Source organism: Herbiconiux oxytropis (genome assembly GCF_024979315.1).
GTDB classification, from domain to species: domain Bacteria; phylum Actinomycetota; class Actinomycetes; order Actinomycetales; family Microbacteriaceae; genus Herbiconiux; species Herbiconiux oxytropis.
Genome location: NZ_JANLCK010000011.1, coordinates 55,261 through 111,872 on the forward strand (window position 1 = coordinate 55,261; position 56,612 = coordinate 111,872).

The 56,612-nt window shown below is 71.3% G+C and carries 51 protein-coding genes and 1 tRNA gene; 18 read left to right on the forward strand and 34 right to left on the reverse strand.

The window, feature by feature from the left end; all coding sequences use genetic code 11:
* Positions 1–56 precede the first annotated feature (56 nt).
* Together N1028_RS16530 and N1028_RS16535 are read left to right on the forward strand one after the other, a co-directional pair.
* Positions 57–287, forward strand: coding sequence for a hypothetical protein (locus N1028_RS16530; RefSeq protein ID WP_259530493.1), 231 nt, complete (start codon positions 57–59; stop codon positions 285–287).
* Positions 287–712 (forward strand): DUF3618 domain-containing protein, encoded by a 426-nt coding sequence (locus N1028_RS16535; protein ID WP_259530494.1) that lies wholly within the window; start codon positions 287–289, stop codon positions 710–712. The genes N1028_RS16530 and N1028_RS16535 overlap by 1 nt, the downstream gene beginning before the upstream one ends.
* A gap of 146 nt (positions 713–858) precedes the next feature.
* Here the strand turns inward: N1028_RS16535 and N1028_RS16540 are convergent, their stop codons facing one another.
* On the reverse strand, positions 859–2,010 hold the full coding sequence (locus tag N1028_RS16540) for an AI-2E family transporter (RefSeq protein WP_259530495.1): 1,152 nt from the start codon (positions 2,008–2,010) through the stop codon (positions 859–861).
* Between the two features lie 84 nt (positions 2,011–2,094).
* Between N1028_RS16540 and N1028_RS16545 the strand changes: the two genes are divergently transcribed.
* Together N1028_RS16545 and N1028_RS16550 are read left to right on the forward strand one after the other, a co-directional pair.
* Entirely contained in the window at positions 2,095–2,763 is a 669-nt protein-coding gene (locus tag N1028_RS16545; RefSeq protein WP_259530496.1) for a GntR family transcriptional regulator, read from the forward strand.
* 32 nt (positions 2,764–2,795) lie between these two features.
* Positions 2,796–3,869: an ATP-dependent DNA ligase gene (locus tag N1028_RS16550; protein WP_259530497.1), complete on the forward strand. Its 1,074-nt coding sequence runs from the start codon at positions 2,796–2,798 to the stop codon at positions 3,867–3,869.
* 36 nt (positions 3,870–3,905) lie between these two features.
* Here the strand turns inward: N1028_RS16550 and ligD are convergent, their stop codons facing one another.
* Both ligD and N1028_RS16560 read right to left on the reverse strand, forming a co-directional pair.
* The gene (gene ligD / locus N1028_RS16555; protein ID WP_259530498.1) at positions 3,906–4,931 is read right to left on the reverse strand and encodes a non-homologous end-joining DNA ligase; all 1,026 of its coding nucleotides are present in this window, start codon (positions 4,929–4,931) and stop codon (positions 3,906–3,908) included.
* 116 nt (positions 4,932–5,047) lie between these two features.
* Positions 5,048–6,616 (reverse strand): SPFH domain-containing protein, encoded by a 1,569-nt coding sequence (locus N1028_RS16560; protein WP_259530499.1) that lies wholly within the window; start codon positions 6,614–6,616, stop codon positions 5,048–5,050.
* A 172-nt stretch (positions 6,617–6,788) separates the two neighbouring features.
* Between N1028_RS16560 and N1028_RS16565 the strand changes: the two genes are divergently transcribed.
* The gene (locus N1028_RS16565) at positions 6,789–7,739 is read left to right on the forward strand and encodes a class I SAM-dependent methyltransferase (RefSeq protein WP_259530500.1); all 951 of its coding nucleotides are present in this window, start codon (positions 6,789–6,791) and stop codon (positions 7,737–7,739) included.
* Between the two features lie 3 nt (positions 7,740–7,742).
* Here N1028_RS16565 and N1028_RS16570 read toward each other — a convergent pair whose 3' ends face one another.
* Both N1028_RS16570 and N1028_RS16575 read right to left on the reverse strand, forming a co-directional pair.
* Complete coding sequence (locus tag N1028_RS16570) at positions 7,743–8,807, reverse strand: Gfo/Idh/MocA family protein (RefSeq protein WP_259530501.1); 1,065 nt, start codon at positions 8,805–8,807, stop codon at positions 7,743–7,745.
* Between the two features lie 38 nt (positions 8,808–8,845).
* Positions 8,846–9,568, reverse strand: a complete 723-nt coding sequence (locus tag N1028_RS16575; RefSeq protein ID WP_259530502.1) for a hypothetical protein — start codon at positions 9,566–9,568, stop codon at positions 8,846–8,848.
* A 64-nt stretch (positions 9,569–9,632) separates the two neighbouring features.
* Here N1028_RS16575 and N1028_RS16580 point away from each other — a divergent pair, with 64 nt between their 5' ends.
* Complete coding sequence (locus tag N1028_RS16580; protein ID WP_259530503.1) at positions 9,633–10,493, forward strand: HpcH/HpaI aldolase/citrate lyase family protein; 861 nt, start codon at positions 9,633–9,635, stop codon at positions 10,491–10,493.
* Between the two features lie 41 nt (positions 10,494–10,534).
* Here the strand turns inward: N1028_RS16580 and N1028_RS16585 are convergent, their stop codons facing one another.
* A complete protein-coding gene (locus N1028_RS16585) occupies positions 10,535–13,189 on the reverse strand; it encodes a phosphoenolpyruvate carboxylase (RefSeq protein ID WP_259530542.1) in 2,655 nt (884 codons plus the stop codon).
* 93 nt (positions 13,190–13,282) lie between these two features.
* Here N1028_RS16585 and N1028_RS16590 point away from each other — a divergent pair, with 93 nt between their 5' ends.
* Positions 13,283–15,085, forward strand: coding sequence for a DEAD/DEAH box helicase (locus N1028_RS16590; protein WP_259530504.1), 1,803 nt, complete (start codon positions 13,283–13,285; stop codon positions 15,083–15,085).
* A 60-nt stretch (positions 15,086–15,145) separates the two neighbouring features.
* Complete coding sequence (locus N1028_RS16595; protein ID WP_259530505.1) at positions 15,146–16,141, forward strand: isopenicillin N synthase family dioxygenase; 996 nt, start codon at positions 15,146–15,148, stop codon at positions 16,139–16,141.
* On the opposite strand, the gene N1028_RS16600 is transcribed toward N1028_RS16595, so the two are convergent.
* Both N1028_RS16600 and N1028_RS16605 read right to left on the reverse strand, forming a co-directional pair.
* Positions 16,110–18,407: a heavy metal translocating P-type ATPase gene (locus N1028_RS16600; protein WP_259530506.1), complete on the reverse strand. Its 2,298-nt coding sequence runs from the start codon at positions 18,405–18,407 to the stop codon at positions 16,110–16,112. The genes N1028_RS16595 and N1028_RS16600 overlap by 32 nt on opposite strands.
* Positions 18,407–18,628 (reverse strand): heavy-metal-associated domain-containing protein, encoded by a 222-nt coding sequence (locus N1028_RS16605; protein WP_310795613.1) that lies wholly within the window; start codon positions 18,626–18,628, stop codon positions 18,407–18,409. Before N1028_RS16605 ends, N1028_RS16600 begins: the two co-directional genes overlap by 1 nt.
* Positions 18,629–18,815: 187 nt before the next feature.
* On the opposite strand from N1028_RS16605, the gene N1028_RS16610 reads away from it, so the two are divergent.
* The 3 genes from N1028_RS16610 to N1028_RS16620 are packed head-to-tail and all read left to right on the forward strand — an operon-like array spanning position 18,816 to position 22,332.
* Positions 18,816–20,258: an aldehyde dehydrogenase family protein gene (locus N1028_RS16610; RefSeq protein WP_259530507.1), complete on the forward strand. Its 1,443-nt coding sequence runs from the start codon at positions 18,816–18,818 to the stop codon at positions 20,256–20,258.
* Entirely contained in the window at positions 20,255–21,814 is a 1,560-nt protein-coding gene (locus N1028_RS16615; RefSeq protein WP_259530508.1) for a GMC family oxidoreductase, read from the forward strand. The genes N1028_RS16610 and N1028_RS16615 overlap by 4 nt, the downstream gene beginning before the upstream one ends.
* Entirely contained in the window at positions 21,811–22,332 is a 522-nt protein-coding gene (locus N1028_RS16620) for a nuclear transport factor 2 family protein (protein WP_259530509.1), read from the forward strand. Before N1028_RS16615 ends, N1028_RS16620 begins: the two co-directional genes overlap by 4 nt.
* On the opposite strand, the gene N1028_RS16625 is transcribed toward N1028_RS16620, so the two are convergent.
* Genes N1028_RS16625 through N1028_RS16650 form a run of 6 tightly spaced genes read right to left on the reverse strand, consistent with a single transcriptional unit; the run spans position 22,295 to position 29,402 of the window.
* A complete protein-coding gene (locus N1028_RS16625; RefSeq protein WP_259530510.1) occupies positions 22,295–23,959 on the reverse strand; it encodes a GMC family oxidoreductase in 1,665 nt (554 codons plus the stop codon). The genes N1028_RS16620 and N1028_RS16625 overlap by 38 nt on opposite strands.
* Positions 23,956–24,420 carry a gluconate 2-dehydrogenase subunit 3 family protein gene (locus tag N1028_RS16630; RefSeq protein WP_259530511.1) on the reverse strand — a complete coding sequence of 155 codons (465 nt, stop codon included), beginning with the start codon at positions 24,418–24,420 and terminating at the stop codon, positions 23,956–23,958. Before N1028_RS16630 ends, N1028_RS16625 begins: the two co-directional genes overlap by 4 nt.
* 2 nt (positions 24,421–24,422) lie before the next feature.
* Positions 24,423–25,508 (reverse strand): ABC transporter permease, encoded by a 1,086-nt coding sequence (locus N1028_RS16635; protein ID WP_259530512.1) that lies wholly within the window; start codon positions 25,506–25,508, stop codon positions 24,423–24,425.
* On the reverse strand, positions 25,505–26,494 hold the full coding sequence (locus tag N1028_RS16640; RefSeq protein ID WP_259530513.1) for an ABC transporter permease: 990 nt from the start codon (positions 26,492–26,494) through the stop codon (positions 25,505–25,507). Before N1028_RS16640 ends, N1028_RS16635 begins: the two co-directional genes overlap by 4 nt.
* Positions 26,491–28,104 (reverse strand): sugar ABC transporter ATP-binding protein, encoded by a 1,614-nt coding sequence (locus N1028_RS16645; protein ID WP_259530514.1) that lies wholly within the window; start codon positions 28,102–28,104, stop codon positions 26,491–26,493. The genes N1028_RS16640 and N1028_RS16645 overlap by 4 nt, the downstream gene beginning before the upstream one ends.
* 5 nt (positions 28,105–28,109) lie before the next feature.
* On the reverse strand, positions 28,110–29,402 hold the full coding sequence (locus N1028_RS16650; protein ID WP_259530515.1) for a substrate-binding domain-containing protein: 1,293 nt from the start codon (positions 29,400–29,402) through the stop codon (positions 28,110–28,112).
* A 177-nt stretch (positions 29,403–29,579) separates the two neighbouring features.
* On the opposite strand from N1028_RS16650, the gene N1028_RS16655 reads away from it, so the two are divergent.
* Complete coding sequence (locus N1028_RS16655; protein ID WP_259530516.1) at positions 29,580–30,509, forward strand: LysR family transcriptional regulator; 930 nt, start codon at positions 29,580–29,582, stop codon at positions 30,507–30,509.
* Here N1028_RS16655 and N1028_RS16660 read toward each other — a convergent pair.
* Positions 30,506–31,372 carry a LysR family transcriptional regulator gene (locus tag N1028_RS16660; RefSeq protein ID WP_259530517.1) on the reverse strand — a complete coding sequence of 289 codons (867 nt, stop codon included), beginning with the start codon at positions 31,370–31,372 and terminating at the stop codon, positions 30,506–30,508. The genes N1028_RS16655 and N1028_RS16660 overlap by 4 nt on opposite strands.
* A gap of 115 nt (positions 31,373–31,487) precedes the next feature.
* Here N1028_RS16660 and N1028_RS16665 point away from each other — a divergent pair, with 115 nt between their 5' ends.
* On the forward strand, positions 31,488–32,777 hold the full coding sequence (locus N1028_RS16665; protein ID WP_259530518.1) for an MFS transporter: 1,290 nt from the start codon (positions 31,488–31,490) through the stop codon (positions 32,775–32,777).
* A 21-nt stretch (positions 32,778–32,798) separates the two neighbouring features.
* Here the strand turns inward: N1028_RS16665 and N1028_RS16670 are convergent, their stop codons facing one another.
* Positions 32,799–33,737, reverse strand: a complete 939-nt coding sequence (locus tag N1028_RS16670; protein WP_259530519.1) for a 5'-3' exonuclease — start codon at positions 33,735–33,737, stop codon at positions 32,799–32,801.
* 120 nt (positions 33,738–33,857) lie between these two features.
* Here N1028_RS16670 and N1028_RS16675 point away from each other — a divergent pair, with 120 nt between their 5' ends.
* From N1028_RS16675 to N1028_RS16685, 3 genes are all read left to right on the forward strand, one after another.
* Positions 33,858–34,484, forward strand: a complete 627-nt coding sequence (locus N1028_RS16675) for a hypothetical protein (protein ID WP_259530520.1) — start codon at positions 33,858–33,860, stop codon at positions 34,482–34,484.
* A complete protein-coding gene (locus N1028_RS16680; protein WP_259530521.1) occupies positions 34,481–35,689 on the forward strand; it encodes a HipA domain-containing protein in 1,209 nt (402 codons plus the stop codon). Before N1028_RS16675 ends, N1028_RS16680 begins: the two co-directional genes overlap by 4 nt.
* A gap of 219 nt (positions 35,690–35,908) precedes the next feature.
* Positions 35,909–36,787, forward strand: coding sequence for a hypothetical protein (locus N1028_RS16685; protein WP_259530522.1), 879 nt, complete (start codon positions 35,909–35,911; stop codon positions 36,785–36,787).
* 67 nt (positions 36,788–36,854) lie between these two features.
* On the opposite strand, the gene N1028_RS16690 is transcribed toward N1028_RS16685, so the two are convergent.
* Positions 36,855–36,928 (reverse strand) — tRNA-Pro (locus N1028_RS16690).
* A gap of 313 nt (positions 36,929–37,241) precedes the next feature.
* Here N1028_RS16690 and N1028_RS16695 point away from each other — a divergent pair.
* The gene (locus N1028_RS16695; protein ID WP_259530523.1) at positions 37,242–37,943 is read left to right on the forward strand and encodes a TetR/AcrR family transcriptional regulator; all 702 of its coding nucleotides are present in this window, start codon (positions 37,242–37,244) and stop codon (positions 37,941–37,943) included.
* Positions 37,940–38,905, forward strand: a complete 966-nt coding sequence (locus tag N1028_RS16700) for an ROK family protein (RefSeq protein ID WP_259530524.1) — start codon at positions 37,940–37,942, stop codon at positions 38,903–38,905. The genes N1028_RS16695 and N1028_RS16700 overlap by 4 nt, the downstream gene beginning before the upstream one ends.
* 39 nt (positions 38,906–38,944) lie before the next feature.
* On the opposite strand, the gene der is transcribed toward N1028_RS16700, so the two are convergent.
* From der to N1028_RS16785, 17 genes are all read right to left on the reverse strand, one after another.
* On the reverse strand, positions 38,945–40,477 hold the full coding sequence (der, locus tag N1028_RS16705; protein ID WP_259530525.1) for a ribosome biogenesis GTPase Der: 1,533 nt from the start codon (positions 40,475–40,477) through the stop codon (positions 38,945–38,947).
* Entirely contained in the window at positions 40,467–41,183 is a 717-nt protein-coding gene (gene cmk, locus N1028_RS16710; RefSeq protein WP_259530526.1) for a (d)CMP kinase, read from the reverse strand. The genes der and cmk overlap by 11 nt, the downstream gene beginning before the upstream one ends.
* Positions 41,180–42,274, reverse strand: coding sequence for a prephenate dehydrogenase (locus N1028_RS16715; protein WP_259530527.1), 1,095 nt, complete (start codon positions 42,272–42,274; stop codon positions 41,180–41,182). Before N1028_RS16715 ends, cmk begins: the two co-directional genes overlap by 4 nt.
* Positions 42,271–43,059: a pseudouridine synthase gene (locus N1028_RS16720; RefSeq protein ID WP_375163453.1), complete on the reverse strand. Its 789-nt coding sequence runs from the start codon at positions 43,057–43,059 to the stop codon at positions 42,271–42,273. Before N1028_RS16720 ends, N1028_RS16715 begins: the two co-directional genes overlap by 4 nt.
* Before the next feature lie 107 nt (positions 43,060–43,166).
* A complete protein-coding gene (gene scpB, locus N1028_RS16725) occupies positions 43,167–43,808 on the reverse strand; it encodes an SMC-Scp complex subunit ScpB (RefSeq protein ID WP_259530529.1) in 642 nt (213 codons plus the stop codon).
* Positions 43,809–43,903: 95 nt separating this feature from the next.
* Positions 43,904–44,734, reverse strand: coding sequence for a segregation and condensation protein A (locus tag N1028_RS16730; RefSeq protein WP_259530530.1), 831 nt, complete (start codon positions 44,732–44,734; stop codon positions 43,904–43,906).
* Entirely contained in the window at positions 44,718–45,566 is an 849-nt protein-coding gene (locus N1028_RS16735) for a ParA family protein (protein ID WP_259530545.1), read from the reverse strand. Before N1028_RS16735 ends, N1028_RS16730 begins: the two co-directional genes overlap by 17 nt.
* A gap of 352 nt (positions 45,567–45,918) precedes the next feature.
* On the reverse strand, positions 45,919–46,869 hold the full coding sequence (gene xerD / locus N1028_RS16740; RefSeq protein ID WP_259530546.1) for a site-specific tyrosine recombinase XerD: 951 nt from the start codon (positions 46,867–46,869) through the stop codon (positions 45,919–45,921).
* Positions 46,870–46,900: 31 nt separating this feature from the next.
* Entirely contained in the window at positions 46,901–47,530 is a 630-nt protein-coding gene (locus N1028_RS16745; RefSeq protein WP_259530531.1) for an NUDIX domain-containing protein, read from the reverse strand.
* Entirely contained in the window at positions 47,523–49,274 is a 1,752-nt protein-coding gene (pyrG, locus tag N1028_RS16750; protein WP_375163454.1) for a CTP synthase, read from the reverse strand. The genes N1028_RS16745 and pyrG overlap by 8 nt, the downstream gene beginning before the upstream one ends.
* Complete coding sequence (locus tag N1028_RS16755; RefSeq protein WP_259530532.1) at positions 49,249–50,691, reverse strand: hypothetical protein; 1,443 nt, start codon at positions 50,689–50,691, stop codon at positions 49,249–49,251. The genes pyrG and N1028_RS16755 overlap by 26 nt, the downstream gene beginning before the upstream one ends.
* A gap of 44 nt (positions 50,692–50,735) precedes the next feature.
* Entirely contained in the window at positions 50,736–52,454 is a 1,719-nt protein-coding gene (recN, locus tag N1028_RS16760) for a DNA repair protein RecN (RefSeq protein ID WP_259530533.1), read from the reverse strand.
* Between the two features lie 6 nt (positions 52,455–52,460).
* Entirely contained in the window at positions 52,461–53,375 is a 915-nt protein-coding gene (locus N1028_RS16765; protein WP_259530535.1) for an NAD kinase, read from the reverse strand.
* A gap of 3 nt (positions 53,376–53,378) precedes the next feature.
* Positions 53,379–54,182, reverse strand: coding sequence for a TlyA family RNA methyltransferase (locus tag N1028_RS16770; protein WP_259530537.1), 804 nt, complete (start codon positions 54,180–54,182; stop codon positions 53,379–53,381).
* Complete coding sequence (locus tag N1028_RS16775) at positions 54,175–54,360, reverse strand: hypothetical protein (protein ID WP_259530548.1); 186 nt, start codon at positions 54,358–54,360, stop codon at positions 54,175–54,177. The genes N1028_RS16770 and N1028_RS16775 overlap by 8 nt, the downstream gene beginning before the upstream one ends.
* 20 nt (positions 54,361–54,380) lie before the next feature.
* Positions 54,381–55,406, reverse strand: coding sequence for an HAD-IIA family hydrolase (locus tag N1028_RS16780; RefSeq protein WP_259530538.1), 1,026 nt, complete (start codon positions 55,404–55,406; stop codon positions 54,381–54,383).
* Positions 55,406–56,485: a tetratricopeptide repeat protein gene (locus N1028_RS16785; RefSeq protein WP_259530539.1), complete on the reverse strand. Its 1,080-nt coding sequence runs from the start codon at positions 56,483–56,485 to the stop codon at positions 55,406–55,408. Before N1028_RS16785 ends, N1028_RS16780 begins: the two co-directional genes overlap by 1 nt.
* Between the last annotated feature and the right edge of the window lie 127 nt (positions 56,486–56,612).

A 56,612-nucleotide genomic window follows, 5' to 3' on the forward strand; every position in this document is an offset into this window, starting at 1 on the left:
GGGTCACGATGGTGTGAACAGGACCGCCACCGGGCGGACCGGTCAGGAGCATCCTCATGAAGAAGATCGCATTGGTCGCCGCTTTCGCACTCGGCTACGTGCTCGGCGCGCGCGCGGGGCGCCGTCGCTACGAGCAGATCCGCTCGAAGGCCAAGGAGCTGTGGAACGACGAGCACGTACAGTCGGCCGTGCACTCCGCCGGCGACGCGATCGGCACCGCGGCCGGCAAGGTCGGCGACGTCGTGGGCGACAAGGCCGACGAGCTGCTCCACAAGGCCCGTCGTTGATGGAGAAGGCCGCCGACACGAAGAAGCGGGCCGGTGTCCCCGGCCCGACGGGGAATCCTGCCGATGACCAGCTGAGCATTCCCGGGGCCGTGGCCGAGGTCGCACGAGCGGCGATCAAAGCGCGGTCGGTGCAGCCCGACCAGCCGGTGGGCCCCGACGGTCAGCCGGCGGAAGCACCGCCGAAGCGGAGCCGTCCAGAGCTGAAGGCCGACATCGCGGCCGAGCGCGCCCGGCTCTCCGAGCTCGTGAAGGAGCTCGAGTACCGCCTCGACGTGGGCGCCCGCACGCGCGAGGTGGTCGAGGACATCAAGGCCGACCCGGTGGAGGGCGTCAAGCGCCACCCCGCCGCGGCCGTGGGCGCTGTTGTCGTGGTCGCCGCCGTGGGGACGGGCGTCGCCCTCCTCGTGCGGGCCCTGCTGAAGTAGCGCCGTTCCCGGGTGGCACCGACCTGACCCAAGCTGAATCGACGGAGATCGGGCGGTGAGGTCGGAGTCGACGGACCGGCGAGGCCCGTCGACTCCAGCCCTCCGTCGACTCCGCCACGGCGGAGTCGACGGAGGGCTTCGGATCCCTAGGGCCTGGGGCTCAGAGGTCGGGTGGGCCCCGGTGCAGCCCCGGCCGCCCGCTTGCGCTTCCTCGGCGGCTCGGGCGGTGGCTCCGGTTCGCCGTTCCACGTCTTGACGATGGCCCAGGCCACGGCGGCGATCGGCACCGAGAGCACCGCGCCGACGATGCCGCCGAGGATGGTTCCCGCCGTCAGCGCGATCAGGATGACGAGTGGGTGCAGCTTCAGCGACTGCGCCATCACGACGGGCTGCAGGAAGTTGCCCTCGAGCTGGTTGACCGCCACCACGATCGCGATCACGATCAGCGCGATCAGCGGCCCGTTGGCCACGAGCGCCACGAGGGCTGCGAGCACTCCGGCGAGGGTGGCGCCGATGAGCGGGATGAAGGCGCCGACGAACACGATGATCGCGAGCGGCAGCGCAAGCGGCACGCCGAGCACGGCGAGGCCGATCCCGATGCCTGCGGCGTCGACGAACGCGATGGTGGCCGTGCCCCGCACGTAGCCGCCGAGCACGCGCACGGCGGTGGCGCCGATCCGCTCGCCCCGCTCGTGCCGGTACCCCGAGAACGGCTTCAGCAGGAACTCCCAGATGCGCGCCCCGTCTTTCATGAAGAAGAACAGGATGACGATCATGAGCACGGCGCCCGTGATGACCTCGCCGGCGGCCGAGACCCCGGCGAGCGCGCCGGTGCCGAACTGGCTGCTGGTGAGGAAGTCGACGACGGTGTCGCGGAGGCTGTCGAGCTGCTGTTGATCGATGTCGAACGGCAGTCCGAGCACGAAACCGTGCAGGTCGTCGATGCCCTGGGCGGCGGAGTCGCGGAGCTCGCCCCACTGCCCGCGCACGGCGAAGACGATGAGCGTGACGAGGCCACCGAACACCACGACGCCGGCGAGCAGCGTCACCCAGGTGGCGGCCATGGCGCCGAGCCCCCGCCGCTTCAGCCAGCGCAGCACGGGGCTGAGGGCCGCCGCGATGATGAGGGCGAGCAGCACCGGGATGACGACGAGCTTGAGCTGGATGAGCGCGAACACCACGATGGTGGCGAGGGCCAGCACGATGATGATCTGCAGGCTGCGCACGCTGAGCTGGCCGAACTTGTCGGTGAAGAGTGAGCGCAGGCTCGGCCGCGCATTCGGGTCGTCGGTGGACATGGATCAACACTGACACGGATACGACGACCCCGCCCGCCCCGCACGCGCCGCCGGCCTCCGGTGGTCGTCGGCTAGCCTCGTGCCATGCCCGCGAACCCTCCTGCGCCGACCGCGGTGGCGACCGTCGCCGGTCGCCTGCGCGAGCAGATCCTCGACGCGGAGCTCGCGCCGGGTGCACCGCTCCGCGAGGAGGCGCTCACCGCGGAGCACGGCGTCAACCGCCACACGGTGCGCGCGGCTGTCCGCGCGCTCGAGGCCGAGCGGCTCGTGACGATCGAGCCCTACCGTGGAGCCCGGGTGCGCGCCTTCGCCGCCGCCGACGTGCGGGCGCTGCTGGAGTACCGCACGGCACTCGAGGCCGAGGCCGTGCGGCTGCTCGGCGAGCGGATGCGCGGGGTCACCGATGCGGGTGACGCCCTCCCCCTGCCCCGCCCGGTCATCGAGGCCAACGAGCGCCTCCGCGAGGTGTGCCGCTCCCACCCGCACGACCACCGGGGCATCGAGACCGCTCATGCCGACCTCCACCACGCTCTCGTGGCGGCAGCGGGGAGCCCGCGCATCACCGAGGCGCACGCCCGGCTCGAGAGCGAGCTGCTGCTCTTCCTCAACCAGCTGCGCCCCCTCCTCCCGGCCGACGAGATGGCCGACCAGCACGACCGCTTCCTCGAGGCCGTCGCCCGGCGCGGCGCGGAGGCCGTGCGCGAGCATCTCGCCCACTCCGCTCAGCAGTTGATCGGCCTGCTCGAGCCCTAGGCATCCGCGCCACGGGCGAGCAGGATCGACACATGACCACGAGCTCCCCCGCCCCCGTCTCCCCCATGCTCGCCAAGGCCGTCGCGGCGGTGCCCGATCAGGGCGCCGTGGCGGGCGGCTTCCTCTACGAGCCGAAGTGGGACGGCTTTCGGGGCATCGTCGTCTTCGACGGCGAGTCGATCGAGATCGGGAGCCGCGGCTCGAAGCCCCTCACCCGCTACTTCCCCGAGCTCACGAGCGCCCTGGCGCGTCTGCTGCCCGGCCCCTGCGTGCTCGACGGCGAGATCGTGGTGCCCACGGGAGATCCGGGTCGCCAGCGGCTCGACTGGGAGGCGCTCTCGCAGCGCATCCACCCCGCCGAGAGCCGCATCCGCACGCTCTCCGAGGCCACCCCGGCCGTGTTCGTGGCGTTCGACCTGCTCGGCGAGGAGGGCGACGACCTGCAGGAGCGGCCGTTCGGCGAACGGCGCGAGGCGCTCGAGGCCTTCATCGCACGGGTTCCGGCCGCAGAGGCCCGGGGGGTGCTCGCACTCTCGCGCACGACGCACGACGTCGAGCTGGCCCGGCGCTGGCTCGTGGAGTTCGAGGGCGCGGGGCTGGACGGCGTCGTCGCGAAGCCGCTCGCCGCGCCCTACGCCCCGGGCAAGCGCGTGCTGCAGAAGATCAAGCACCGGCGCACGGCCGACGTCGTGGTCACGGGCTACCGCGTGCACACGAGCGGCACCGGGGTGGGCTCGCTGCTGCTCGGCCTCTACGGAGACGACGGCGAGCTGCACCAGGTGGGCGGGGCCTCCGCGTTCACCGACAAGCGCCGCCGCGAACTCATCGACGAGCTCGAGCCGCTCGTCGAGCGGGGCGACGACGGCGAGGTGGTGCGCGCCGAGGGCGAGCGCAACCGCTTCTCGTCGAAGAAGGACGTGTCGTTCGTGCCGCTCGAGCCCCGGCTCGTCGTGGAGGTGCGCTACGACCAGATGGAGGGATCCCGCTTCCGGCACACCGTGCAGATCGAGCGCTGGCGCATCGACCGCGAACCGGAGTCGTGCCGCTTCGACCAGCTGGAGCAGCCCGAGGGCTACGACCTCGCCGAGGTGCTCGGCGGCCCCTGACCGCTGGCGCCGGCGTCATGCGGGCCTGCGAAGCCGTCAGTCGGCGGTCTTCTTGGCGCGGCTCGGCTGCACGCGGGGCGGTTCCCCGGGCATCTTCGGGAAGTCGGGCGGGAAGGGCAGCTCCCCGAGCCCGTCGCCGAGATCCCGCTCCCACCAGCCCAGCAGCGTGTCGATGCGCCCGGGCGCCTCGTGCATCCGCGACCACGGGTCTCCGGTCGCGGCGAGTCGCTCGGGCACGCTCCGCAGGGTGAAGGTGCGGGGATCGACCTCGGGCAGCTCCTCCCAGGTCACGGGGCACGACACGGGGGCGTGGGCGAGCGCCCGCGGGCTGTAGGCGCCGGCCATGGTGCGGTCGCGGTTGGCCTGGTTGAAGTCCACGAAGATGCGCTCGCCCCGCTCCTCCTTCCACCAGTGCGTGGTGACCTGCTCGGGCATCCGCCGTTCGAGCTCGCGGGCCGCGGCGATCACCGCGTGCCTGACGTCGAGGAACTCGTGGGTCGGCTCGATCGGCGCGAAGACATGCAGGCCCCGGTTGCCCGAGGTCTTCACGAACGCGTCGAGCTGCGCCTCGGCGAGCACCTCGCGCAGGGCGAACGCGGCGGTCACGGCCTCGGCGAATCCCGTTCCCGGTTGCGGATCGAGGTCGATCCTCAGCTGGTCGGGGAGGTCGGGCTCCCCCGCCCGGGAGGCCCAGGGGTGGAACACGACGGTGTTCATCTGGGCCGCCCAGACCGCCACGGCCGGTTCGTCGACCACGAGCTGCGGATGCACGCGGCCGCTCGGGTAGGTCACCGGCACCGCGCGCACGTAGTCCGGTGCGCCCTTCGGCGGGTTCTTCGAGAAGAACCGTTCGCCGTCGATGCCACCGGGGAAGCGCTCGAGCGAGAGAGGCCGGTCGCCGTTGGCCGCCACGAACGCGTCTCCCACCGCGATGAGGTACTCCGCTAGCTCGCGCTTCGTGATGCCGACCTCGGGCCACAGCACCCTCGACGGGCTCGACACCCGCACCTCGCGCACCCCGTGGGGGCCCTCGACCGTCAGCACCACAGCTTCGCTCGCCATGGCCTCACGCTACTCCCGCACCCACCCCCTGCCCATCTGTCGAGACGTCACTTTCCACACATCCTGCGACGCGGTGGCGTGGAAAGTGACGGCTCGACAGAGGGCGAGTAGGAGGTTCAGGGGGTGGGGTCGGTGGCCGGGGGCGTGACGATCGACGCACGACCCGACGAGGCTGCGGCGAAGCCGCGCCCGGCGGCCTCGCCCGTGATGCGGCCCGTGACGATCTCGGCGATGTCGATGCCCACGAGATCCTTGACGATCTGCATCGAGGTGGCGAGCTGGCTCGAGACGTTGCCGCCGACCTGCTCGGCTCCGCTGCCGTCGCTCGAGATGACCGTCATGTTCGCGATCGCCGCGAGCGGCTCCGAGGCCGCGCGCACGATCGCGGGCAGCTCGGCGATGATCTGCTGGCGCAGCAGGTCGTCGGCGCGCTCCTCGAGCGCCTCGGCCTTGGCCAGCGTGGCCTCGGCCTCGGCGGCACCCTTCACCCGGATGGAGTTGGCCTCGGCCTCGCCCTCGGCCCGCAGCGCCTCCGCGGCCGCGATGCGGCGGTTCTTCTCCGCGATGCCCTCGGCCTCGGTCGCCTCGGCGGCCGAGCGGCGACGGTTGCGCTCGGCGAGACCCTCGGCCTCGACGGCCTCGGCCACGGCCTTGCGGCGATCCCTCTCGGCGTTGGCCGCCGCCACGGCCGCGGCCGCATCGGCCTGGGCCTTCTTCTCGAGGGAGTAGGCGTCGGCATCGGCCACGGCGCGGATCTCGGCGTCGAGCTCCTGCTTGCGGAGTCCGACGCGCTTGCCTGCGGTGATCTCCTGCTGCGCGATGACCTCCTGCTGCGAGATGGCCTCGGCGAGCGGGCGCGACGCGGAGGCCTCGGCGCGGGCCTTGTCGGTCTCCTTCTGGATCTCGGCGTTCCGCAGGTCGAGCTTGCGCTGCTGCTCGGCCACGGCCTGGTCGGCCTCGATCCTGGCCTCCTCGGAGGTGCGGCGCGCCACCGACTCGGCGACCTCGGCGACCTGCTTCACGCGAGCGGCCTCGGCACGACCGAGGTCGCGGATGTAGCCGTTGTCGTCGTCGATCTCCTTGATCTGCAGGGTGTCGATCTGCAGCCCCTGCACGTCGAGCGACTCGCGCACGGCATCGAGCACCTGACCCTGGAGGGCCTGACGGTTCGTGATGATCTCGGTCACCGTGAGCTGTCCCACGATCGATCGGACGGATCCGGAGAGCACCTCCTCGGTCGAGGTCTCGATCTGGTCCTGCTGGTTGAGGAAGCGCTGGGCTGCGGCTCGCACCATCGACTCCGAGCCGCCCACCTTGACGACCGCGACGGCGTTGACCTTGATGGTGATGGCATCCTTCGTCTGCGCCGTGGCCTGCACATTGAGCTGACGGCTGCGCAGCGAGAGCTTGAAGTGGGCCTCGACGATGGGCTTCACGAACACGCGCGAGCCGAAGACCACGCGCTGACCGGCGTTCTCGGTCTCGTGCAGAGACGGCTCTCCCGTCTGCGCGTGCGCCTCGCCCGGTTTGAGCGGGCGCTGACGAGAAGTGACGATGATCGCCTCATCGGGCTTGGCGACCTTGATGCCGCGCAGCAGCACGATCAGGGCGATGAGCACGACGACGACGACCACCACCACCACGATGACGGTCACAAGCGATTCGAACGAGAGCAGAGGGGGCATGACGGCCTTTCCGTGGCTGGAGCGGTCACCCTCAGTATGCCCGACGCGAGCGACTGACCGACATGAGTAGATCACGCCGGGCGCGCGCCGCCTGGTTGCACGAAGCCGCCCATCCGGTGTGCCAGGATGGGGCCGTCCCATCGCGCTGGGCACCTCGACGGAAGGATCGCGCATGACCGAGGAGCACTCCGAGTTCGTGCAGCGACTCGCGGCGGCGCCGAGCATCGAGACGCTCCCGCCGATAGCCGACCCCGTGGCACGCGCCCCGCAGAACCCGCCGCGGCAGATCCAGGAGAAGTTCGTCGGCGCGAGCTATGCCACGGCCTACGCCGAGGCCGAGCGCTTCGTCGATGCCGCTTTCGACGCGTGGCCCGGTGGCCCCGATGCGCCTGACACCGACGAGCAGCTCGTGCTCGACTTCGGCTCCGGCTGGGGGCGCATCACCCGCATGCTGCTGCGCCGCTTCCGCGCCGATCAGGTGTGGTCGAGCGATGTCGACTCGGAGATGACGACGCTCCTGCACAGCACCCTCCCCGGCGTCAACGCGGTCACCAACGCCCCCTGGCCGCCCACCGTCTTCGCTCCGGCCCGATTCGACGCGGTCACCGCCTTCAGCGTCTTCTCCCACCTCTCCGAGGAGGCCCACCTGCAGTGGGCGGGCGAGTTCGCGCGCCTGGTGAAGCCCGGCGGCCGGGTCTACATCACCGTGCTCGAGGAGCAGTTCCTGACCCTCGTGGCCGGATCCCAGGCGGCGGTGGCGGCCGACGAGGCCGACGCGTTCGCCGTCAATCTCGCCCAGGTGGTGCCGGATGCGCTGGCCGCGCTCGAGACGGTGCGCCAGGGCGACTTCGTCTACGCGGGCGGCGGCGGAGACGACGACGGCCCCCGGGCCCGCTCGTTCTACGCCTGGGCCGTGGCACCGCGACCGTGGGTGGAGCGCATCTGGGGCGAGGCCGGGTTCTCGCTCGAGTCGTGGACCCCCACCGGGGTGCTGTTCGATCAGGCCATGGTGGTGCTGCAGCGCCGGCTGCCGGAGCCGCCAGTGGTCCCCGTGCACCGTCCGCTCGTGCGCCGTGTCGGCGGCCGCGTCAAGCGAGCACTGAAGCGCGCGCTCAAGCGCTAGCAGCTAGCGCGCCGAGCGGTGCGCCGCCTCGATGATGCGCAGCACGTGCTCGGCCTCGACCGGCAGCACGGGCAGTGCGGCCGTGGACGCATCGGATGCCGCGGTGAGCCCCGAGGCGAGCTCGCGGTAGAACGCGGCATGGCTGCCGCGCTCGATCGCGACCTCGCGCGCACCGCCGTCCGGGGTGCGCACGACGGCCGTCTGCGCCTCCGGGTCGAGTCCGTAGGCGGGATCGCCCGGCAGCATGCCCGCGAGAGCCTGCCGCTCCTGCGGATCCAGACCGTGCGTCTCGAGCACCGCGTCGGCGCCGACCACCCGGAACCTGGGCCTGTTCGCCGGCGAGACGGCGCTCATCCAGAGCCGTGACCGCACGCCGCCCTCGTGCTGCAGCGTCACGAACGAGTCGTCGTCGGCGAGGCCCCCTTGCCGGCGCACGTCGAGCTCGGCGTGCACACCGTGCTCGAGGTCGACCGGCCCGAACAGGCGAACGGCCTGGTCGATGAGGTGCGGACCGAGGTCGTAGAGGATGCCGCCGCCCTGCTCGGCCGTCACGCGATCCTTCCACTTGGCGCCGCGCTCGGGTCGGTAGAACTCGAACGCCGACTCGAACTGCCGCACCTCGCCGAGCTCGCCGCTCCCGATCAGCGCCTGCACGGTCAGGAAGTCGCCGTCCCAGCGGCGGTTCTGATAGACGGTGACGGCGCGGCCCACCTGCTCGGCGTGCGCGATCACCTCGAGGGCCTCCGCGGCGGTCAGCGCGAACGGCTTGTCGACCACCACGTCGAGACCGGCGTCGAGAGCGCGGTGCGCGAGCGCCGCATGCGTGTCGTTGGGGGTCGTGATCACCACGAGGTCGAGCTCGCTGGCGCGCGCGAACAGGGCGTCGGCATCCCGCACGACGACACCCTCGCCGTAGCGCTCAGCGGCCTCGGCCCCCCGCTCCGCGTCACCCGTCACGATCGCGACGAGCGCGTAGGCGGGGTCGGCGGCGATGAGCGGGGCGTGGAACACGCGGCCGCCGAGGCCGTAGCCGATGATCGCGGTGCGCAGCGGGGCTGAAGTCGTCATGCCCCCACGCTAGAGGATCCGGCTGTGCCGCTCTCTGGCTACTGGCCCCAGGCGTCGGCCGGGGCGGTCACCACGGGCACGGGCGAAGAGGACCAGTGGGCGCCGTTGGCGTAGTGGCTCGACGCCCAGGGCGAGGCCCAGATGGCTGCCTCGATCTGGGCGGTCGGCGCCGAGGCGTCGAACCCGGCGGTGATCTCCGAGTAGAGGGAGTTCTCCCGCAGCGCCTCGGCCGCGTTCTCCGCCGCCGTCACGAGGGTGTCGTAGCTGCCGAGCCCGCTCCCGCCGCCGGAGCCCCAGCCGTTGTTGAGCGGGTTGTTGCGCAGCCACCAGCTGTCAGGACCGTTCTCCTGGCGCATCCAGCGCAGCATCACCGTCACGTTCGACTCCGTCATCGGGAAGTCGCCGAAGTACATCACGAGCGTGGCCCAGGCGCGGTTGGTGCGCTCGCGCGCGATCGTGACGGCGCCGGGGGTGGCACCGTAGCCGTCGCGCAGGACGGCTCCCGCTGCGGCCTCCCCGGGCACCTGCAGCGTCTGCGTCGTACCGGCCCCCGCACCGGTCCCGATCACGGCTGCCGCCCCGGCATCGGCCCCCGCACCGGTGGACGATGCCGCGTATCCCGTGCCACCGCTCGCGACCGCGCCTGTCGTGGGCGGCGGGGCCAGCGCCGTGATGAGAGTCAGTCCGGCCACGGCCGAGACCGCGGCGGCCACCACCACGGTGGGGCGCCGGCGCGACGATCGGAGGAAGAGTGAGCTCATGGTCACCCTCCAGGGTACGCGGGCTCGCTCCGAAGCGTCCTCGCGATCTCGCTATCCTGGGGCGATGCCAGGCATCGCCGACGTCGTCACCGCCCTCTTCGTGCCGGGCGACCGGCCCGACCGCTTCGCGAAGGCCGCCGCATCCGGTGCCGATCTCGTGATCGTCGACCTCGAGGACGCCGTGGGCGACGGCGACAAGGCTGCGGCGCGCGAGCACGTGCGGAGCGCCCTGATCGGCAGCCCGCCGCTCGGGGCCGCCGTGCGCATCGACGGCACCTCGCCCGCCGACCTCGAGCTCGTGACCGGCATCGCCGAAAGCCCCGGCCACGGCCTCCTCGCCGTCGTGGTGCCCAAGGCCGCCGATCCGGATGCCCTCTCCCGCATCGCCCGGAGTGTGCCCGGCATCCCGCTGATCGCCCTCGTCGAGTCGGCCAGGGGTCTCGCGAACGCCCGCGCCCTCGCCGAGGTCGCGGGAGTGGAGCGCTTCGCCCTCGGCGCACTCGACCTCGCGGTCGACCTCGGGGTCGGCGCCGACCCCGGCTCCCCCGCCGCGCGCGAGGCGCTCCTCATCGCCCGGTCGACGCTCGTGCTCGAGAGCCGCCTGGCCGGGCTCGGGGCGCCGATCGACTCACCCGCCACCGACTTCCGCGATCCGCTCGTGGCCGAGGAGGACGCCCGGTACGCCGCAGGGCTCGGTTTCGGCGGCAAGCTCTGCATCCACCCGGCGCAGGTGCCCGCCGTCAGGCGGGGCTTCGCGCCCACCCCCGCGCAGCGTGCCTGGGCCCTCCGCGTGCTCGGGGCTCCGGATGCGGAGGCTGCCGCGTTCCAGCTCGACGGGCACATGGTCGACCTGCCCGTCGTGCTGCGCGCACGGCGCATCCTGGCCCACCCGGAGGCCCAACCGGAGGCACCGGCCGCCGACTGACCGCCTTGCGACGCCGCCGAGTCCCCGCGCGGCGGTACGCCTCAGCCGGTGTTCTGCAGCCCGGCCGCCACACCGTTCACGGCCAGCAGCAGCAGGCGATGGGGCGCGTCGTTCGGATCGGTGCTCGCCGAGGCCCGCACCGCGCGGAGAGCCCGCAGCTGCAGCAGCGACAGCGCGTCGACGTAGGGGCTCCGCAGACGCACGGCACGCTGCAGCACGGGCCGGCCGTCGAGGATCTCGGCGTGGCCGCTCGTCCGCTGCACCCACTCGCGCGTGAGTTCCATCTCCTCCTGCACGAGCGCGGTGAGGTCGGCGCGGTCGCCGAGGGCGAGGTAGCGCTCCGCGATCCGCGGGTCGGTCTTGGCGAGCGACATCTCGACGTTGTCGATCATCGCCTGGAACAGCGGCCAGCGGGAGTAGGCGTCGCGCAAGAGCTCCTGGTCGCCCACGGCGGCGAGCGCCGAGCCGAGACCGAACCAGCCGGTGAGGTTGATGCGCGCCTGGGTCCAGGCGAACACCCACGGAATGGCCCGGAGGTCCTCGAGCGACTCCACCGAGAGGCCGCGGCGAGCGGGGCGGGAGCCCAGTGCGAGCAGCCCCACCTCCTCCATGGGGGTGACCTGGGCGAACCAGGGTGCGAAGCCGTCGGCCTTCACGAGCTCGAAGAAGCGGGCGCGGGAGGCTTCGTCCATCGTGGCGGCCACCCCCGCGAAGTCGTCGGAGGCGCGGAGGTTGGCCTCCTCGTTCGACGGGCTCGAGGCCAGGAGCGTCGCCGCCGCCATCTGCTCGATGTGCCGGGCCGCGATCGTCTTGTCGCCGTACTGCGCGAAGATCACCTCGCCCTGCTCGGTGAGCTTGAAGCGGCCCTCGACCGATCCGGGCGGCTGAGCGAGCACGGCCTCGTTGGCGGGTCCGCCGCCACGGCCGAGCGCACCGCCGCGGCCGTGGAAGAGGGTCAGCTCGATGTCGTTCTCCTCAGCCCACCGCGCGATCCGCGACTGCGCCTCGTAGAGAGCCAGGGTGGCCGAGACGGGCCCCACGTCCTTCGAGGAGTCGGAGTAGCCGAGCATGACCTCGAGCTTCCGCCCGGTCTCGGCCAGGCGCGCCCGCACCTCGGGCAGCTCGATCATCTCGCTCAGGATGCGCGGGGCGGCCTGCAGGTCGTCGAACGTCTCGAAGAGGGGCACAGCGTCTAGCACGGGAGCAGCCTGGGCCGAACCGAGCGCGGCCTCGGCGAGCGCGTAGACCGTCTGCAGGTCGGCGGAGGACTGCGTGAACGACACGATGTAGCGCCGAGCCGCCGCGAGGCCGAAGCGCTCCTGGAGGTGCTTGATGGTGCGGTAGACCTCGAGCACCTCCTCGGTCATCTCGCTGAGCTCGCCGCCCGCGCGGATCTCCTCGAGCGCCTGCCGGTGCACCTTGGAGTGCTGGCGCACCTCGAGCTCGGCGAGGTGGAAGCCGAAGGTCTCGACCTGCCAGATGAGGCTCTGCAGCTCGCCGTGGGCGCTGCGGGCGGCGCCGCCGGCCCGGAGCGAGGCCTGCACGATGCGCAGGTCTTCGAGCAGCTCGGCCGGTCGCGCGTACGCGAGCGGGATCGCCGCGTCGGACTCCGCGGCACGGGTGGCGGCGATCCGGGCGGCGATCACGAGCAGCACCCGGCGGTGCGGCTCGTTCGGGGCCCGCGTGCCGATCTGGGAGGTCACGTGCGGCGCGAGCTCCTCCTGCCGCGCGGCGAGCGCGGTGAGCGCCTCGTCGGCGGGGGTGTCGGTGCCGTCGAGGGTGAGCGTGCGGCCGATCCGCTCGGCGACGTGCTCGAGGCCGAGCAGCACGTGCTGCGAGGCGATCCCGGCGGCGGCGCGCGTGACCTCGGCGGTCACGAACGGGTTGCCGTCGCGGTCGGCGCCGATCCAGCTGCCGAGCCTGAGGAACGCGGGGGCCTCGACGGGCGCCCTCCCCGCGTCCTGCGCGAGCAGCCAGTCGTCGAGCAGGCGGTAGACGCGGGGCACGGTCTGGAAGAGGGTCTGGTCGAAGATCGACATGGCGGTGCGCACCTCGTCGAGCGGAGTGGGCCGCGTGGTCCGGAGCGGCGACGTGCGCCACAGGCCGTCGATCTCCTCGAGCAGACGGCGCTCGCTCTCCAGGGCGCTGATGGAGCCGGCCACGGCCTGGTCGCGCTCGGCGAGCAGCTCACTCACCCGGCGGATGGCGGAGGCCACGGCCCGACGGCGCGCCTCGGTGGGGTGGGCGGTCAGCACGGGATGGAACCGGAGGGCCTTCAGGCGCGCGGCCGTCTCCTCCTGTCCGACCTCGCTCACGAGGCGCTCGAGGGCGGCCGGCAGCGAGTCGGGCCGCTCGGCATCCGGCCCCGCGGCGGCGCGGGCGCGCAGCACGCGCACACGGTGGTGCTCCTCGGCGAGGTTCGAGAGGTGGAAGTAGCACGTGAATGCGCGGGCGATCTGCTCGGCGCGCTCGTGGCTGAACGACTCCACGAGCGCCTCGGCGTCTTCGATGGAGGCATCCGAGTCGCGTTCGTAGGCGTGGATGACGAGGGCGCGGAGCCGCTCGACGTCGTGCAGCAGGCCGTCGCCCCCCGCCTCGACGAGCACGCGGCCGAGCAGGCCGCCGAGCAGTCGCACGTCGGAGCGCAACGCCTCGTCGACCTCCACGCTCACGCGGTGGCGGCTGTCGCCGGAGATTTCAGGGTGTACTTCGAACTCGTCGGTCACCCGTTCACGCTACCGGGAGCGCCCGACGCGGAAGAAATCCCCCGCACCGACTACCGTGGGAACATGGCTACAACCACCCCCACCGACTCGGGAGAGACAGAATCTCCCCGCGCCGAGACCACGTTCTCCGATCTCGGCCTCGCCGAAGGCGTCCTGAAGGCGCTCAAGGACGTGGGCTACGAGACCCCCTCGGCCATCCAGGCCGCCACCATCCCCGCTCTCCTGGCCGGCCGCGACGTCGTGGGCCTCGCCCAGACCGGCACAGGCAAGACCGCCGCGTTCGCGCTGCCCGTGCTCTCGCGGCTCGACCTCGCGCAGAAGACCCCGCAGGCCCTCGTGCTCGCCCCCACCCGTGAACTCGCGCTGCAGGTCTGCGAGGCGTTCGAGAAGTACGCGTCGCACCTGCGCGGCGTGCACGTGCTCCCCGTCTACGGCGGGCAGGGCTATGGCGTGCAGCTCTCGGCCCTCCGCCGCGGCGTGCACATCGTGGTCGGCACCCCCGGCCGCATCATGGACCACCTCGAGAAGGGCACGCTCGACCTCTCGGAGCTGAAGTACCTCGTGCTCGACGAGGCCGACGAGATGCTCAAGATGGGCTTCGCGGAGGATGTCGAGACGATCCTCGCCGGCACGCCCGACGACAAGCAGGTGGCCCTGTTCTCGGCCACCATGCCCGCGCAGATCCGCCGCATCTCGCAGAAGTACCTGCACGATCCCGAAGAGATCACGGTCAAGAACAAGACCACGACCTCGGTCAACACCACCCAGCGCTACCTGATCGTGTCGTACCCGCAGAAGGTCGACGCCCTCACCCGCATCCTCGAGGTCGAGAACTTCGAGGCGATGATCGTCTTCACCCGCACGAAGAACGAGACCGAGACGCTGGCCGAGAAGCTCCGCGCCCGCGGCTACACCGCCGCCGCCATCAACGGCGATGTCGTGCAGGCCCAGCGCGAGCGCACCGTCAACCAGCTGAAGTCGGGCAAGCTCGACATCCTCGTGGCCACCGACGTCGCGGCCCGCGGGCTCGACGTCGAGCGCATCAGCCACGTCGTGAACTTCGACCTGCCGATCGACACCGAGTCGTACGTGCACCGCATCGGGCGCACGGGCCGGGCGGGCCGCACCGGCGACGCGATCAGCTTCGTCACGCCCCGCGAGCGCCGGATGCTCACCTCGATCGAGAAGGCCACGCGCCAGCCGCTCACCGAGATGAAGCTGCCGAGCGTCGACGATGTGAACGCCACCCGGCTTACCCGCTTCGACGACGCCATCACAGCGGCACTCGCCGACCCCGAGCAGATCCAGCAGTTCCGCGACATCATCGCGCACTACGTCGATCACCACGATGCACCGGAATCGGATGTCGCGGCCGCGCTCGCCATCGTGTCGCAGGGCGACACCCCGCTGCTGCTCTCGCCCGAGGCCGAGCGCACGCAGCGCTTCGACCGGGATCGTCCCGAGCGCGGCGACCGACCGGATCGCGGCGACCGCTCCGATCGCGGCGGGCAGAACGGTGGCGCTCGCTCCTACGGTGACCGCGCCGATCGGCCTGAACGCCGTGAGCGCCCCTCCAGCGGACCCAAAGCCACCTACCGGATCGCGGTGGGCAAGCGCCAGCACGTCGAGCCCCGCCAGATCGTGGGCGCCCTCGCGAACGAGGGTGGCCTCCGACGTGAGGACTTCGGGGCCATCCAGATCCGCCCCGACTTCTCCCTCGTGGAGCTGCCGGTCGATCTCCCGGGCGACGTGCTGCAGCGGCTGGCCGACACCCGCATCAGCGGCAAGCTGATCGAGATCCGTCCCGACCGCCAGGGCAGCTCCGCCAAGCGCGAGGACCGGCCCCGCTGGAAGGCGCGCGACTGAGACCTGCGAGCGGGCGCCGTCCGGCAGCTCTGAGTGCGACACCGTGAGAAGGAGATCGGCATGACCACCCCGTCCATCCAGGTGCCCACGATCGACATCGACCGCGACCCCGTGCGCGTGGGCGCCGAGATCGACGAGACGCTGCGCTCGGTCGGCTTCTTCCAGATCGTCGGCCACGGCGTCCCCGATGTCGTGGCCGACCGCTGCTGGCAGCTCACGCGCGCCTACTTCGATCTGCCGCTCGAGGACAAGCTCGCCGTCGAGCGGCGCGAGGGCAGCCACTACGGCTACTTCCCGATCGCGGCGGAGTCGCTCGCGCAGTCGCTGGATGCGAAGGCGCCCGGCGACCTGAAGGAGTCGCTCAACGCCGGCCGCCCGCTGCCCGCCGGCCACCTCCCGGCCGACGCGGCCGAGGCCGCCCTCTTCGAGGCGCCCCGCTGGCCGGACGCGTCGCTCCCAGGCCTCCGCCCCGCCTGGGAGGCCTACCTGGCCGAGATGACGGTGCTCTCAGAGCGCCTCCTGTCGATCTTCGCGCTCGGCCTCGGACTCGACGCGGCCTACTTCGCCGACAAGGTCGATGTGGCCCCGGTGTCGCAGCGAGCGATCAACTACCCCGAGCAGGCCCTCCCGCCCGAGGCGGGCCAGCTCCGCGCCGGTGCCCACACCGACTACGGCACGCTCACGATCCTCCGCCAGGAGCTCGGCCGCGGAGGCCTCCAGGTGCACGACGGGGCCACGGACTCCTGGATCGACATCCCCTCCACCGATGGCGCGCTCGTGATCAACATCGGCGACCTGATGGCGCGCTGGACGAACGACCGCTGGACCTCGACCCTGCACCGCGTGGTCAACCCCGACGCCGGCTCGAGGATGTCGAACCGGCGCCAGAGCATGCCGTTCTTCCACAACGCCAACTACTCCCAGCTCGTGGAGTGCCTGCCTACGTGCGCGGGCCCGAACGGCGAGCTGCGCTACGAACCCGTGCTCGCGGGCCCCCACCTCGCGGCCAAGGCCGCGAAGGCCGTCAGCGGCGTGACTCGGTCGACCTCGCGCTGAAGCCGCGGAGCCGCAGGCTGTTCGTCACCACGAACACCGACGAGAGCGCCATGGCGGCTCCCGCCAGCAGCGGGTTGAGAAGCCCCAGCATGGCCACGGGGATCGCCGCGACGTTGTAGGCGAAGGCCCAGAACAGGTTGCCCTTGATCACTCCGAGGGTGCGTCGCGCGAGCCGCACGGCATCGGCGGCGGCCCCGAGGTCCTCGCGCATCACGGTGATGTCGGCGGCTGCGATGGCGGCGTCGGTGCCGCTGCCGAGCGCGATCCCGAGGTCGGCGGCGGCGAGTGCCGCGGCGTCGTTCACGCCGTCGCCCACCATCGCCACCACGCGGCCCTCGGCCTGCAGCTCGCGCACGGCGTCGAGCTTGCCCTGCGGGGTCACTCCGGCGCGCACGTCGTCGATGCCCACGGCGGCGCCCACGGCGGCCGCCGCTCCGGGGTTGTCGCCCGTGAGGAGCACGGGGCGCAGGCCCAGCCGCACGAACTCCGCGACGGCAGCGGCGCTCGACTCCTTGACGGTGTCACCCACCACGAGCACGCCGGCGGCAGTGCCGTCCCAGCCCACGGCCACAGCGGTGCGGCCCTCACGCTCGGCGGCCTCGACCGCGGCGGCGAGCTCGTCGTCGAGGCGGATGCCCCACTCGGCGGCGAGCCACGACGGCCGCCCGGCCACCACGAGCCGCTCCCCCACGATCGCCTGCACGCCGCTGCCTCCGGCCGAGCGGAAGTCGCTCACCGGGTCGACGGGTGCAGAACCCGGTGCCGAGGCGCCCGCGCCCGCCACGATCGCCCGCGCGATCGGGTGCTCGCTCCCCGCCTCGACGGCGGCGGCCACGCGCACGAGCTCCGAAGCGTCGACGCCCGCGGCGGGCACCGTGCGGTGCAGCGTCATCCGCCCCGTCGTGACCGTGCCGGTCTTGTCGAGCACGATCGTGTCGACGCGACGCGTCTGCTCAAGCACCTGAGGGCCCCGGATGAGGATGCCCAGCTGCGAACCCCGCCCCGTGCCCACGAGCAGCGCGGTGGGCGTCGCGAGCCCGAGCGCGCAGGGGCAGGCGATGATGAGCGTCGCCACCGCCGCGGTGAACGCGGCCTCCACCGATCCGCCGAACACGAGCCACAACCCGAACGCCACGAGCGCGAGCCCGATCACCACCGGCACGAACACGCCCGAGATGCGGTCGGCGAGCCGCTGCACCTCGGCCTTGCCGGTCTGGGCCTCCTCCACGAGACGTCCTAGCCGCGCGAGCTCGGTGTCGGCCCCCGTCCGTGTGACCTCCACCACGAGCCGTCCGCCCACGTTGAGGCTCGCGCCCACCACGCGGTCGCCGGCGCCCACCTCCACGGGGGCCGACTCACCGGTGAGCATGCTCAGGTCGACGGCGGATGCGCCCTCCCGCACGAGCCCGTCGGTCGCGATCTTCTCGCCCGGTCGCACCACGAAGAGGTCGCCGGGGGCCAGCGCACCGACCGGGATCCGTTCCTCGCGACCCTCGCGCAGCACCGCGGCGTCCTTCGCCCCGAGTTCGAGCAGGGCGCGCAGGGCCGCGCCCGAGTCGCGCTTGGCCTTCAGTTCGATGTACCGGCCGGCGAGGATGAACACGGTCACCGCCGCCGCGACCTCGAGGTAGAGCTCGTCGCCGTGCCCGGAGGCGAACAGGCTGAAGCCCATCCGCATCCCCGCCTCTCCGGCGGTGCCGAAGAACAGCGCCCAGAGCGACCAGCCGAACGCGGCCAGCACGCCCACGCTGATGAGAGTGTCCATCGTGGCGGCTCCGTGCCGGAGATTGACCCAGGCCGCGCGGTGGAAGGGCCAGGCGCCCCAGACCGCCACGGGAGCCGCGAGGGTGAGTGCGAGCCACTGCCAGTTCGTGAACTGCAGAGCCGGCACCATCGACAGCACGACCACGGGCAGCGCGAGCACGGTCGAGACGATGAGGCGGTGGCGGAGGCTCGTCGCTGCCGCGTCGTCGGCCCCGGATCGCCCGGAGCCGTCGCCCGAGGACCCGTCACCCGAAGACCCGTCGTCGCGACTCACGGGCGGTGCCGGCACCGTGGCCGTGTAGCCCGCGGACTCCACCACCGCGATCAGCTCGGGCGCACCCAGCGCGCTGTCGGCCACGGCGGCATCGATCTGCACCCGCGCCTTCTCGGTGGCGTAGTTGACACTCGCCTCCACGCCGGGGAGCTTGTTGAGCTTGCGCTCGATCCGGTTGGCGCACGACGCGCAGGTCATGCCGCCGATCTCGAGCTCGACACCCGCCATCAGGACTGCACGACCCGGTAGCCGGCCTCCTCCACGGCGGCCTCGACGGCATCGTCGGCCACCGGTGATCCCGGATCGGCCGGCCGCACCGTCACGACCGACGATCCGCCGACCACGAGCCGCACGTCGACCCCTGCGACGCCGGGCACCGCCGACACCTCCTCCGTCACGCTCGCCACGCAGTGAGCGCACGTCATCCCCTGCACCAGGTAGTCGGTCATGTCGATCCTCTCGTCCTCTCTCGCAACCATACCCCTCCAGGGTATATTCCGGATCACGACGGGATTCTTCCCCGTTCCTGCCGAGGAAGTTCCCGCCGAAACACCGTTTGACGACGCCCCGGCACCTTCCTAGCGTCGAGAGCAGCGTCGCATCGGCGCGAGCGTTCAACGAGGAGGTCGGCGCTCGATGGAGAAGCTGCTCACGGAGACAACCGTCCGCGCGTTCGGGCACTGGTACGGCGGCCGGGAGCACGATCCCGCGTCCGGTTCGTGGCTCGACTCGTGCGATCCCCTCACGGGCGAGACGGTGGCGAGGATCGCCGCGGGCACCGCCACCGACGTCGATCGCGCCGTCGAGGCCGCGAGTGGGGCGGCACCGGCCTGGGCCGCCTGCTCCCCCGCCGAGCGCAGCGCCCACCTGCGCGCCGTGGCCGCCGCCTGGCTCCTCGAGGCCGAGCATCTGATCGACCTCGAGATCGCCGAGAGCGGCAAGCCCCGCGCCGGCGCCTCGATGGAGATCCACGGTGTCGCCGAGTACCTCGACTACTACGCCGGCGTCATTCGCGCCGTGCACGGCCAGACCGTCGACCTCGGCCCCGATCAGCACGTCTACTCGGTGCGCGAGCCGTTCGGCACGATCGGCATCATCACGCCGTGGAACGCCCCCGTCTACTCCGGCATCCGCGGCATCGCCCCGGCGCTCGGCGCGGGCAACGCGGTCGTGGTGAAGCCCTCCGAGTTCACCTCCACCACCACGCTCTCGCTGGCCCGCATCGCGACCTCGGCAGGACTGCCCGACGGCGTGCTCAACGTGGTCACGGGCGAGGGCCCGGCGGTCGGCGAGGCGCTGGTGCGGCATCCGGGGGTGGGCAAGGTGAGCTTCACGGGCTCGGTCGTCACGGGCCGCCGCGTCGCCACGGTGGCCGGAGAGCACCTCACGCCCGTGGTGCTGGAGCTCGGCGGCAAGTCGCCGAACATCGTCTTCGCCGACGCCGATCTCGACGCCGCCGCCGAGGGGGTCGTGCTGGGCTTCACCGCCAACAGCGGGCAGGTCTGCGCGGCCGGCACGCGCGTGCTCGTCGAGGCCTCGATCCGCGACGAGTTCGCCGGCCGCCTCCGCGAGCGCCTCGCGGGCGACGGGTTCGAGGGGCTGGGGCCCATCATCACCCCGGCCCAGTTCGAGAAGGTCTCGGACTATCTCCGCATCGGGATCGAGGAGGGCGCGACCATCCTCACGGGCGAGGCGGTCGAGGAGCTCACCTCGGCCGGCCAGCGCGTGCGCCCCACGGTGCTCGACGGCGCCGACAACGAGATGCGCACCTCGCGCGAGGAGATCTTCGGCCCCGTCGCCTCCCTCATCCCCTTCGCCGACGAGGAGGAGGCGGTGCGGATCGCCAACGACAGCGAGTACGGCCTCGTCTCGGGCCTCTGGACCAAGGACATCGACCGGGCGTTCCGGGTGGCCGCGCGGCTGGAGACCGGTCAGGTCTACGTGAACCAGTTCGGCACGCTCGACGTGGAGACCCCGTTCGGCGGCAGGAAGAACAGCGGCTACGGGCGGGAGAAGGGCCTCGCTGCGCTCGAGGAGTTCAGCCAGCTCAAGAGCGTCATGATCCGGATCGCGCGGTGACGGCCGACTACGTCGTCATCGGCAGCGGATCGTCGGGGGCCGTGATCGCCCGCGGCCTCGTCGACGCCGGATGCTCCGTGGTGCTCGTCGAGGCCGGCCGGATGGACGACAACCCCGACATCCACGACCCGCACCGGCTGTTCGCCCTGGGCGGCAGCGACGACGACTACCGGTACCTCACCGCGCCGCAGGAGCACCTGGGCGGCCGCCGGGTGCCATGGGCCCGCGGCAAGGTGCTCGGCGGGTCGAGCTCGATCAACGGCATGATCCACGTGCGCGGCTTCCACGGCGACTACGACCACTGGGCCTACCTCGGCAACCACGGCTGGGACTGGGAGTCGGTGCTGCCGTACTTCCTGCGGAGCGAGGACTCCGATCTCGGCCCGAGCGAGTGGCACGGCTCGGGCGGGCTCTGGCCCGTGCGCACGACGTACGACCCGAGCCCCCTGCACCGGGCGTTCGTCGACTCCGCGGTCGCGGCCGGCGTGCCCGAGAACCCCGACTACAACGGCGCCGAGATCCTGGGCGCCAACCTCGTGCAGTTCTCCGTCGATGCCGAGGGCCGCCGCGCGAGCACCGCGCGTTCGTTCCTCTACGACGTGCTCGAGAACCCGCGGCTCACCCTCCTCACGAGCACGCGCGCCCGCCGCCTGGTCGTGGAGGGCGGCCGCTGCACGGGAGTGGAGGTCGACACCACCGGCCCCGGCGGCGCCAGGAGCACGCGGGTCATCGAGGCCTCCCGCGAGGTGATCGTCTCCGCGGGCGCCATCGACTCCCCGCGGCTTCTAATGCTCTCGGGCATCGGCGACCGCGCCGAGCTCACCGCCCTCGGGATCGACGTCGTCGCGCACTCCCCCGGAGTGGGCAAGAACCTCAGCGACCACCTGCTCGTGCCGCTCATCTTCACGATCGACGGGGCACCACCGTGGGGCGCCCCCGGCATCCCGGCTCAGGGCAGTCAGCTGTTCTGGAAGAGCCGGCCCGACCTGTTCGCACCCGACCTGCAGCCGTTGGTCTTCTCGGTGCCCATCTACGGGCCCGATCTCGACGGGCCGGCGGAGGCGTTCACGATCGCCCCCGGCATCATCAGGCCGGCGAGCGTGGGATCGATCCGCCTCTCCGACGCGGATCCGGACGCCGAGGCGATCCTCGACCCCGAGTACTTCAGCGCCAGGGCCGACATGGACGCGATGCTCGCCGCCGTCGACCTCTGCCGCCGCATCGCCGCCACCGGCCCCCTCCGCGAGGCGTGGCACGCCGAGGAGCTGCACCCGGGCCCCGGTGTCACGGGAGCCGCACTCGAGCGGTACATCCAGGAGCAGGTGTGGTCGTACTGGCACCCCGTGGGCACCTGCCGGATGGGCATCGACACGCGCGCGGTCGTCGACCCCGAGCTGCGCGTGCACGGCGTCGCCGGCCTCCGCGTGGCCGACGCCTCGATCATGCCCGCCGTGCCCTCGGGCAACACCTCCGCGCCCTGCGTGATGATCGGCGAGAAGGCCGCAGACCTCATCCTCAGCACCATCCGCACCGAGATCGAAGGAGCCCTCGCATGACCGACAGCCGCACGGAACCGATCCGCCCAGAACCGACCCGCCTCGGCGGCCCGAGCCTGGAGGACCGCGTCGCCATCGACGACCTCTACAACGAGTACCTCTGGGCGCTCGACACGGGCGACACCCAGGGCTGGCTCGACACCTTCACCGAGGATGCCGAGGCCTGGGAGGACCAGCCCGACGGCAGCACCTGGAAGATGACGGGCAAGGAGGCTCTCCGGGCCCTGATCGAGAAGTACCACGGCGACCCCGGCTTCCCCGGGCACCAGCACCGCGAGGGCACGCGGATCTTCCGTGCCGACCCGGAGGGCCGCCCCGACCACTGGGTGGTGAAGTCCTACACCTTCGCCACGACGTTCGACGTGCAGTCGCACACCGCCACGCTCTACTGGGCGGGCTACTACCGCGACGTCGTGGTCAAGCGCGGCGGCGAGTGGAAGCTGCTGCGGCGCTGGATCGCGCCCTGGAAGGGCGAGGTGCTCAGCGCGTTCCAGGAACGCCGTCCCACCGCCGACTGATCCCCGAGCGATCGAGCAGAGACCGGCTCCACTGATCGCGGGTGGCGATCATGTGGTCGGCCGCCCGCAGTGCGACGGCCTGCACGGTGTTCGTGGGGTTGACCGTTCCCCCCGCGGGCATCGTGCTGCCGTCGACGATGTAGAGGTTCTCGACGTCGTGCGCCCGGTTGCGGGCGTCGACCACGGAGTCGCGCGGGTCGTCCCCCATCCGCGCCGTGCCGAGCAGGTGCCAGCCGTGGGGTGACTCCAGGCCGAACGAGCGCACCGAGTCGGCGCCGGCGGCGCGGGCGAGCTCGGTGGCGCGAGCCAGGCCGGTCTCCATCATGCGCCGCGAGTTCTCCGACATCGTGTACTCGGTGATCACCCCGGGCAGGCCCCAGGCATCGAGGTTCCCGTGGTCGAGCCGCACGTGGTTGCGCTCCTCGGCCGCGTCGTCGCCGCAGACCCACAGCACCGCCTCGTGGTTGAGGTGCGTCTCGAGGGCGCGGTGGTGGCCCGCACCCCACGGCGCCGTCTGCAGCGCGGTGTCGAGCGGATTGAAGCCGCGCATGGCCGTGATGATGAACCCGCGCCGGAAGTCGTTCGCCGGGTCGGTCTCGTAGAAGTGCCGCGTCGTCGCGGTCGCTCCCCACGGCCCGTGATCAGCGTCGGTGCGCTCGGCGAAGTGCGCCACGACCGAGATCTGCGGATGGATCATGAGGCCGCGGCCCACGGCACCGCTGGAGTTGGCGAGACCGTGGGGATGCTCGGGCGAGGCCGACATGAGCAGCAGCCGCGGGGTGCCGAGCCCGTTGCCGGCGACCACCACGAGATCGGCGGTCGCCTGCCGCAGCTCGCCTGCCGCGTCGTAGTACTCCACTCCCGTCGCCCGCCCGTCGGCGCCGACCGTCACGCGCCGCACTCGCGCCCGCGTCTCGAGCCGGGCCCCCGCGGCGAGCGCCTCCGGCCAGTACGTGGTGCCGGGCACCGCGAGCGCCCCCGTGGGGCAGCCCGCGGTGCAGAAGCCGCGGTTGGAGCAGGCGGGCCGGCCGCGGTAGTCGCGCGAGGCGATGGCGAGGTGCTGCACCCACCAGTACCAGCCGAGCTCCTCGAAGCCCGCGATCCAGCGGTGGCCCATCGCACCCATCGACACCGGCGGCAGGGGCGGCACCGAGGTGCACGGATGCGTGGGGTCGCCGGCCGCGCCCGACATCCCCATCTGCGCCTCGTTGATCTCGTAGTAGGGCTCGAGCTCCTCGTAGCCGAAGGGCCAGTCGCGGCCGAAGCCGTCGGTGCGGTGAGTGGCGAAGTCCGACGGCGAGAAGCGCCAGAACGCACCGCCCCAGCCCACCGCGCTGCCGCCCACCGCCGAATAGACGTAGGTGTTCACGGGGTTCGCGCCCCGGTTGTCCACGGGGTAGTCGAACGGTCCGCGCCGGAGTGCCGGGTTCGGGTTCCACTCGTGCCGGCTCCGCACCGCCCAGTCCTGATGCGATTTCGGCAGGTCCTCCTCCGTCAGCCAGTCGCCCTGCTCGAGGCAGAGCACATCGACCCCGGCGCGCGCGAGCGACCACGCCACGCACGCGCCGGACGCGCCCGCTCCGATCACGAGCACCTCGGCGCGGGGGCCGTCCGGCTCCGCCGTCACCGCACCACCGGGCGGTACGACGGCGGGAGCCTCCGCACCCGGTCGAGCAGCCGTTCGTCGAAGGGCGCGAGAGGCATGCCGGTGAGCGGCCGCGCGGCGTCGAAGCCCGTGCGCTCGCGGGTGACCGCCTCGACCAGGGGGTCGGTGTAGTAGCCCTCGCAGGCGAGTTCATAGAGCATCCGGAAGCCGCTGGACCAGCCGGGCTGGGCCTCGACATCGCCGAGCACCGCATCCCGCACCGGTACCGGCAGCCACGCGAACAGCCCGCCACGCCTGGCCGCGAGCCCCGAGACCCCCTGCAGCACCGCGGCCACGGCGGCGCCCCGGTCGCCGCCATCCGCGATGGCCTGCTCCACGAACCGCACCGCGACCGTCGATCCGCCGGGCGGCCAGTGACCGTCGCCCGGGATCAACCGGTCCACGACGGCCCCGATGAGTCCGCCACCGTGTGCGCCGCTCATCGTCAGATCCTGCTGCTGAGCTTCTTCTCGCGGCCGTAGGCGGCCATGGCGAGCAGGATGATGGCGCCGTACATCACCTGGCGGTCGGGGATGGTGAAGCCGAGGCCGAGGATGACGGTGCCGAGGAAGACGAGCAGGATCGCGCCGATCATGGTGCGCCAGTAGTCGCCCGGCCCGCCGAACACCGTGCCGCCCACGATCACGGCGGCGAGGCTCTGGAACAGGTACGGGCCTCCGAGCGAGCCGTCGACCGACCCCGCGAAGCCGGCCAGGATGACGCCGGCCAGCACCGCAGAGATGGCGCTGAAGGCGAAGACGCCTGTCCAGATGCGGCGGGTGCGGATGAGTGCGAGATCGGCGGCCCTCGGGTTGGTGCCCGTCGCGTAGATCTGCCGTCCGGTGCGGGTGCGCGAGAGGAACAGCCACATCAGCACCCCCACCGCGAGCCAGAGGAACACCACGGGAGGCATCGGGATGCCGAAGGTCGTCGCCACCGGGGCGCTCAGCTGCGACAGCCAGGCCGGTGCCGATCCCGATTGCGCCCCGCCGGTCTGCACCTGCACGACGCCCACGGCGATGGCGCTCATGGCGAGCGTCACGATGAGGGGCTGGATGTTGAGCCTGTTGCAGAGCCAGCCGGTGAACGCGCCGAGCAGTCCCGCGCCCACGATCGCCACGAGCAGCGCCGTGCCGAAGTTCCAGCCGTACATCTCGGCGAGCTGCGTCACCGTGAGGGCACCGGCCACGATGAATCCGGAGACCGACAGGTCGAGCCCGCCCACGAGCACCACGAGCGTCTGCCCCACGGCCGTGAGCCCCACGAGGGAGGCGAGCACGAGCATGTTGCGCACCGAGTTGTAACTGCCGAAGCCCTCGATGGCGATGGCCCCCACCGCGAAGGTCACGAAGAGCAGGGCCACCTGGGCCACGGGGAAGCGGGCCTGGGTGGCGGCGAGCGTCTCCCAGAGCGAGCGGGCACGGGCGCCGCCGCCTCTGCTGTCGCCGCTCGCCGGGGCGCCCGTGCGCGGACCGCCCGCGGGGTCGGATGCCGGGCCGGAGCCCGGGGTCGCGGTGCGGAGCTCGGTCATGAGGTGGTCCTTCCGGAACGACTGATGAGGGCGCCGACCACGACGGCGACGAGGAGCACGCCCCCGTAGAAGAGGCCGAGCCACTGGGCGGGCACCTTGAGCACGGTCAGCAGCGACTGCACGAGGAAGATGGAGCCGGCGCCGAGGAGCGACCCGAGGAGTCCTCCTCGCCCGCCGAGGAGGGTCGTGCCGCCGAGGGCGACGCTGGCGATGGCGAGCAGGGTGTACGCGGTCGACTGGCCGGGGTCGGCCACGTGCACGACCGAGAGCAGGGCGAACGAGCCGAGCCCGGCGATCGCGCCGCCGAGGGCGAACGCCGCGATGCGCACCGAGCGCACCCCCACGCCGCTCGAGAGCGCCGTGGCGTCGTTGCCGCCCACGGCGAACAGCTGCCGGCCGAAGAGCGTGCGCGAGAGCACGGCCCACGCGATCACGGGCACGAGGATGAGCACGAGGGCGCCGGGGAAGCCGGCGATGCCGGTGTCGATCTCCCCCACCCAGTTGTCGCCGATCCCCACCGTGCTCGGCGAGATGCGGAGGCTGAGGCCCGCGAGCACGAAGTACATCGCGAGCGTCACGACCACCGCGGGGATGCGCAGGAGCACCGTGAGCAACCCGTTCACGAGGCCGACGGCCGCGCCCAGCAGGAGGATGAGGGGCACGCTCGGCCAGCCGCCGAGCCCGAGCGGGATCAGCCAGGTGGCGAACACCATCGAGCAGAACGTCATGAGCGGACTGATCGAGAGGTCGATCCCGCCGCGGCCGGCGAGGATGGCCGGGGTGCTCGCCATGGCCGCCAGGGCCAGGGGCGCGAACACCGCGACCTGCTGCACCCAGCCGAAGTCGCGCTGCACAAGCAGGTTCGTGATGAGCAGGGCGAGGAAGAGGGCGAGCGCGAACGCGAAGTAGTACTTGCGCAGAAGCAGCCGGAAGCGGGTGCCCGCGGTGGGGGCCTGGCGGGTGTCCGCCGTCTGGGTGATCGTCATGACGCCTGCCTCTCGTTGTCGGCCGAAGCTGTGCCGGTCGAAGCTGTGCCGGTCGAAGCTGTGCGGGTCGAAGCTGTGCCGGTCGAATCCGTGCTGCTCTGGCCGCCGAAGAAGCTCGCGACCAGGCGTTCCCGGGTCAGCTCGGCCCGCGACAGCTCGGCCGCGAGCTCGCCCTCACGGAACACGAGCACGCGATCCATCAGCTCCAGATGCTCGTCGACCTCCGTCGAGAGCATCACCACGGCGAGGCCCTCCTTGGCGAGCACGTCGAGCAGCGTGTAGAGGTCGCGCTTGGCGTTGACGTCGATGCCCCGGGTGGGGTCGTTGAGAATGAGGATCCGCGGATGCGCCGCGAGCCAGCGGGCGATCGTCACCTTCTGCTGGTTGCCGCCGCTCAGCGTCGTGATCGCGTCCCCGCCGCGACCGATCTTGATCTTCAGCAGGTCGAGGTACTCGGCGAACCGCGTGCTGCTGCTCCGCTCCGAGAGGAACGGACCGCGCCGGTCCTCCTGCGCGGTCGCGATGGCGAAGTTCTCGACGATCGACATCCACTCGAAGATCGACTCGGCTCGGCGCTCGCGCGGCACGTAGGCGATGCCGAGCCGGGAGGCCCCGCGGTGGCTGCGCACGACGTGGCGCGCGGATCCGTCGACCCGCTCGACCTCGCCCTCCACCGGCTCGAGACCGGCGAGGGCCTTGAGGAAGACGTCCTGGCCGTGCCCCTCGAGGCCGGCCACTCCCACCACCTCGCCCGCGCGGAGGCTGAGGCCGAACGGCCGGGCGCCCGGCCGGAGCGCGAGCTCCCGCGCCTCGAGCACCACGGCCGAGTCGGCGGAGGCCACGGGCTCACGCCCCTCGCGGGCGGCCTGCTCGGCCGCCCCCGTCATCATCTGCACGAGGATCTCGGGGTTCCACTCCCCGCGAGCGAGCGTGCCCACGGTCGATCCGGAGCGCATGACCGTGATCCGGTCGCCGATCTCGTCGATCTCGTCCATCCGGTGCGTGATCAGGATGGTCGAGGCCCCTTCGGCGGCCCGTCGCCTGACCATCCCGAACAGCCGGCTCCTGGTCGAGAAGTCCAGAGCGCTCGTGGCCTCGTCGAGGATGAGCAGCTTCGGCTCCCGGATGAGCGAGCGGGCGATGCTGCAGGCCTGCCGTTCGCTGAGCGAGAGGTCGCCGACCTCGTCGTCGAGCGCGGGTGGGTGCTCGAGCAGCTCGGCGAGCACGGCCCTCGCCCGGCGGCGCTTCTCCGCCTGGCGCACCCGGTTCGACACGCTCTCGAGCCCGATCCAGATGTTGTCGAGCACGCTCCGCGTGTCGACCGTGAGCACCTCCTGGAAGACCGTGGCGATGCCGGCGGCCTGCGCCGCCCGGGGCGTGGGGAAGAACCGCGCGGGCGAGCCGGCGACCTCGAGAGACCCCGCTCCTGGCTGGTGCACGCCGCTCAGGATCTTCACGAGCGTCGACTTGCCCGATCCGTTCTCCCCCACGATCGCATGCACCTCACCCGGCAGCACCTGCAGGGTCGCGTCGACGATCGCCCGCGTGGGGCCGAACGACTTCGCGAGGTTCGAGACGCTCACCACCGGCGGCCCACCGAGCTCGGCCATGGTCGTCACTCCGCGGTGGCGTCGAACGACAGCTCGGCCGGCGCGGTGAAGAACTCCGACATCACGTCGTCCGGGAACACGTCGCCCTGGATGCCCTCGGCGGAGTTGATGTCCCAGCCGTCCTGGTAGTAGTCGTCCACGTTGTCGGGCGTGATCAGCGGCGGAGCGGTGATCATCTCGTTCGTGATCGGCCCCTGGCCGGCGAGCACGCGCATGCCCACCCGGAAGGCCGCGTTCAGCTGCGAGGCGCCGCCGCCCACGGTGCCCACGGCGTAGTAGCCGTCCGGGGCGTTGTCATGCAGGTAGGCGATGTCTCCGGCACTCGCGGTGTTCATCGTCACGGGAGGGACCGTGCGTCCGGACTGCTCGAAGGCCGTGATCACACCGGTCGCCATGGCGTTCAGCTGCACCACGGCCGACACCTCGGCGGGGTTCGCGGTGAGCCACGAGAGCGTCTCGGTCTTGGCCGTGGGCGTCACGTAGCCGCCCTCGATCTCGCCGGCGATCTTCGCATCCGGGCACAGCGCGATGGTGGCCTTGGCCGCCTCGTAGCCCTGCTGGTCGATCGGGAAGCTCGAGATGCCGTGCACCATGAGCACGTTGCCGGATCCGCCGGTCTCCTTGAGCACGTCGGCGGTCGGCTGCGCCACGTTGAGGAACGGGTTCTGGTAGACGTTGATGGCGTACTTCGACGGGATCGAGCCGGCGTAGACGACCGTGACGACGCCCTGGGCGCCCGCCTCGTCCACAGCCGGGGCGAGCGCCTCGCCCGAGAGCGGGACGATCACGATGAGCTTGGCGCCCTGGCGCACCTGGTCCTGGTAGCCGGCCACCTGGGCGGCGGGCGACTGCGCTGCCACGTCGGCGGCCCAGTAGTTCACGGCCTCGGGCGTGGTCAGTCCCGCCTCGCTCGAGAGCTCGACCAGCCGCCCGAACTCGGTGATCGACTCGTCGGTGAAGGAGTTGGCGTTCGAGCCGAGCGAGAGGCCTACCGGCACCGCCTCGCCGAAACCCGTGAAGTCGGCGAACTCGCTCGTCTCGACCGGGGCGGGATAGCCGTTGTAGCCGGCCTGGGTCTCGGGCGTGAGTCCCGCGACGATGCCCTCCGGGTCCTGCGGCGGCACCTCGGGAAGCGTCCCGCAGTCGCCGGATGCCGTGGCCGAGCCGCCGGACGACCCGGATCCGGAGCCCCCGGCGTCGCCGCCCGCGCAGCCGCCGAGTCCGACGACGACCGCGCCGACCGCGGCGAGGGCAAGGGCCGGTCGCAGCATGCGGCCGCGCGTGAAAGTGGTTCGCATAGTGTCACTCCTCATCGAGTCACCCGTCGCCAGTGAGCGGGTGGGCTCCATAGGACCACATCGTCAGACGGGATTACTATCGGTCGAACAACGTATTTTCGAGGGAAGTACCGCTGACGCGCCGATGAACTCACCGTCCGTCACGGCTTCGCCCGTGTCGAAGGAGACACCGGAACCATGCACCTGACGAACCTCAACCTGCGCCAGCTCGAGTACTTCGTCGCCATCGCCGACGCCGGGTCGATCGCGCTCGCCGCAACCCATCTGCACGTCTCGCAGTCCGCGGTGGCCGCGACCCTCACCGCGCTCGAGCGCGCACTCGACGTGCAGCTGTGCACCCGCCGCCGCTCGCACGGCATCACCCTGACCTCGAGCGGGCGTCTCCTGCGCGAGCGGGCTCGCGAGCTCCTCCACGAGACGGCCGACATCGAGCAGGAGGTCAGCGGCCGGCGGGCGCCGCTCTCGGGGACCGTGGTGGTGGGCTGCGGCGAGGAGCTCGCGCCCACCGTGCTGCCGCCGATCCTGCAGGATCTCGCCGTCGTGCATCCCGCCCTCACGATCGAGGTCGAGATCGCCCTCGAGGAGTCGTTCTGGCCGCGGGTGGCCACGGGCGAGGTCGACCTCGCCGTGAGCCTCGACCACCGCCTGCCCGCCGAGCTCACGAGCGTGCGGCTGAAGCCCATGCCCGTGCAGGTGGTGCTGCCGCGCGCGCACCCGCTGGCCGCGAAGGAACGGGTCGAGATGCGCGACCTCGCCGACGAGGACTTCATCATGCTCACCACCGAGCCCGGTGCCACGCACGCGTACTCGATGTTCAATCGCGCAGGCATCAAGCCGCGCATCGCCTTCCGCTCCCCCACGTTCGAGCTCGCACGGTCGCTCGTGGGGCGGGGTCTCGGCTACACGATCCACATCCAGCAGCCGGCGGGCGACACGAGCTACGAGGGCTGCCCGCTCGCGGTGCGGCCGCTCGAGACCGGGCTGCCGCTCGAGTACGTCACGGTGGCGTGGTCGGCGCGCATCCGGCCGTCGCCCCGCACGCAGGCGGTCATCGACGCGGCGCGGCGGGCGTGGCCGGAAGGCGGCACCGGCACCGGCACTCTCTAGGCTCCGGGTGCGCCGGTGCCTCCCGTGATGGTCTCGAGCAGCGCTCGGGCGGCGGCCGTCACCCGCGGTCCCGTCACCACGCCGATCCGCCACTCGGGCGCATCCACCAGCGCGATGCGCCGGAGCCCCGGCCGCCCTTCGACCATGCGCTCGGGCACGATCATGAGCCCGAGGCCGGAGGCCACGAGTTCGGCGGCCACCCCGAGGTCGTTGACCTCGCACGTCGTCGTGCGCTGAGCTCCTGCCGCGGCGAAGGCGTCGTCGACCACGCGGCGAAGCGCCCACTCCGGTGCCACGTCGACGAAGTCCCGGCCGTCCAGGTCGGCGATCCGCACGGGCCCCTCGATCTCGTCGTCCTCGGCCGTCACGAGCATCATGGGCTCGCGATGCAGTCCGTGCGAGCGGCCGGGGCGGGCGTCCGGCGGAAGGGGCACGACGCCGAGATCGAGCCGACCCCGGTCGACGTCGTCGAGGATCGTCGCCACCGGCGCCTGCCTGAGTCGCAGAGCGACGAGCGGATGCGCGGCCCGCATGGCCCTGATCGACTGGCCCATGCCGGTCCAGGCTCCCTGGATGACGCCGAGCGAGACCGCTCCGCGCAGTTCGCGGCTCGGCGACGCGGCGGCGCGCGCCTCGTCGACCAGGCCGAGGATCGCCCGCGCCCGGTCGAGCAGCTCCGCTCCCGCGGGCGTGAGCCGCATGCGGCGCGTCGTGCGCTCGAACAGCGCCGCGCCGAGTTCGGCCTCGAGCTGACGCACCGAGGTCGAGATCGCGGACTGCACGACATGCTGGCGGCGAGCGGCGCGGGTGAAGTTGAGCTCGTCGGCGGCGGCCACGAAGTACTCGAGCTGCTTCAGTTCCACGGTCGGTGATTCATCTTGTTCATAGATGAAACCTATCGCTTTCCATCGTTCCACAAGTGGAATGGAGGGCGCTGAACGGCGTTGAACCCTCTGTCCGCCCCGACGAGAGAGACCCATGACCGACCTGCGTGAACATCCCGACACCCGCCCGACGCCCGCCGTCGCCGGCCCGCACGGCACCGGCACCCGCCCCTCCACCGGCATCCGCGCTTCGGACCGTGACCGCACCCGCCGCCGCGCGGGTGTCGGCTTCTGGGGCGTGGCCTACACCTTCGTCGCGATCATGGCCTTCTCCACGGTGCCCACGCCCCTGTATCCGCTCTACGAGCAGGCGGGCGGCTTCGGCTCGAGCACCGTGACGGTCATCTTCTCGATGTACGCGCTGGGTGTGCTGCTGAGCCTCTTCCTCGCCGGGCACATCTCCGACTGGTACGGCCGCAAGCCCCTGCTCTGGAGCTCGCTCGCTGTCGCGCTCGTCTCGACCGCCCTGTTCCTCAGCAGCACCGACCTCGCGGTGCTGCTGATCGCCCGCTTCACCACGGGGCTGGCGGTCGGTGTCCTCACCGCAACCGCCACGGCGGCCCTCACGGCCCTGCGGTCGGCGCATCGGCCGGGCGGCGCGCCGGGTGTCGCCGAGACGGTCGCGGTCTTCGCGAACATCGGCGGTCTCGGCCTCGGGCCGCTCGTCTCCGGTGTCGTGGCGCAGTTCGCACCGGCCCCGCTCGTCTGGCCCTACGTCCTCTTCGCCATCCTGCTCGTGGCGGCCGTGCCGCTTCTCGTGCTCACGCCCGAGACGGCGGGGCTCCCGGCCAAGACGGTGCGCTACCGCCCGCAGCGCCTCGCGCTGCACCCCACGCGCCCGGCCGTGCACCTCGCGGCGATCGCGCTCGGTCTCATCAGCTTCAGCGTGTTCGGTGTGTTCTCGTCGCTCGCGCCGCAGCTGCTCGGCGATGTGTTCGGCATCACCGCCACGGCGCTCACGGGGGCGACGGTCTTCGCGGTCTTCGCCGCAGGGGCCGTGGCGCAGGCGCTGGCGGGCCGGATCCCACCGCAGCACCGACTGAAGTCGGCTGCGGTCACCCTGTGGGTCGGTCTGGCCCTGGTCGCGGTGCAGCCGTTCCTGCCGAGCTATCCGCTGTTCGTCGCGGGCGGCATGGTGGCGGGCGTCGGCGCGGGCCTCGCGTTCAAGACCGCGGTGGGCACGATCGTGGCCCTGACGTCGCCGGAGAAGCGGGCGAGCGCGCTCGCGACGCTCTTCCTGGGTTCGTACATCGGTCTCTCACTCCCTGTGCTCGGTCTGGGCGCGCTGGCACCGGTCATCACGCTGCCGCTCGCGGTGGCCGCTCTCACGGCGGTCCTCGCCGCGGGCCTGGTGCCGGTGTACCTCACGCTGCGCCGGGGCTGAGCGGTTGCGGGGGCCCGGCGGTCAGCCCCGCGTGTCGAGTGCCTTGAGCAGTCGCCCTACGGATCCGCCGAGGTTCCACTCGGTGCCGAGGCGCTCGAGCTCGGCGCGTGCTTCTCCGGTGACGGGTCCGAGCCGGGCGCCGGCCCCGTCGAGGGAGGGAAGGTCGAGGTCCCGCACCACGCCCACCACGGCGGGCGCCACGGCGAGGTAGTCGCCGGCGGCCTCGAGCTTCGCGCGCACCCCGGATGAGACGCCGCCGTCGGGGTCGGCGGCGGCCGCCAGGATCCCGTCGAGGGTGCCGTGCCGCCCGAGCAGGGTCGCGGCGGTCTTCTCCCCGATGCCGGCGACCCCGGGGAGGCCGTCGCTCGTGTCGCCGCGGAGGGTGGCGAAGTCGGCGTACTGCTCGGGCAGCACGCGGTACTTCGCCACCACAGAGGCGTCGGTCAGCACCTCGAGGTTCTTCATCCCGCGGGCCGTGTAGATCACCCGCACGTCGTGCGAGTCGTCGACGAGCTGGAAGAGGTCGCGGTCGCCGGTCACGATGTCGACCGGATGCGCCGCGCCGGTCGCGTAGCTGCCGATCACGTCGTCGGCCTCGTGCTCCGCGGCGCCCACGACGGCGATCCCGGCGAGCGCGAGCACCTCGCGGATCATCGGGATCTGGGCCTCGAGGGCGTCCGGAACCACCTCGTCATCCGGAGCACCGGCCTTCTCGTCGGCCACCCGGTGCGCCTTGTAGCTGGGGAGGAGGTCGACCCGCCACTGCGGCCGCCAGTCGTCGTCCCAGCACGCCACGACCAGCGCGGCGTCGAACTCCACGGTCAGCCGCGCGATCATGTCGAGCAGCCCCCGCACGGCATTCACGGGCGTCCCGTCGGCCCGCCGAATGGTGTCGGGCACCCCATAGAACGCCCGGAAGTACAACGAGGCGGTGTCGAGCAGCATCAATCGGTCGGCCATAGCCGATTGTGGCATCTTGGGCGGGGCTGCCGCCCTCCTTCTCTGCGTAGAACCCTCGGCCGACCTCCGCGAGGCTCTCGCCACGGCAGAAGTGTCATGCCCTTCCGGTATAGTTGTGTCATGAAGGTCGCGGAGTACTCGAAGCGCATCGGCGTCAGCCCGCGTCGCGTCCGCGCGATGATCGCCGCAGGCGACGTCAAGGCCGAGCGCGTGGGTCGGAACTGGAAGGTGCTCGACGAGGAAAGGCCCACCGTCCACTCGCGCCGACCGCTCTCGGAGACCTCGCGGCAGGCCCTCCTCCAGGCTCTGAACAAGCGGACCCTGGACGGCTTGACCGGACAGCTCCGCACCCGCACCGCTGAGCGCATCAACATGCTGCGGGAGTCCGACGAGCCCTCCGCTCTTCTCACCGCCTGGTGGCGAGGTTCCGCCCCCACGGGCATCAGCGGGGCGGCCAACCTGATCCTCCATGCGAAACGCGGCGACAACGACCGCGTGCGCGAAGTCCTCCACCGCAGGCAGGAGCGCTACCTCCGCCGTCCCGAGGACCTCGCCCGAGCCGTTCGCGATGAGCGCACGATACGACGCCTGAGTGTCGACGAGCTCGGACGGCTGGCAGAGCTCCCTGCCGACACCGTGCGTCGCATCGAGCGCACAGGCGAGACAGCATCCATCGGCGCCACCCGACGCGTCCTGAGCGCTCTGCAGATCTCACCGTCAGCGATTCCTTCCCCGGAGCGGCGATGACCCGGATTCTCCACGCGTGGCTCGAGGGCTCACACGTCGGTCGCTTCGAGCGCGCCGACGACGGTGTCGTCACCTTCGTCTACGACGACGGCGCGCCTGAGACCCCCATCTCGCTCCCACGTGACGGGTCAGCCACGCGGAAGGCCGCTTCGAATTTCCTGGAGAACCTCCTCCCGGACCATGCTCAGACTCGTGCCCGGATGGCGAAGGCCTACAGCGCCACCTCCCCCGCGACCTTCGACGTGCTCGCGCGGGCAGGCGGTGACGTCGCCGGAGGCCTCGTGCTGCTTCCCGACGGTCAGCCGTTCCCGGACCGCGATGCCCCCCTGCTCGACCCAGCCTCCGACGAGGACATCGCCACCAGGATCGCAGCCATCAAACGCGACCCCGACGATTGGGTCTCCACCTCGACGCCCGCCCGCTTCTCGCTCGCCGGCACACAGGGCAAGTTCGCTCTCGCGGAGATCGATGGGCAATGGTATTGGTCGAACGCATCCGTTCCGTCCACCCACATCGTCAAGCCGGCACGGAGCGACTTCCCAGGCCTGGAGGCCATCGAAGCGGCAGCACTCGGTCTCGCGAATGCCGCGGGCGTCGACGCACCTCAGGCATCCGTTCTGGTGGCGATCGACCAGACGGCGTTCCTCGTCGAACGCTTCGACCGGGCAGGCCGGGACCCGTTCGCGCAACGGGTCCACGCGGAGGACATCGCCCAGTCGCTCGGCCGCGGTCCCGAAAAGAAGTACGGGGTGACGGCAATTCAGGTGGTCAAGCTGCTTCGCTCGGTGGATGCCACGGACGAGCTCGGTTATGCCTTCATCCGCCAGCTGTCGTTCAATACCATCACAGGCAACGCCGATGCGCACGCCAAGAACTACTCGGTCCTCCTGCGTCCTGAAGGAATCACCCTCTCGCCGCTCTATGACTCGGTGCCTGTCCTGATCTACCCGGAGTACGACCAGAAGCTCGCGATGCGGATCTCCGGCGCCGAGCGCGCATCACAGGTCGCGCCGGAGCACTGGTTGAAGCTCGGATCGAAGGCCGGTCTTCACCCCGACCGAGTGCTCGGGATCGCGTCGGATGTCGCCGTCGACGTCGCGGAGCACGTCGACGCGGCGTGGGCTGGTGTCGATGCAAGCCAGGCGGAGCAGCTGCGAGAAGGCATCCTCAGGAACACCGAGAAGCTCACATCCTCTCGAAAGTGAACGCGCCACTGAACGCGGCGGAGCTGCTTTTCGGTGTGGACAAGGAACATGCCTCTGTTTCCGCGAACGACGCCACGCGCGCGGACCCCTCCGGAAGCACGAGCTCGTCCCCACTGGCCGAACACCTCCGGAGCGACTCTAAACTGGAGGACCGAGAACGTGGTGACCAACCGGGGAGACAGCATGCGAAGCGCAGGCAGACGCGCAGGAATCATCGCGGTGACCGTCGCGCTGGCGATGGGCATGGCGGGATGCACGGCACTGACCCCTTCCGGCACGGACGGCAGCACCCCAGCTGCAGCGCCCACGTCGCCGACGCAGCAGAGCCTCGACGCCGCGTGTGAGACGGTGAACGCCGAATGGGGATTCGCTCTCGATCCGTGGGTGGCACTCGAAGCCGATACCCAGAGCAAGGATTTCGCGCAGAAGCGAACGGAGCACCAAGCGGTGATCTCCACCCTGCAGGACATCGCTGATCGGGTCGAAGCTCCCGAACTGCAAGGGGCCCTCGACGCGTCGATCAGCGCGCATCAGCAGTACGCCGACACCATCTGGCCGGGTCTGGGCGACATTCCGGAAGGGTATGCCGCCGTTCTCGAGGACCCCGCGAATCTCCTGGTCGTTCTGGGCAAGCAGAAAGCCGAACTCGAGCAGCAGATGGCTGATGCAGACCTGCAGCGCTACGATCTGTGCGGAGTGATGCAGAGCGGTCAGACTGCAGCGCAGGCGTGCGAGATCGCCAACGGCGACTGGGTCGATGGAGGCGTGGTCTACAACGGTGCATCCAATGTCGCGGCCAGCGGAGACGTGGCCGCAGCTCAGCGCCAAGCGGCCGACGGGCTCGTGCAGCTCAAAGCGGCGCTGGTGCAGGTGACCGATCCAGGAGCCTACGCGGAGATGGCGAGCATGTACGACGCGTATGAGACGTTCTACGAAGACGGGATCACCACTCTGCTCACGGAGGAGCAGGTGCTCGAGCTCTCTGCTGACGAGCTCGATGCATACGCCGCTGAGGCCGACGCAGCCTTCACCGTCTGGGACGAGGCGCTCACCGCTGGTGAGGAGCGCCTGACGGCCTACTGCGCCGGCCAGGGGTAGCCACCCACACGACCCGTCACACACGAAGAGAGGGCCGCCGGCATGGGCGACCCTCTCTTCACTTCTGTCGGGCTGACAGGATTTGAACCTGCGACCCCTTGACCCCCAGTCAAGTGCGCTACCAAGCTGCGCCACAGCCCGTGGCATGTCATCCAGGAGAAGCGAACCGCTCCAGACAACTTGTCCATGATAGCGCCTTCTGAGGCTCCCCGTGGACACAGCGCGGGTCCGTCACGGTGCGATAACGGATCGCCGATCTGGTCGGACCCAATAAATGCACCTGCATAGACTCGAGCTCAGAGGCGCGCTGCGGGGATGACCCGGACGGCCCCCGCAGCGCCCTCACCCATCGACGGCCCGAACACCACCGGGACTGCGCAAAAACTGGGCGAAACTTTGGGACAGACAGTCCCGAACGGAGCTTTTTCATAAGATCCGCATTGCATAATTGACCATGCCCCAGTCACCTGCCTTACCCGCACCTACCCGACGACAGGGCGCGTCCGTCAATCTGGCCGAACCCCGAGCGGCCAGAACCCACGAATCGCTGACGGCCGCCCTGTTCGATCTCCTCCGCCGGCACGACCTCACCGAGATCTCCATCTCCGAGCTCTGCCGCACGGCGGGAGTCCACCGCACCACCTTCTACGGCCACTACGCCGACATCTACGCCTTCGCCTCCGACTCGTTCGCGCACATGCTCGACGACCTGGCCGACGTGGCCGAGCTCGACGCCGCCGACTACGAGAGCGGCGGATCCGAGGCCCCCGATGTCGAGTCCATCACGGCCGCCTACACCGGCTCGATCAGCGCCATCCTCGTGCACATCCTCGAGCACCGGTCGGCCTACCGCATGATGTTCGGCACCCGGGTCGACGCGGGCTTCCGCAGAGACCTGCACCAGCGGCTGCTCCGGCACGCCGCCCTCGCGGTGTCGAACTGGCGCCGGCTCGGCCTCGCCCAGGATCTCGACGGCCCCACGGCCGCCGCCTTCATCGCGGGCGGCTCGGTCGGTGTCTTCGAGGAGTGGGCCATGAGCGACGACACCGATGTGGCTGCCCGAACAGCCGACATCGTGGGCACAGCCGATGCCTGGGTCGCCTCCCGCACACTGGCGCACGACACCGTGCTCGCTCAGGACACAATGGTGGGGTGACCACCCGCGCCGACTCCACCCCGCTCTCCTCCGGTCCTTTCGCCCTCGCGATCGACATCGGGGGCACGAAGGTGGAGTCGGCCCTCGTCGACCCCTCGGCCACCCTCCTGCCCGGCAGCCGCCATCGCGCGCCCACCGGCTCGGGCAGCACCGCCGACGACATCGCGGATGCCGTGCGTCGCGTCATCGCCGAGACGCTCGCCTCCGCTCCCCCGGGCGCCGAGATCGTCGGCGCGGGCATCGGCAGCGCCGGCCCGATCGACGCCGGGCACGGCACGGTCTCACCCCTCAACCTGTCCGCCTGGCGCGCCTACCCCGTGCGCGCCCTGGTGCGGGACGCGATCGGGACGAGAGTCCCCGATCCCGTCCTCCGCCTCGACGGCCTCTGCATCCTCCTCGCCGAGCACTGGGCCGGCGCCCTGCAGCACCACCGCACGGCGATGGGCATGGTCATCTCCACGGGCATCGGCGGCGGACTCCTCGTGGAGGGCCGCCTCGTGGGCGGCCGCACGGGCAACGCGGGCCACATCGGCCAGATCCAGCTGCACGAGCACGAGAGCGCCGGCAAAGATCTCAGCACGACCCTCGAGGGGGTCGCCTCCGGCACGAGCATCGTCGCCTGGGCGCGCGAGCAGGGCTGGGGCGGCACCGACGGCCCGCAGCTCTCGGCCGCCTACGCCGCCGGCGATCCGATCGCCCTGGCCGCTGTCGAGCGCTGCGCGAACGCGGTGGGCGACGGAATCGCCTCGGCCTGCGCGCTGCTCGACCTCGAGGCGGTCGCCATCGGTGGCGGCTTCGTCAACGTCGCCCCCGACCTCATCGACCGCATCCGCGCCCGCGTGAATGCCGTCGCTCCCCTCGACACCATCCCCGGCGTCGAGATCCTCCGCTCGGCCCTCTCCGACGAGGCCCCCCTCATCGGTGCGGCCGGCCTCGTCCACCGAGCCGACCTCCTCACGTAGCCCGCGCCGCACCCTTAGGCGAGGCGCGAGCCCACGGCGCTAGCGCTTGCGCTTCTCGCGCACGCGCATGTTGACCACGATGGGCGACCCCTCGAAGCCGTAGATCTCGCGCAGCCGCCGCTGCACGTAGCGACGGTAGCCCGGGTCGAGGAACCCGGTCGCGAACAGCACGAAGGTCGGCGGACGCGAAGCCGCCTGGGTGCCGAAGAGGATGCGCGGCTGCTTGCCACCGCGCACGGGGTGCGGATGCGCCGCCGTGAGCTCGGCGAGAAAAGCGTTGAACTTGCCGGTGGGGATGCGCGTGTCCCACGACTCGAGCGCGAGCTCGAGAGCGGGGACGAGCTTCTCGAGGTGGCGGCCGGTGCGCGCCGAGATGTTCACGCGCGGCGCCCAGGTCACGTGCGCGAGATCCTGCTCGATCTCCCGCTCGAGGTAGCGGCGGCGCTCGTCGTCGAGCAGGTCCCACTTGTTGAAGGCGAGCACGAGTGCGCGCCCGGATTCGAGCACGAGGTCGATGATGCGCAGGTCCTGCACCGAGATGGGCTCGGTCACATCGAGCACCACCACCGCCACTTCGGCCTTCTCGAGAGCGGCCGAGGTGCGGAGCGACGCATAGAAGTCGGCGCCCTGCTGCAGGTGCACGCGCTTGCGGATGCCGGCGGTGTCGACGAAGGTCCACACCTTGCCGCCGAGCTCGATCTGCTCGTCGACGGGATCGCGGGTGGTGCCGGCGAGCTCGTTCACGACGACGCGCTCCTCGCCCGCGGCCTTGTTGAGCAGCGAGCTCTTGCCCACGTTCGGCCGGCCGAGGATGGCGACCCGGCGGGGGCCGCCCACCTCCTGCTTGGCCACGTTCGAGACCTCGGGCATCTTCTGCATGATCAGGTCGAGGAGGTCGGCGACGCCCCGGCCGTGCAGCGCAGAGACGGGGTAGGGCTCGCCGAGTCCGAGCGACCACAGCGCAGAGGCCTGCGGCTCCTGGCGCGAGTCGTCGACCTTGTTCGCGGCGAGGAACACGGGGCGGTCGGCACGGCGGAGCATCTTGACGACGTGCTCGTCGGTCGCGGTGGCGCCCACGTTCGAGTCGACCACGAAGAGCACCACGTCGGCGAGGTCGATGGCCACCTCGGCCTGGGCGGCCACGGCGGCGTTGATCCCTGCGGCGTCCGGCTCCCAGCCGCCCGTGTCCACGAGCGTGAAGCGCCGGCCGGCCCACTCGGCCTTGTAGGCCACGCGGTCGCGCGTGACACCGGGCTTGTCCTCCACGACCGCCTCGCGGCGGCCGAGGATGCGGTTCACGAGCGCCGACTTGCCCACGTTCGGGCGGCCCACGATCGCGAGCACGGGCAGGGCGGGGAGGTAGACGACGCCATCGCCGTAGTCCTCGGTGATCTCGAGCAGGTCGAGGTCGGCCTCGTCGAGCTCGTAGTCGTCGAGGCCCGAGCGCAGAGCGGAGGCCCGCTGCTCGGCGAGCTCCTCGTCGACACCGGCGAGGCGTTCGGCCAGGTCGTCGGCGGGTGCGTCGAACTCGTCCGGGTCGTTGCCGGGTGCGGGGGTGCGGTTATCCGCCATGAGAGATCCTTGTCGTCTGGGCCACGACCTCGACCACCGCTTCGACGGTCTGGTCGAAATCGAGTTCCGTGGAGTCGACGGTGGTGACACCGTCTGCGGCGTTCATGAAGTCGACCACCCGGGAGTCCGCCTCGTCCCGTGTGCGAAGTGCCTCGCCCACGGCGGCGGCCGTCTCACTGGTCAGTTCCTTCGAACGCCTGCCCATTCTAGCCTCCTCCGAGGCCGTGAGAAGGATGCGCACGGGGGCGTCCGGCGCCACGACCGTCGTGATGTCGCGGCCCTCGGCCACGATGCCCGGTTTCGGGGTGCCCGCCATGATCGCGCGGAACCGCTCGTTGAGGCCTCGCCGCACTTCGGGGATGCGCGCCACGAGGCTCACCACGGCCGTCACCCGCGGCTCCCGGATGGCGTCGGTCACGTCGGTCGAACCCACCCGCACGTAGTAGTCGTCGGGGTCGGTGCCGATCCGGAAGTCGAAGCGCTCGAGCTCCTCGATCACCCGATCCACCTCGGCGGCGTCGATCCCGCGGTCCAGCAGATCCCACGACAGCGCCCGGTACGACGCCCCGGTGTCGAGGTAGTCGAAGCCGAGGGCCCGTGCGGTCGCCCGGCTCACGCTCGACTTGCCGCTCCCCGCGGGGCCGTCGATCGCCACCACCACCGGCTTCGAGGTCGATCCGGCTACATCGTTCCCTGCCGCAGTCATCCGGCGATCCTCCATCCACGGGCCGCGAGCGCGGCCGTCAGCTTGTCCACGGTCTCCGGCAGCACCGAGAGCTCGGCGAGACCGATCTGCGCTCCCGGCGAGTGCTCGAGCCGCAGGTCCTCCAGGTTCACGCCCTCCTCGCCCACCTCGGCGAACAGCCGGGCGAGCTCGCCGGGGGCGTCGTCGACCATCACCACGAGCTGCGCGTAGCGCCGATCCTGCCCGTGCTTGCCCGGCAGCCGCTCCACTCCCGCGTTTCCCGCGGCGAGCGCCTCGGCGACGGTCCGCCGCCAGGCGGTGTCGGATGCTCCGCTGGACTCGAGCGCCCCGATCACCTCGTCGAGGTCGTCACGCAGCGCCCGCAGCACCGAGGCGGTGGGGGCCGCATTGGCACCGAGGATCTGCACCCAGAGCGCCGGGTCGCTCGCGGCGATCCGCGTGACGTCCCGCACTCCCCCGCCCGCGAGGCCCACGGCGGCGGCGGGCGCGTCGATCAGCCGCCTGGCCATGAGAGTCGAGATCACCTGCGGAGCGTGCGAGATCAGCGCCACACTCGTGTCGTGCTCCTCGGCGGTCATCTCCACGAGCGTCGCGCCGAGGTCGAGGATGAGGTCGTCGACGGCGGCCGCGGCCTGATAGCTGATGCCCTCGTGACCGGCGACCACCCACGGCCGCCCCACGAACAGGTCGGCGCGGCCCGACATGGGCCCGCCCTTCTCCCGGCCGGCGAGCGGGTGCGATCCGACGTAACGGCTGAGGTCTCCCCCGGCGGCGGCCACGGCGTCGAGGACGGGCTTCTTCACGCTCGCCACGTCGGTCACCACGGCGCGCGGGTAGGCCGAGAGCTCCCGCACGATCACCGAGGCCGTCACGTCCGGAGGCACGCACACCACGATGAGCTGCGGCTCGTCGGCGTCGCCTGCTCGCCGGCCCGCTCCGTAGTCGATGGCGATCGAGACGTTCGTGGGCGACGCGTCGGAGAGGATGACGTCGACACCGCGTGCCCGGAGCCCCAGGGCGATGCTCGTGCCGAGCAGTCCCACCCCGACCACGCGCACGGGGCCGACCAGTCGGCTCTCCACTGCACTCACTCCTCGATGTCCTCGCTGTCGTCGCCGTCCTCACCGGCACCGCCCGAACCGGCGCCCTCCGCCGTGCCGTCCCGGCCCTCGCCCGTGGCGTTCCGCGAGAGGGTCAGCAGCTGGCCGAGTTCCACCTTAGTCAGGTCGCGCAGGCCCCCCGACTTGAGCGTGCCGAGGTTGAGCGGACCGAACGAGCGGCGCACGAGGTCCACCACGGGGTGCCCGACCTCGTCGAGCATCCGGCGCACGATCCGGTTGCGCCCGGAGTGCAGCGTGATCTCCACGATCGAGGTCTCCCGCTCCACGTCGAGCAGCCGCGCCTTGTCGGCGGCGATCGGTCCGTCCTCGAGCTCGATCCCCTTCGTGAGCGTCGCGATCGTCTGGGGAGACACCCGCCCCTCGACCTTGGCGATGTAGGTCTTCAGCACCCCGAACGACGGATGCGCGAGCACATGCGCGAGATCCCCGTCGTTGGTGAGGATGAGCAGCCCGCTCGTCTCGGCGTCGAGCCGCCCGACGTTGAACAGCCGCTCTTCGTACTGCGAGGTGTAACGCTGCAGGTCGGGCCGGCCGTGCTGGTCGGCGAGCGACGAGACGATGCCGGTGGGCTTGTTGAGCATCACGTAGCGCTTGTCCGGGTCGAGCTGCACGGCGGTGCCGTCGACCGACACGAGGTCGTTCTCGGGGTCGATGCGGCGGCCGAGCTCGGTCACGACCTCGCCGTTGACCTCCACCCGCCCGGCCTCGATGAGCTGCTCGGAGACGCGGCGGGAGGCCACTCCCGCAGCCGCCATCACCTTCTGCAGGCGCACGCCTTCCGGTGCACCGCCCTGATGTGCACCGCCTTGATGCGCACTGCCTGACGTGTCGTTGTCGTCCCACGGCGGGATCACGAAGGGGGTCATCGGAGGGCCTCCAGGTCGTCGAATCCCTCGCTGCCGTCCGGCAGGAGGGGGGAGATCTTCGGCAGCTCGTCGAGCGAGTTGATGCCGAGCTGGGTGAGCAGCAGGTCGGTGGTGCCGTAGAGGATCGCGCCGGTCTCGGCCTGCGTCGAGACCTCGGTGATCAGGCCGCGGCTGAGGAGCGTGCGCACGACGGAGTCGACGTTGACGGCCCGGATGCTCGCGACGGCTCCGCGGCTGATGGGCTGCTTGTAGGCGATCACCGAGAGCGTCTCGAGAGCGGCCTGCGAGAGCCGCGACGGGTTCTGGGTGATCACGAAGTCGCGCACGAGCGGATCCCACTCGGCCCGCACGTAGATCCGCCAGCCGCCGGCCACCTCGCGCAGTTCGAAGCCGCGGCGCACGCTGGGCCGCCCGCCCGGGCCCTCGGCGAGCCCGTCGTAGTCCTCCACGAGCCGCTCGATGCCCTGGCGCACGACGGCCACGGGTCGCCCGAGCGCCGTGGCGAGCGCCACGAGGCTCTGCGGCTCGTCGGCCACCATGAAGATCGCCTCGAGCGCCCTGTCGACGTCCATCGAGGCGGGAGCAGGCCCGGGTGCAGGCGTCCCTGCGATCGTCTCGTCCGGAGTCTCAGTTGTCATAATCGGCTCCCGCGCTGGAGCTGGAAGCGACGATCCTGTGGATCGTCGCCGCGACGCCAGCGCCGAACGAGCTGTGCTCGTTCGGGCTCAAGACATCAGTTGTCATAATCTGCTCCAAGATGTGCAAGCTGCTCCTCGGTCCAGTGCTCTGCGGTCCACCTGAGGGTCAGCTCCCCCAGCGGCTCGAGCTGCTCGAACGAGATCGACGCGTGCCGGTAGAGCTCGAGCACGGCGAGGAAGCGCGCGATCACGACGCCCTTCTCCTCGATCCCCGCGATCAGCTGCCGGAAGGTGACGGGCACCCCGCTCGCCGCTGCCGAGCGCAGCAGCGTCACCACATGTGCCGCCTGCTCCCGGATGCTCACGAGCGGCGCGTGCAGGTGCTCGAGCCCCACCACGGGCACCTCGCGCGGCGCGAGCGCGAAGGCGGCGAGGGCGGCGAAGTCGTCGGGCGTGAGCGTCCAGACGAGCTCGGGCCTCTGCTGCCGGTACTTCTCCTCGAGCCGCACCACGCGGGGCCGCCGGGTGGCCTCCTCGTCGAAGCGGTCGGCGAGCCACGCCGAGACCACCTTGAAGGCCCGGTACTGCAGGAGCCGAGCGAACAGCAGGTCGCGGGCCTCGAGCAGCGCCACGTCCTCGGCGTCGACGAGCTCGCCCTGCGGCAGCAGCCCCACGATCTTGAGGTCGAGCAGGGTCGCCGCCACCACGAGGAACTCCGACGCCCGGTCGAGCTCCTCGGCGGAGTCGAGCCCCTTGAGGTAGGAGATGAACTCGTCGGTCACCCGGCTGAGGGCGATGTCGGTGATGTCGAGCTCGTGCTTCGTGATCAGCTGCAGCAGGAGGTCGAACGGCCCCTCGAAGTTGTCGAGGCTCAGCGAGAAACCGGGAGCGGACTCCGCGAGCTCCGGCTCAGGCGACCGCGCCACGGGCGACCAGTTCTCTGGCCAGCTGCTTGTAGGCCTTCGCCGACGTGTGCTCTGGCGCGAACTGGGTGATGGGCTTGCCCGCCACCGTCGCATCCGGGAACTTCACCGTGCGGCCGATGACCGTCTCGAACACCTTGTCGCCGAAGGTCTCGACCACGCGCTCGAGCACCTCGCGCGAGTGCAGTGTGCGCGGGTCGTACATGGTGGCGAGGATGCCGTCGAGCGTGAGCGCCGGATTCAGCCGGTCGCGCACCTTGTCGATCGTCTCCACCAGGAGGGCGACGCCGCGGAGCGCGAAGTACTCGCACTCGAGCGGGATGAGCACGCCGTGGCTCGCGGTGAGCGCGTTCACTGTGAGGAGGCCGAGCGAGGGCTGGCAGTCCACGAGGATGACGTCGTAGTCGTTGCTCACCCGGCGGAGCACCCGGGCGAGGATCGACTCCCGCGCGACCTCGCTCACGAGGTGCACCTCGGCGGCCGAGAGGTCGATGTTGGCCGGGATGATGTCGAGGCCCTCGACGCTCGTCTTCTGGATGGCGTCGGCCGGATCCTTGATCGTGCCGATCAGCAGGTCGTAGATGGTGGGGATGTCGTGGGTCATCACGCCGAGGCCCGCCGAGAGCGCGCCCTGCGGGTCGAAGTCGATGGCGAGCACCTTGCGACCGTACTCGGCGAGCGCCGCTCCCACGTTGACGCTCGTGGTGGTCTTGCCCACGCCGCCCTTCTGGTTGCAGAGCGAGATGATGCGAGCGGGTCCGTGCGAGGCGAGCGGCGCCGGATCCGGGAACTCGGTCACGGGCCGCCCCGTGGGCCCGTTCTTCGGAAGATCGATGCCGGTGAGCTCGTCGACCTGCGTCTTCTTCGCCGTTCGCGTGATCCGTGTGGGCACCGAATCTCCTCATCTCAGACCGCCATCCCGGCGCTCGGGAATGATTCTACGCCGGTCCCCGCCCGGCGTAGGGCGACATGCTCGCGTGTGGTCGCTTCGCGGCCACGCGCTCGCCCTGGGTCGGCGAGCAGACCCCGTCCCGTCCGCCTTCCGCCTGAGTCCTCGCCGCTTCGCCCACTTGACACAAGATGTGTCAAGTCGACGCGTTTGGGCGCATCTACTGCCAAGTCGCGGAAGGGTGGGCACGGCAGAGGTCGGACGTGTTGCAGAGGGGCGGGCAGGCACGCCACCGCAGCTACCGGGCGCGCGGGTGGGCCGACTGGTACATGTCGATGAGTGTGTCGGCGGTCACCTGGGTGTAGAGCTGGGTGGTGGAGACCGAGGAGTGGCCGAGGAGGTCCTGCACCACACGCACGTCGGCCCCGCCCTGCAGGAGGTGCGTCGCGAAGGAGTGCCGGAAGGTGTGCGGCGAGACGTGCGCGGCGATCCCTGAGCGCTCCGCGGCGGCCCGGATGACGAGCCACGCGCCCTGCCTGCTGAGCCGCTGCCCGCGGATCCCGAGGAAGAGCCCGGGGGTCGCCCGCCCCCGCGCCGAGAACACCGGCCGCACTCGCACGAGGTAGGCGTCGAGGGCCCGCCGCGCGTAGCTCCCCACGGGCACGATCCTCTGCTTGCTGCCCTTGCCGGTCACCCGCACCATGTCGCCGTCCTGCACGTCGTCGACGTTGAGGGAGACGAGCTCGGTGATGCGGGCCCCGGTCGCGTAGAGCATCTCGAGCAGGGCGCGGTCGCGCACGGCCACCGGATCGGGCGAGTCCTCGCCACCGGTCGCCGTGAGCAGCCGCTCCATGTCGTCGATCGAGATCGCCTTGGGCAGCCGCAGCCCGAGCTTGGGCGGCTTCACCTCGCGAGCGGGATCGACCTCCGTCACCCCCTCCTCGGTGAGGTGCCGGTGGAAGCTCCGCACGGTCGAGAGGATGCGCGCCACCGACGACGCCGACAGCTCCCCGCCCTCCTCGGTGCGGAGCGCCCGCTGGAACGCGGCGATGTCGCCCTCGCCGATCGCGGCCACGTCGACGAGCCCGGAGGAGCGCAGCCACGTCGTGTACCGGGCGAGGTCGCGCCGGTAGGCGGCCACGGTGTTCGCGGCGAGACCGCGTTCGACCGTGATGTGGCGGAGGAACCCGTCGACCTGCCGGCCGAGCCCATCCTGCCGAACGGCCCCGTCCTGCCGGCTGAGCCCGATCGAAGGAGCGGCCCCGTCCTCGGCCACGCTCCTAGCCGCCGGCCCCGGGCCGAGCGGGCCACGGCGCGTCGGCGGGCTTGAGCGTCGACCACCCGCGCGACCGTGACAGCGAAGCGGCGAGCGCCCCGATCACGAGCGACGGATTCTGCACCCGGCTGTCGAGCGCCGCGTCCACGAGCTCCGAGAGGGGCACCCACCGCAGCTCCATGTCGGCCTCCTCGGCCTCACGGTCGAAAGCCGATCCGGTGGCCCGCACCCCTCGCGCGAGGTAGATCCGGATGGCCTCGTTGTTGCCACCGGGCGTCGTGAGGTAGTCCACGAGCACGTTCCACGTGTCGGCCTCGAGGTCGGCCTCCTCAGCGAGCTCGCGCTTGGCGGCGTCGAGCGCCGGCTCCGACGCCACGTCGAGCAGCCCGGCAGGCGGCTCCCACTCGCGTCGGCGCACCGGATGCCGGTACTGCTTGATCACGAGCACCCGGTCCTCGTCGTCGAGGGCGAACACCGCCACGGCTCCCGGGTGGTCCACGAAGTCGCGTCGCAGCGTCTCCCCGCCGTACTCGAACGACTCGCGCCGCACGTCCCAGACGTAGCCGTCGAACACGACGTCGCTCGAGAGCACCTCGACGGGCGCGTCATCGTCGGCGAACAGCTCCTCAGGCATCGGCGTCCTGCACGGCGAACAGGCGGCTGGCCTCCTGGCGCTCGAGGGCGGCCTCGACGAGCCCCCTGAAGAGCGGATGCGGGTTGCTGGGTCGCGAGCGCAGCTCCGGGTGGGCCTGGGTGGCGATGTAGTACGGGTGCACGTCACGCGGCAGCTCCACGTACTCCACGAGCTGGCCGTCGGGCGAGAGCCCCGAGAACCACAGTCCCGACTCGGCGATCTGGTCGCGGTAGCGGTTGTTCACCTCGTAGCGGTGACGGTGCCGCTCGGAGGCGGTCGCCGCCCCGTACACGCGCTCAGCGGTGGAGCCCGACGCGAGGTCGGCCTCGTAGAGCCCGAGGCGCATGGTGCCGCCGAGGTCTCCCCCGGCGATGATGTCGACCTGTTCGGCCATCGTCGCGATCACGGGGAACTCGGTGTCGGGGTCGAACTCGCTCGAGGAGGCCCCGGGGAGCCCGGTCACGTTGCGGGCGTACTCCACGACCATGCACTGCAGGCCGAGGCAGAGTCCGAGCGTGGGGATCCCGTTCTCGCGCGCGAAGCGCAGGGCGCCGAGCTTGCCCTCGATGCCGCGCACGCCGAAGCCGCCTGGCACGCAGATGCCGTCGACGTCCGACAGCTCGCGCGCGGCGCCCTCGGGCGTCTCGCACTCGTCGGAGGCGATCCACTTGATCTTCACCTTCGCCTTGTGTGCGAAGCCGCCCGCCCGCAGCGCCTCGGTCACCGAGAGGTAGGCGTCGGGGAGGTCGATGTACTTGCCCACGAGGCCGATCGTCACGTCGTGCTTGGGCTCGTGCACGGCGTCGAGGATGGGCTGCCAGCCCGCCCAGTCCACGTCGCCCGCCTTGTCGGTGAGCTCGAGGTGGTCGGCGATGTAGGCGTCGAGGCCCTGGTCGTGCAGCATCGTAGGGATGTCGTAGATCGAGGGCACGTCGACCGCGTTCACGACCCCGGCCTCGTCGACGTCGCACATGAGGGCGATCTTGCGCTTGTTGCTCTCCGAGACGGGGCGGTCGCTCCGCAGCACGAGCGCGTCGGGCTGGATGCCGATCGAGCGGAGAGCGGCCACGGAGTGCTGCGTCGGCTTGGTCTTCTGCTCGCCAGAGGCGTTCATGTAGGGCACGAGCGAGACGTGCACGAAGAACACGTTCTTGCGGCCGAGCTCGTGGCGCACCTGGCGCGCCGACTCGATGAAGGGCTGCGACTCGATGTCGCCGACCGTTCCGCCGATCTCGGTGATGATCACATCCGGTTGTTCGCTGGCGGGCCGGGAGGCGTCGTGCGCCTGCAGCCGCATCCGGCGCTTGATCTCGTCGGTGATGTGCGGGATGACCTGCACGGTGTCGCCGAGATACTCGCCGCGGCGCTCCTTGGCGATCACGCTCGAGTAGATCTGCCCGGTCGTCACGTTCGCGGCCTGGTTGAGGTTGATGTCGAGGAACCGCTCGTAGTGCCCGATGTCGAGGTCGGTCTCGGCGCCGTCGTCGGTCACGAAGACCTCGCCGTGCTGGAACGGGTTCATCGTCCCGGGATCGACGTTGAGGTAGGGGTCCAGCTTCTGCATCACCACGCGGAGACCGCGTGCGGTGAGCAGATTCCCGAGGCTGGCGGCCGTCAGGCCCTTGCCGAGAGAGGAGACGACACCCCCGGTGACGAAGATGTGCTTCGTCAGTTTCGAGTCGTTGCCGTTCACGTCCGGCCGGTCCGCAGCTTGAGCTTCATCCACGGAATTCCATCCTATCAGTGCTCTCGGGGGTCGTGTCGTCGGCGGAGGCATCCGGCGCCTTGAGGGCGGGCCGCTGGAGCAGTTCCACGAGGAGGATCAGCACGATCGCCACGACGGCGGCGCCGATCGTCTGCCCGGTCGAGAGCGGGCGCACGAGGAGCACGAACGCGGCGGCCGCGACTCCGATCAGCACCTCGACCGCGAGCCGGAACCGGCCGAGGAACGCGCCGAAGGCGCCCGTCGAGATCCCGCGCGCGTCGCCGTGAGCGCGGAGGCGCGTCGCGGCGTCGCCGAACGCCCGTCGGAGTGCCGGTGCCGGCCGGAACGGCCCGAGCGCCCAGCTGATCAGCATCACCGTGAACGCCAGGACGGCCACGGCAACGGTGGTCCCCGCGATCCGGGAGGTCACCGCGTCGTAGATCACGCCGGCCGCATCGATCGGCAGGTAGCGCGGAGCGATCTGCGCCACCACCACGAGCTGACCGATCCGCAGCGCGATCCCGAGCAGCACCATCACGACACCGAGCGTCAGGCTCGTGCAGAACAGGGTCACCACTCGCCGTTTCGCCACCGCGACGCCGGCCACCAGGAACGCCAGCGCGACCCACGGCAGCCACAGCCCGAGGCCCACGGCGAGGCCGTAGAGCAGGGTCAGCTGGCCGAGGCCGTCCGACTGCGCCACCACGATCGACACGTCCACCGTGGGGATGGCCTCGGCGAAACCCAGCCCCTGATCGAGCATGGCCGCCTTGACCGCCTCGATCACGGGCCCCAGTTGCACGGAGAGCTCGCCGGCCCCCGAGATCGACAGCGCCGCCGTCGGATCGCCCGTCATCGCGGCCACCACCTGCCGGTGGCTCACCCGGAGCGCCTGCTCCCAGATCTCCTCGAACGCGTCCGATTCCACGAAGTCGGTCACCACGCCCGTCGCGAGCGATCGCAGCCCGAGCGCGGCCGGCTGCTGCAGCGCCTGCAGGGCAGCGGATGCCGCGGGCGGCAGCCCGAGACCGCCCACGGCATCGAACACCTCGCCCGTGAGCGTCTCGAAGTCGACCTGCTGCTCCACCGCCGTCATCACCTCGGCGACCACGAGCGACTTCACCGCCTCGTCCTCGGCGAGCGGTGCGAAGGTCGCCACGAAGGCCCCCGTGTCGGCCAGCTGGCTCTCGGCCCAGCTCGCCGCCACCGCCACGGGGGCGAGCACGAGCCCGATCACCACCAGGGCGACGGATGCCACGGTGCGGCCCCGCGAGCGACCCCGCCGCCGCGCTCCCCCGTCCGCAGCCCCGCTCCCTGCCTCCGCACCGATCGGCACGGTGTCCGCAGAGCCGGCCGTGTCCGCCGCGGCTTCGAGGGCCGCAGCCCGCAGCGCCTCGTTCTCGGCTCGCAGCCGCTCCACGAGCGCCGTCAGCTCCGCGTTCGTCTCCCGTGCCATGTCGAGCCCTCGATCCCCGCGCCACCCCCGGCCCGCGATGGATCTCAGTGTGACACAGCGAGGCTCCGGGCCGTAGCGAGCAGTTCGGCGGCGTGCGCGAGGCCCGACTCCGAGTCCGGAAGTCCCGAGAGCAGGCGGGCCATCTCGGCGAGCCGTGCGTCGCCGCTGAGCTGCACCACGTTCGAGGCCGTCACCGGGCCGTCGAGGTCCTTCTCCACCCGCAGATGGTTCGACGCGAAGGCGGCGACCTGGGCGAGGTGCGTCACCACGATCACCTGCGAGTTCTGCGCGAGCGCCGCGAGGCGGCGCCCGATCTCGATGGCGGAGGCGCCGCCGACGCCGGAGTCGACCTCGTCGAAGACGAACGTGGGCACCGGATCGGCCGCGGCCAGCACCACCTCGATCGCGAGCATCACCCGCGAGAGCTCACCGCCCGAAGCGCCCTTGCCGAGGGGCCGGGGGTCGCTGCCCTCGTGCGGCCGCAGCAGGAACTGCACGAGGTCGCGGCCCGTCGTGCCGAGCTCGTCGCGCGGCTGGATCTCGACCACGAAGCGCGCGTTGGGCATCGCGAGCGCGGCCAGCTCGGCGGTCACCCGCTCGGCCAGAACGCCCGCAGCGGTGCTGCGCAGCTCGGTGAGGCCGTCGGCGGCCACCGTGAGCGCGGCGTGCTCGTCGTCGACGAGCGCGGTGAGCTCCTCGATGCGGTCCGAATCGGAGTCGAGCTCGAGCAGTCTCGGCTCGGCGCTCTCGGCGTAGGCGATCACGTCGGCGAGCTCAGGACCGTACTTGCGCATGAGGCTGGTCAGGTCGGCACGCCGCTCCTGCACGGCGTCGAGCCGACCGGCCTCGTCTGTGTCGAGCGAGGCGGAGTAGCTGGCCAGCTGGGCGCCGATGTCGGAGACCAGGAAACTGGCGTTCTCGAGCGCCTCGACCACCGGGGCGAGGGCGGCGTCGTGATGCGCCACGCGTTCGAGCGCCCGCCGGGCGGTGTCGATCAGCACGACGGTGTCGGGGGTGTCGCCCGTCTCGCTCGAGATGCTCTCCTTGGCCTCGGCGGCGGCGAGCCGCAGGTCCTCGAGGTTCGTCAGCCGGGCGGCGAGCTCGGCGAGCTCCTCGTCCTCCCCCGCCATGGGCGCGATCGCCTGGATCTCCTCCACGGCGGTCCGCAGCTGCTCGGCCTCGCGGAGGCGGGCGGAGCGCTCGGTCACGAGGGTCTCGATCTCGGCGGCGTGCGCCTGCCAGGTGCGGTGCAGCTCGCGATAGGCGGCGAGCCGCTCGGCGAACGCGGGCCCGGCGAAGCTGTCGAGAGAGGCGCGCTGGGCCTGCTGGCTCTTCAGTCGCAACTGGTCGGACTGCCCGTGCACGACCACGAGGTCGCCGCCGAGCTCGTTCAGCAGGCTGATCGGAGCCGAGCGCCCGCCCACCACGGCGCGGCTGCGGCCCTCGGCCGAGACCGACCGGGAGAGGATGAGCTCACCGGCGGGATCTCCGTCGATGCGCTCGACGTCGCCGCCGGCCTCGCGCACCCGATCCGACACCCGGCCCTCGGGATCCACGAGCAGCCGCCCCTCGATCCAGGCGTGGGGAGCGCCCGAGCGCACCGAGCCCGTGTCGGCCCGCTCGCCGAACAGCAGCCCGAGCGCCGAGACGACCATGGTCTTTCCGGCACCGGTCTCGCCGGTCACGGCGGTGAATCCAGGGCCCAGAGGCAGAACGGCCTCGCCGATCACCCCGAGGTCCCTGATCGACAGTTCTTCGATCACAGGTCTTCAGTCACTCTCGATCGGCCCCCGCCACCCGTTCACGGGCAGATTGAACTTGCGCACCAGGCGATCGGTGAACGGCGCCATCGCGAGCCGCGCGAGCCGCACGGGGGTGGAGGATCGCCGCACGATCACGCGGGCACCTCGCGGGAGGTCGCGCATCCGTCTGCCGTCGCTCCAGAGCACGGCTCCGCCTTGGCTCCGGTCGAGCACCTCCACGGCGAGAGCGGAGTCCGGCCCCACCACGAGCGGCCGGGCGAAGAGAGCGTGAGCGCTGAGCGGCACCATCAGGAGCGCGTCGAGGCTCGGCCACACCACGGGGCCGCCGGCGGAGAAGGAGTACGCGGTCGATCCGGTGGGGGTCGACATCACGACACCGTCGCAGCCGAAGCTCGACAGCGGGCGGCCGTCGACCTCGATCACGACCTCGAGCATCCGCTCGCGACTGGCCTTCTCCACGGTCGCCTCGTTGAGCGCCCAGGTCTCGTAGACCACTTCGGAGGCGACCTTCACCCGCACCGAGAGCGTCATCCGCTCCTCCACGAGGTAGTCGCGCTCGAGGGCGCGCTGCACGCTGGACGCGAGGTCCTCGCGCTCGCTCTCGGCGAGGAAGCCCACGTGCCCGAGGTTCACGCCGAGCAGCGGCACGGTCGAGCCGCGCACGATCTCGGCGGCGCGGAGGATGGTGCCGTCCCCGCCCAGCACGATCACGAGCTCGAGATCCGAGATCGCGACGGAGTCGCCGAGCACCTCGTAGGGCCGCAGCCGCTCGAGCACCTCGGGGTGGTCATCGTCGTCGACGTGTGCGATCACGGGATGCACTCCGGCCTCCCGGAGCTGCCGGCACACGCTGAGCGCGGCGTCCACGGAATCGCTCCGCCCGGTGTGCAGCACCACGAGGATGTATCGTTCAGCGGCCACGGCTCATCCTCCTGTCAGCTCGGTCACGCGGTCCAACCATTCTGTCGGATGCGAGCCCTCGCGTTCGCTGAACCAGACCAGGTACTCGAGGTTCCCCGAGCCGCCGGCGATCGGCGAGCGGATGAGCCCGGCGGTCTTCAGGCCGAGGTCGAAGGCGCTCCACAGCACGTTCGAGACGGCGTCGGCGCGGAGGTCGCGGTTCTTCACGATCCCCTCCTTCACCCCGGTGCGACCCACCTCGAACTGCGGCTTCACGAGCAGCACGAAGTCGGCGCCCGGCCAAGCCAGTGCCCGCAGCGGTGCGAGCACGAGACCGAGCGAGATGAACGAGAGGTCGCCCACCACGAGGTCCACGGGCCCTTCGACACCGGATGCCCCGGCCAGCGTCTCCGGGGTCGCGTACCGCAGGTTGTAGCCCTCCACCGTCACCACCCGCTGATCCTTCGCGATGATCGGATCGAGCTGCCCGTGCCCCACGTCGGCGGCGATCACCTGCCGCGCCCCGCGTTCGAGCAGCACCTGGGTGAACCCGCCCGTCGAGGCACCGGCGTCCAGGGCGAGGGCGCCTTCGACGGCCACCGCCGGGAAGGCGTCGAGAGCTGCGATGAGCTTGTTGGCGCCGCGACTGACGTAGCGGTCGACGGCGTCGACCGACACCACCTGCTCCTCCTCCACGGGGAACGAGGCCTTCACCACGGGATCGCCGTCGACGCGCACGTAGCCCTTGGCGATGAGCCGGGCGGCGTGAGTGCGAGAGCGCGCCAGACCACGGGCGGCCACGACGGCGTCGAGTCGCGAACTAGGCATTCGTTCCCGTGCTGTCGCTGCCCTCGAGGCGCGACTTCAGCTGGTCGTGCACCTGGGCGTAAGCAGTGGCGCGCTGATCGAGCGGCTGCTCCTCGATCACGCGGAGCCGGGGCACCAGGGCGTCATCGAGCGCCTCGTGCGGGCTCATGCCACGGGGGTCGACCTGCTCTGTGCTCACCCCTTCAGCGTACCCGCCCCTCAGCTGTAGAGGGCGGGCTCCACGTCGAGGGCGTGGATCGCGAGGCCCGAGTTCCAGATGGCCGCAGAACCGGCGCGCACGAGGTCGACCGGAGTGTCCCCCGGCTTCACGATGCGCACCACGTGGCCCTTCATCCGCACCACCGCCGACCCCACGCTCGTCTCCGTGCCGTCCTTCGACGTCTCGGTCACCGGATACTCCTCGAAGAGCTGGCGGAGGTCCTCGAGGATGAAGTCGGGCCGGCAGTCCACCGGTGCCGCCAGAAGCTGCTTCGCGCGGTCGATCCCCGTGAGCACGTGGATCGCGCGCAGCCCGGCGCGCTTGGCGCCCTTCGTGTCGGTGTCGAGCCGATCGCCGAGGAACGCGGCGCTCGAGGCGGTGGCGCCGAATCGGGCCACGGCCTCCTCGAAGATCGCGACCTCGGGCTTGCCGGCCACCACGGGAAGCCGGCCCACGGCGGTGTGCACGGCGGAGACGAGCGTGCCGTTGCCCGGCGCGATCCCGCCGGCCACCGGGATGGTCCAGTCGGTGTTGGTGGCCACCCAGTGCACGGCGGGGTCGTGCAGCGCGAAGCTCGCCTCGGCCAGCTGCTTCCAGCCCACCTCCGGCGCGAAGCCCTGCACCACGGCTGCGGGCCCATCGGCCGCGGCCCGTGTCACCACGAGCCCCGCCTTCTCCACCTCGGAGGTCAGCCCCTCGCCACCCACCACGAGCACCGTCGCACCGGGTTCGACCAGCGTGGCCAGGATGCGCATGGCCGCTTGCGGCGACGTCACCACGTCCTCGGCAGCCACACTCAGCCCGAAGCTCGAGAGGTGCTCGGCGACCTGGGCGTCGGTGCGCGAGGCATTGTTGGTGACGTAGCCGGTGCGGATGCCGGCAGCCACCGCACGAGCCAGCGACTCCGCGGCGAACGGTATCGCCGCCGGCCCCTGGTAGACCACCCCGTCGAGATCGGCGAGCACGGTGTCGATGCCGTCGAGGGGAAGCACGGTCTCGACCCTTCTGCTGCGGAACAGACTCATCACGCCTTCTCGTCCTCGTCGAAGTCCTCGAACTCCTCCACGATCTCGATCACGTCGTCGGCGTCGTCGCCTCCGTTCAGGGCGGCGTCAGCTCGTGCGGCGAGCTCACGCCAGCGCGCCGATTCCTCCTCCATGCCGAGCTCCTCGAGCACTTCGGCGTAGGCATCGAACAGGTCGGGGCTGTAGGAGTAGGCCACCGTCGCATCGAGCTGCGGGATCTCGAGCTCCGCCAGCGCCGCATCCGGCTGACCGAGATCCAGTCGCGCGCCGGACATCGCGATCGCCACGGCCACCTGAGCGGCGGGCGAGAGCGTCGAGCGCTCCACAGACCGACCGGTCTCGAGCGCGCGATCGGGACGACCCATCCCCCGCTCACTGTCGACGAGAAGGGCCAGCTGCTCGTTGGAGCCGGAGATCCGACGGTAGGTGCGGAGCTCCCGCAGCGCGAGCGCGAAGTCTCCGGTCCGATAGGCGGTGATGGCGAGGGTCTCGCGCACCACTCCGATGCGGCCGGCGCGACGCGACGCCGAGATGGCGTGCTGATGGGCAAGCTCAGGATCGTCATCGATCAGGCGCGCAGCCATCGCGAGGTGGCGGGCGACCTCCTCGGCGTTCTCCTTATTGAGGGTCTTCAGCTGCAGTCGCGCCCCCTTGTCGAGGTCGCGCGCCGTCACGTCCTCCGGGATCTCGGGGTCGTCGTGGCGCGTGCGGACCGCGCGGAGCTCTCTCGCCCTCAGCTCATCCTCGGTCAGCGGAGGCCGTTCGAACCGCTGCGCGCCCGCGTCGTTGCGGGCGGGCTTGCCGTCTTTCGTCCAGAGCCGACGCTCGCCCGACTGACCTCCGCGGTCGGGGCGCTGGCCGCCGCGCTCAGGACGCTGCCCCCCGCGCTCAGGCCGCTGACCGCTGCGCTCAGGACGGCCACCCCGGTCAGGACGCTGCCCCCCGCGCTCGGGCCGCTGCCCCTGATCCGGTCGCGAACTGCTGTCGCGGCGAGGCTGGAACGGGCGCTTGTCGCCATCGCGCCGAGGCGTGTGCGGTCGCTTGTCAGCACGACGCTTCTCGTCATCAGGCTCGGTCACGATGGCTCCTCTGTTGGTGTTGTTAACGCAAAATGACCACCCATTGCTGGGTGGCCATTTTGTGAAGTAAGTCCGGCGGTGTCCTACTCTCCCACAAGGTCCCCCTTGCAGTACCATCGGCGCAGAG

What these genes read in the sequence shown, in the direction of transcription:
- N1028_RS16530 (WP_259530493.1), top strand. Translation starts at nt 57, where the DNA reads ATGAAGAAGATCGCATTGGTCGCCGCTTTCGCACTCGGCTACGTGCTC.
- N1028_RS16535 (WP_259530494.1), top strand. Translation starts at nt 287, where the DNA reads ATGGAGAAGGCCGCCGACACGAAGAAGCGGGCCGGTGTCCCCGGCCCG.
- N1028_RS16540 (WP_259530495.1), bottom strand. Translation starts at nt 2,010, where the DNA reads ATGTCCACCGACGACCCGAATGCGCGGCCGAGCCTGCGCTCACTCTTC.
- N1028_RS16545 (WP_259530496.1), top strand. Translation starts at nt 2,095, where the DNA reads ATGCCCGCGAACCCTCCTGCGCCGACCGCGGTGGCGACCGTCGCCGGT.
- N1028_RS16550 (WP_259530497.1), top strand. Translation starts at nt 2,796, where the DNA reads ATGACCACGAGCTCCCCCGCCCCCGTCTCCCCCATGCTCGCCAAGGCC.
- ligD (WP_259530498.1), bottom strand. Translation starts at nt 4,931, where the DNA reads ATGGCGAGCGAAGCTGTGGTGCTGACGGTCGAGGGCCCCCACGGGGTG.
- N1028_RS16560 (WP_259530499.1), bottom strand. Translation starts at nt 6,616, where the DNA reads ATGCCCCCTCTGCTCTCGTTCGAATCGCTTGTGACCGTCATCGTGGTG.
- N1028_RS16565 (WP_259530500.1), top strand. Translation starts at nt 6,789, where the DNA reads ATGACCGAGGAGCACTCCGAGTTCGTGCAGCGACTCGCGGCGGCGCCG.
- N1028_RS16570 (WP_259530501.1), bottom strand. Translation starts at nt 8,807, where the DNA reads ATGACGACTTCAGCCCCGCTGCGCACCGCGATCATCGGCTACGGCCTC.
- N1028_RS16575 (WP_259530502.1), bottom strand. Translation starts at nt 9,568, where the DNA reads ATGAGCTCACTCTTCCTCCGATCGTCGCGCCGGCGCCCCACCGTGGTG.
- N1028_RS16580 (WP_259530503.1), top strand. Translation starts at nt 9,633, where the DNA reads ATGCCAGGCATCGCCGACGTCGTCACCGCCCTCTTCGTGCCGGGCGAC.
- N1028_RS16590 (WP_259530504.1), top strand. Translation starts at nt 13,283, where the DNA reads ATGGCTACAACCACCCCCACCGACTCGGGAGAGACAGAATCTCCCCGC.
- N1028_RS16595 (WP_259530505.1), top strand. Translation starts at nt 15,146, where the DNA reads ATGACCACCCCGTCCATCCAGGTGCCCACGATCGACATCGACCGCGAC.
- N1028_RS16600 (WP_259530506.1), bottom strand. Translation starts at nt 18,407, where the DNA reads ATGGCGGGTGTCGAGCTCGAGATCGGCGGCATGACCTGCGCGTCGTGC.
- N1028_RS16605 (WP_310795613.1), bottom strand. Translation starts at nt 18,628, where the DNA reads ATGACCGACTACCTGGTGCAGGGGATGACGTGCGCTCACTGCGTGGCG.
- N1028_RS16610 (WP_259530507.1), top strand. Translation starts at nt 18,816, where the DNA reads ATGGAGAAGCTGCTCACGGAGACAACCGTCCGCGCGTTCGGGCACTGG.
- N1028_RS16620 (WP_259530509.1), top strand. Translation starts at nt 21,811, where the DNA reads ATGACCGACAGCCGCACGGAACCGATCCGCCCAGAACCGACCCGCCTC.
- N1028_RS16630 (WP_259530511.1), bottom strand. Translation starts at nt 24,420, where the DNA reads ATGAGCGGCGCACACGGTGGCGGACTCATCGGGGCCGTCGTGGACCGG.
- N1028_RS16635 (WP_259530512.1), bottom strand. Translation starts at nt 25,508, where the DNA reads ATGACCGAGCTCCGCACCGCGACCCCGGGCTCCGGCCCGGCATCCGAC.
- N1028_RS16640 (WP_259530513.1), bottom strand. Translation starts at nt 26,494, where the DNA reads ATGACGATCACCCAGACGGCGGACACCCGCCAGGCCCCCACCGCGGGC.
- N1028_RS16645 (WP_259530514.1), bottom strand. Translation starts at nt 28,104, where the DNA reads ATGGCCGAGCTCGGTGGGCCGCCGGTGGTGAGCGTCTCGAACCTCGCG.
- N1028_RS16650 (WP_259530515.1), bottom strand. Translation starts at nt 29,402, where the DNA reads ATGCGAACCACTTTCACGCGCGGCCGCATGCTGCGACCGGCCCTTGCC.
- N1028_RS16655 (WP_259530516.1), top strand. Translation starts at nt 29,580, where the DNA reads ATGCACCTGACGAACCTCAACCTGCGCCAGCTCGAGTACTTCGTCGCC.
- N1028_RS16665 (WP_259530518.1), top strand. Translation starts at nt 31,488, where the DNA reads ATGACCGACCTGCGTGAACATCCCGACACCCGCCCGACGCCCGCCGTC.
- N1028_RS16670 (WP_259530519.1), bottom strand. Translation starts at nt 33,737, where the DNA reads ATGGCCGACCGATTGATGCTGCTCGACACCGCCTCGTTGTACTTCCGG.
- N1028_RS16675 (WP_259530520.1), top strand. Translation starts at nt 33,858, where the DNA reads ATGAAGGTCGCGGAGTACTCGAAGCGCATCGGCGTCAGCCCGCGTCGC.
- N1028_RS16680 (WP_259530521.1), top strand. Translation starts at nt 34,481, where the DNA reads ATGACCCGGATTCTCCACGCGTGGCTCGAGGGCTCACACGTCGGTCGC.
- N1028_RS16695 (WP_259530523.1), top strand. Translation starts at nt 37,242, where the DNA reads ATGCCCCAGTCACCTGCCTTACCCGCACCTACCCGACGACAGGGCGCG.
- der (WP_259530525.1), bottom strand. Translation starts at nt 40,477, where the DNA reads ATGGCGGATAACCGCACCCCCGCACCCGGCAACGACCCGGACGAGTTC.
- cmk (WP_259530526.1), bottom strand. Translation starts at nt 41,183, where the DNA reads ATGACTGCGGCAGGGAACGATGTAGCCGGATCGACCTCGAAGCCGGTG.
- N1028_RS16720 (WP_375163453.1), bottom strand. Translation starts at nt 43,059, where the DNA reads ATGGCGGCTGCGGGAGTGGCCTCCCGCCGCGTCTCCGAGCAGCTCATC.
- scpB (WP_259530529.1), bottom strand. Translation starts at nt 43,808, where the DNA reads ATGACAACTGAGACTCCGGACGAGACGATCGCAGGGACGCCTGCACCC.
- N1028_RS16745 (WP_259530531.1), bottom strand. Translation starts at nt 47,530, where the DNA reads ATGCCTGAGGAGCTGTTCGCCGACGATGACGCGCCCGTCGAGGTGCTC.
- N1028_RS16755 (WP_259530532.1), bottom strand. Translation starts at nt 50,691, where the DNA reads ATGGCACGGGAGACGAACGCGGAGCTGACGGCGCTCGTGGAGCGGCTG.
- N1028_RS16770 (WP_259530537.1), bottom strand. Translation starts at nt 54,182, where the DNA reads ATGCCTAGTTCGCGACTCGACGCCGTCGTGGCCGCCCGTGGTCTGGCG.
- N1028_RS16780 (WP_259530538.1), bottom strand. Translation starts at nt 55,406, where the DNA reads ATGAGTCTGTTCCGCAGCAGAAGGGTCGAGACCGTGCTTCCCCTCGAC.